Source organism: Streptomonospora alba (genome assembly GCF_000826685.1).
GTDB classification, from domain to species: domain Bacteria; phylum Actinomycetota; class Actinomycetes; order Streptosporangiales; family Streptosporangiaceae; genus Streptomonospora; species Streptomonospora alba.
This window is the reverse complement of sequence record NZ_JROO01000028.1, coordinates 1-56,629: the sequence shown is the minus strand read 5'-3', so window position 1 is coordinate 56,629 and position 56,629 is coordinate 1. Positions and strand designations below refer to the sequence as shown.

Below are 56,629 nucleotides of genomic sequence, written 5' to 3'. Positions count from 1 at the left end.
CGGCTGGGAGGTCGCGGCTTCGTCGCCGCGCGCCCTCGGGGGTCGGCGCCACCGCGGCGGGCTGCCAGCCGGGTCTTCGCACCAAGGTTAGCGCGGTTCGGGACGCTCCCCGGACGCCGCGGCGGCGCCCCCGGCCGGTGCGGCCTGCGGCCGGGGGTGGGATCAGGCGGACGCCGCCCTACCTCTTGCGGTCTCTCCGGATTTCCCCGGGACGGGGGATGGCTCCGGACCTGCCCTCGGCGGGTTCGTCGGCGGGGGCGCCTTGGGAATCGCGGGCGCCGGCCGCGCGGCGGAACTCGATGGCGGCGCGTTCGTGCTCCTCGGCGGCGAGGCGGCGCTGGCGGACGGGTTCGGGTTCGAGCTCGGCCTCCTCCGGGACCGGGCGGTGGATCTCGGCGTCGCGCTCCAGGGCGGGGCGCCCGGTCGCCTCTTCGTCGAGCAGTCGGCGGGTCTCGCGGTCGACGTCGGTGGTGATGGGCGTGGTCTCGTGGCGCTCGCCCTCGATGGCGAGGGCCGTCTCGTGGTCGATGTCGGTCTCCATGGCACCGCGGTCGGTGGTCTCCTCGACGACGGTCTGCGGTGCGAACGCGCCGCGCTGCCGCCAGGGGAAGCGGCGGCGCTGGGGGTCGGCCAGGCCGGCGCGGAAGTAGGTACGCGGTTGGTCGGTCAACTGCACCAGGCGCCAGGTCGCAAACACCGCGGTCGCCAGGACCAGGATTCCGATGGTCCAAATCCACATGGGCATCGCGGACTCCTCGGGGTCGTCCGTGTGGCTCGCTTAGGGGCCTACTAACCGAATACGCCGCCGGGAAAAGGTTCCGTTGCGCCCGGTTCACCGCGGCGATGGGAGAATGGGGTCGGAGGGCCTCCCCGTATTCGCCCCTTCCCTTCCCTGAGCCGCGCCGGCACTGCGCCGAGCCGGCCCCCGCCACCGCTGCCCCGCCGGTGCGCCCTGCGCGCGCCATCCCCCGAATCCGTGGAGATCCACCGAAGATGACCGTGTTCGACGCCGCCCGCCGCACCCCTCGGATCGCGATCGCCGCCGCTGCGGCGGCCGCCCTGCTGGCGGGAGCCGCGGCCTGCGCCCAGGGCGCGCCCGAGCCCGCGCCGAGCAGCTCCGCCCCGGTTCTCGGGGTGGACAACGACCGCGTCCAGTTGATGGAGGGCGCCTCGGCCTCGGTCGCCGCCGAGGGCGCAGACGAGCCCGTCGAACTGGAGCTGACCGGCTACGAGGACGGGACGGAGCCGACCGTGGTGATCACGGCCCTGCCCCCGGACGGTCCGCCCTCCGAGTACACGCTCAGCCTGGGCGATCATCTTGAGGCCGGCGGGGCGTCCTGGCGGGTCTCCGAGATCGGGATCAGCGAGTCCCAGGCCCAGCCGGCGAGCGTGACGCTGATGCGCGACGAGGAATGACGCCCGGCGCCGGTGGCAACTACCCCACCAGCCGCAACCAAGTTACTGTGCGGTAGAACAGTGACCGAAACCACCTCGCACAGCTGGAGGCGCCATGCTCAACCTCGCCGCACTTCTCGAAGACGGCGCCCGGGCGGTCCCCGACCGCGACTGCCTGGTATTCGGTGACCTGCGGATCGATTACGCCACGGCGAACATGATCGCCAACCAGGTGGCCGAGCTGCTCACCGCGCGCGGCGTCAAGCGCGGTGACCGCGTCGCCCTTGCCAGTCCCAACACGCCCTACTTCCCGTTCGTCTACTTCGGCGCGCTCAAGGCCGGGGCCGTGGTGGTACCGCTCAACGTACTGCTGACCTCCCGCGAGATCGCGTTCCACCTGGAGGACTCGGGGGCCAAGGCGCTGTTCGCCTTCACCGGCACGCCCGACCTGCCGCTGGGCGAGCGGGCGTTCGCCGCCTTCAACGAGACCGACTCCTGCGAGACCTACATCGACCTGCCGGGCTCCCCCGGCGCCACGGAGTCCGAGATCGACGGCGCCGAGACCCTGTGGGCCGCGCTGGCCGGCACCACCGGAGCCTTCTCCACGGTCCAGACCGAGGCCGACGACACCGCCGTCCTCATCTACACCAGCGGCACCACCGGCTCTCCCAAGGGCGCCGAGCTGTCGCACATGAACCTGCTGTTCAACGCGGTGGCCTCGGATTCGCTGTTCGAGAGGGCCGACCGCGACGTCTACCTGACGGTGCTGCCGCTGTTCCACATCTTCGGCCAGACGACGATGCTGAACTGCGGCCTGTACCGGCACGCGACCCTGGTGCTGCAGGCCCGCTTCGACGCCGACGAGGCGCTGTCGCTGATGGAGAAGGAGCACGTGACCGTCTTCGCGGGGGTGCCCACCATGTACTGGGGCCTGCTGGGCGCCAAGGGCGACCACGACATGGCGGCCATCACCTCCAACCTGGGCACCGCGGTCTCGGGCGGCAGCGCACTGCCCGGCGAGGTGCAGCGCAACATGAAGGACCGCTTCGGGGTGGAGGTGCTGGAGGGCTACGGGCTCTCGGAGACCTCGCCGGTGGTCTCCTTCAACAATCCGAAGGTCAAGGCCAAGACGGGCTCGATCGGCCGACCCGTCTGGGGCGTCGAGATGAAGCTGGTCGACAGCGAGTTCAACGCCGTGGAGGGCGAGGGGCCCGGCGAGATCGCGGTGCGCGGCCACTGCGTGATGAAGGGGTATCACAACCGCCCCGACGCCAACGCGCAGGTGTTCAGCGACGGCTGGTTCCGCACCGGCGACATCGCGCGCCGCGACGAGGAGGGCTTCTACTTCATCGTCGACCGCTCCAAGGACATGATCATCCGGGGCGGCTACAACGTGTACCCGCGCGAGCTGGAGGAGGTGCTGATGACGCACCCCGAGGTCAGCCTGGCCGCGGTGGTGGGCGTCGAGCACGAGTCGCACGGCGAGGAGATCAAGGCGTACATCATCCGCGAGGAGGGCGCCTCGCTGACCCAGGAGCAGCTCCTGGAGTGGTGCAAGGAGCGGATGGCCGCCTACAAGTATCCCCGGCTGGTCGAGTTCCGCGACTCGCTGCCGATGACGGCGACCGGCAAGATCCTCAAGCGCGAACTGCGCTGAGGGGCGGTTTCGGCCCCGCACGACGACGTGGGCAGGTGCGTCGTGCGGGCGCCGCTCCCCCGTCGGCGGGGCCGGTCCGCCCCGGAAGCGGCGGCCTCCCGGCGGGGGTCACAGCGGCCGCCATTGGGCGCCGCAGACCACGCAGCGGAACTCGATCGGCTTGCCGCAGGACTTGCAGTGCGGCCCCGGGCTGTACTCGCCGAGGTGGTCGGCGTGGCGGTCGGCGAAGTAGCGCAGCTGCATGCAGGAGTTGCAGCGGATCTGCACGGTCGTGGGGCTTCTGGGCCACGGGGCCTCGGGTTCGATCGGGTGCTCGGTCGACTCGGCGTCCATATCGCCCCTTCGTGCGGCGCGTCCCGGCTGTCGTCAGCCGCCACCTTTGCGAACCCGGGGCGGGCGGTCAAGGCGCGGGCGCGCCGGTCGCGAGCCCCGCCCCGCGCCTGAAGCCGGCGGTTCCGGCCCGGCACGTCGCTCCGGTGGCGCTACGCGCCTCGCTGCGGTAGCCGGACGGCTGCGGCTCCGCTGCTCACTTGACCGCTCCCTGGGTGAGTCCGGCGACCAGCCCGCGCTGCACGAGCAGGAAGAACGCCATCACGGGCAGGGTGATGACCGTGGAGGCGGCCATGACCGAACTCCAGTCGGTGGTGTACTGGCCGAAGAACTGCCGCAGCCCCACGGCCACGGTGTACTTGTCGGACTGGTTCATGAAGGTCAGCGCCAGGATGAACTCGTTCCAGGCGGTGATGAAGGAGAAGACGCCGGTGGCCACCAGCCCGGGTGCCACCAGCGGAAACAGCACCGACCAGAACATCCGGCCCCACGAGCAGCCGTCGATGTAGGCGGCCTCCTCGACCTCGGCGGGCACGGCGGCGGCGAACCCGCGCAGCATCCACACCGCGAACGGCAGCGCCAGGGCGATGTAGACGGCTGCCAGGCCGAGCAGCGAGTTGAGCATCTGCAGGTCGCGCACCTGCAGGAACAACGGGATGACCAGGGCCTCCAGCGGCACCATCTGCACGGTCAGCACCAGCACGAGCACGGTGGTGCGCAGGCGGAACCGGAACCGGGCCACCGCGACCGCCGCCAGCAGGGCCAGCACGCTGCTGCCGACGACCGTCAGCCCGGCGACGGCCAGCGAGTTGCCCAGGTAGCGCAGGAACCCGGCCTCGGCCAGCACGAAGCGGAAGTTCTCCCAGGTCATCGAGGTGGGCAGCAGCGCGTCGGTGCCCGAGGACGGCCCCTCCGACAGCGCGCTGACGAGCATGAAGTAGGCGGGGAACAGCGTGAAGGCCAGTACTCCCGCCACCGCCAGGGCGCGCAGCGCCGGGCGCGCCAGGCGGCGCGCGGCGGGTCCGCGGCGGCCGCGGGCGCTCACCGCAGCTCCTCGTCGCGGAAGATGGTGCGCAGGTAGCCGACCGTGATCGCCAGCAGCATCAGCGTGAGCAGCACGGCGATGGCCGATCCCAGGCCGTAGGACTGGTTGGCGAAGGAGCGCACGTAGGACCACACGCCGAGGTTGAGCACGTCGCGGTTGCCGCCCGACCCGCCGGGCATCAGGTAGACCTGCGCGAACACCTTGAAGTCCCAGATGGTGGAGAGGATGGTGACCACGGCGAAGACCGGGCGGATGGTGGGGACCGTGACGTTGCGGAACCGCTGCCAGGCGCCGGCGCCGTCCAGCAGCGCCGCCTCGTGCAGCTCGCGCGGGATGGTCAGCAGTCCGGCGAGAACGGTCACCGCCACGAACGGGAACCCGTGGTGGATGACGTTGAGCGCGGCGACGGCGTAGAACGTCACCCGTTCGGCGAACCAGTTGTACCCCTCGGGTCCCACGATGCCGACGGCCTGCAGCAGCCGCCGTACCGGCCCGTCGTCGACGTCGAAGATCCAGATCCACACGTAGGTGCCCGAGACCGCGGGCATGGCCCAGGCGATCAGGACGCAGCCGAGCACCGCGGTGCGGGCGATCCTGCTGAGGGTGTTGAGCAGCAGCGCGACAAGGGTGCCGAAGACCACCGTGCCGACCACGGCGACCAGGGCGAACACCGCGGTGTTGGGCAGCGCGACGGTCCACAGGTAGCGGTCGGTGAGCAGGCGGGCGTAGTTGTCCAGCCCGATGTAGTCGCTGCGTCCCGATACGACGTTGTCGAGGCCGTAGTCCTGCACCGACAGCCACACCACGCGCCCCAGCGGCAACAGCAGCAGGACCGCGATGACCGCCAGGGCGGGGGCGAGCAGCGTCCAGGGCAGCCAGCGCCGCCGGGTGCGGGCGCTCAGCCGGGGGCGGCGGGGACCGCTGCGCCCGGCCGCGGCCGGCGCGCCGCTCCTCCTCGGCCCCGGTGCGCGCACCGGGGCTCCGGGCACGCCGGCCTGCCGGGTGGTGAGGGGGTCGGCCACGGGTTCAGGAGCCTTCGTTGAGGATGCCTTCGACCTCCTCGGCGGCGCGCGCGGTGGCCTCCCCCACCGTCGCCTCCTCGTTGAGGATGTCCTGCAGCATGGCCTCCAGCACCATGTCGCCCTGCACCTTGCCGAAGTTCTCGGTGGCGGGCAGGCCGCGCCCGGCCTCGCTCATCTGCTCGGCGAAGGGCCGCACGAGCGGGTCGTCGGAGGCGGTGTAGGGCTCCAGTTGCTTCCGCTTGCCGGGGAAGTAGGTGGTGGCCTCGGACCAGCGGCGGGCGTTGTCGTCGTTGGTCACCGTCTCGACGTAGGACCAGGCCAGATCGGGGTCCTCGGCGGCGTTGAAGACGGACAGGTGCGAGCCGCCGAGGAAGGACGGGCTGTAGCCGCCGTCGGGGCCGGGGATCGGGAAGGCGCCGATGTCGCCCTCCAGGTCGGGGTTGGCCTCCAGTATGGCGGCGGGCGTCCAGCTGCCGCCGATCATCATGGCGACGTCGCCGGAGATGAAGTTGTCCTGGAGGTCGGTCTCCTTCCAGGTTCCGGCACCCGTGCTGGAGACGCCGTCCTCCAGGGCGAGGCCGGTGTAGAAGGAGAGACCTTCGCGCGCCTGGGCGGAGTCCAGCCCTGAGCTCCACCGCCCGTCGGAGGAGGAGGCGATATCGGCGCCGTTGCCCCAGACGAAGGGCAGCGCCTGGTAGACGGCGTCGCCCGGCACGGGGAAGGCGGTCATGCCGTCGCGCTCCTCGGAGACGGTGATGGCCGTCTCGCGCAGTTCCTCCCAGGTGGTGGGCTCCTCCAGGCCGAGATCCTCGAAGACGTCGGTGCGGTAGATGACGGCGCGCACACCGGCGTACCAGGGCACGCCGTAGAGGCCGCCGTCGAACGTGCCGGCCTCGGTCAGGCCGGGCACGTAGGCGTCGGTCGAGCCGACGTGGTCGGAGAGGTCCGCCAGCGCGCCCGCACCGGCGAACTCCGTGGTCCAGGTGGTGCCGACCTCGGCGACGTCGGGCATGGTGTTGCCGGCGATGGCGGTGGTGAACTTGTCGTGGGCGTCGGCCCAGGGCACGAACTCCACGTCGACCTCGGCGCCGGTCTGTTCGCGGAACCGCTCGCCGATGTCGTCGAAGTAGGCGGTGGCGTCGGGGTGGGTGCCTTCCATGATCCAGACGTCGAGGGTCTGGCCTTCGCCGTCGCCGCCTCCCCCGCCGCACGCGGCGGCGAGGAGGGCCAGGGCGGCGGCCGCCGCGGCGGCTCGCGGTCGTCGGGCGCAGGTGCGTGCCATCGGAGATCTCCCGTCCACTCGCGATCCCCCCGGGTGGTAAGAAACTTACGCAAAATAACGGCCGGTGTGAAGTAATCGACAACCAGCGGCCCCGGCAACGCTTGAGCACCGTCTTCGCACCTGCGCGACCGGACGACAACGGTACCGCCTTATACGGTCACGGTGTGTACCCGTTTCCCGTGTCAGGCGAGCCCGCCGCCCGCGCGGCGGCTCGCCGGTGCCGTCAGAACTCGCAGGGCATCGACTTGATCCCGTTGACGAAGTTCGAGGCCAGCCGCTTGGGCGGGGCCGCGGCGCGGATCGTGGGCACACTCCGGTGCAGCTCGCGGAGCATCACCGTGACCTCGCGCCGGGCCAGGTGGGCGCCCAGGCAGAAGTGCGGGCCGGGGCCGCCGAAGCCCAGGTGCGGGTTGGGTTTGCGGGTGATGTCGAAGGTGTCGGGGTCCTCGAAGACCGCGGAGTCGCGGTTGGCCGAAGCGTAGTAGAGCAGCGTCTTGTCGCCTTCGCGGAAGGTGTGCCCGTTCATCTCGTGGTCGCGGGTGAGGGTCCGCCGCATCCACACCACCGGCGAGGCGTGGCGGACGATCTCCTCGACGGCGCCGGGGGCGTGGGTCTCGAAGTCCGACCAGAGCAGTTCGCGCTGCTTCGGGTTCTCGGTGAGCAGGCGCAGGCCGTGGCTGATGGCGTTGCGCGTGGTCTCGTTGCCGGCCACGGCCAGCAGGATGAAGAACGAGCCCAGTTCCTGGTCGGTCAGCGACTCGCCGTCGACGTTGGCGTTGACCAGCGCGGAGGTCAGGTCGGAGGTGGGTTCGGCGCGCCGCTGCGCGGCAAGCTCAGCCAGCAGGCGCGACAGGTTCTCCCCCGCCTCCAGCAGCCGCGTCATCGCGGTTTCGGCGTCGTCGCCGAGGTATTCCGGGTCGTTGCCCGCCAGCACGACGTTGGAGTTCTCCAGCACCTCCCGGTGCCGTTCCTCGGGGATGCCCATCATCTCGCAGATGACCACCAGCGGCAGGCGTGCGGCGACGCGGGAGACGAAGTCGCAGGGTCCGGTCTCGCGGAGGTCGTCGGCGATGCGCGCGGCGTGGCGCTCCACGTCCTCCTGCAGGCGGGTGAGCATGCGCGGGGTGAAACCGCGCGAGACGACGCGCCGCAGGCGGGCGTGGCGCGGGTCGTCGAGGTTGATCAGCGAGCCGAAGTACTCGGCGAAGTCCGGGGGCATGTCCGGGATCGAGATGGCGCTGGGCTGGGAGGCGAAGACGCCCGGTTCGCGGCTGGCCTCGGCGACGTCGGCGTGGGTGACCAGCGCGTAGTAGCCGGGGCCGGGCGGCAGCGGGCCCATGTCCGGTTCGGCGAAGAACTGCGGCGGATGGGCCCGCAGCCGGGCGAAGGCGGCGTGGCGCTCCTCCAGCGGCTGCTTCCAGAACTCGTTGTCCGACAGGTCGATGTCGGAGATGTCGGGCAGTGCGCCGGCAGTGGGGGGCGACTGGGCCATGGAGGGAGCACTCCTTGCGGATATACCGGAAACGTCACCCACACTGTTTACACACAAGCACTTCGTGTCAAGCGGCCTGCGGACCCCCTGAAAACGGTCGAGCCCCCGCCGGAACCGGCGGAGGCTCGTGGGGGGTCTGGCGGTTAGAAGTCTTTGATACCGGCGAGGAAGGCCTGCCACTCCTGCGCGGGGAACACGAGGTGGCCGTGCTCGCGGTGCCGGGTGTCGCGCACGAGGGTCTGGACGCCCTCGGCAACCTCGACGCAGTTGTCAGCTCCGCCACTGCTGTAGCTGCTCTTGTGCCATTTTCGGGTGCCACTCATTTGAACTCCTCCTCGATCTTGCCGACCAACTCCCGGGAGGCCTCCGGGGGAAGCGCTATCCCTCGAATCTCCGCAAAGACCGACATGTAATCTTCGAAGGCTTCCTGGTCATCCGACGCGTTCCCATACCGGCGCGACTCCGTATAGACAACGGGCCCCCGCCCCGGGACGGTGAAGACGTGGAACGCGCCGTCTGTCCCCGGATGCACGGTCGAGGCCATGGGTACTACTTGTAGGGACAAGCGTGACGAGCGGGACACTTTAGCCAAGTGTTCCAACTGCGCTCGCATGATGTCATATCCGCCTGTCGGGCGGCGAAGGACATGCTCTTCCACCACTACTCGCACCATCGGGCCGTCCGGATCTTCGAGGATCGCCTGCCGATCCGACCTTGCGGCTACGCGCTCGTCAACCTCCGATCGGGTCAATTCGGGGTGCCCTTGCTGAGTGATGGCGCGGGCATAGCCCGGTGTCTGAATCAGTCCGGGGACACTTAGCGGCTGATAGACCCTGATCTCGGATGCCTCGCGCTCGATCGAGACCACGTCAAGGAACCAAGCAGCGAACCCCCTGCTCTCATCGTCGAGCTCGTTCCACCGTTTCACCAAGTCCCCACCGGCGGTAAGAACGCCATCGATCCTGCGAACCTGATCCGCGCTTGTACCTTTTGCGCCAGTCTCAATCGAGCTGAGCTGCGACTGGGATATGCGGGCCGCTCGGGCGAGCTGAGTCTGTGTCATACCTGCGACATCGCGCCACTTTCGCACCGCCTGCCCGAAGGACCGAAAGGCGGGGTTCTTGGGTTTCACCATGAATTCAGTTTCTACCGCCAACCGACCGCCGGCAACCGCTTCCTATAAAATGATTTCGCTCTTCAGCGATATTCATGGACGAGCGGTATACGCGGGGTCATGCTGTTGGCCATAGAAAGACCCCCGCGACGCAGCAACGTCCGGGGGCGTGGTCCCCAGCTACCAAGGAGCTGAGAACGATGTCGATCCTACTGGGATTGATGGCCCCGATCGCCCTGCTCGCCCGGCTCGCGCGACCGGCGCGCGGGCTGCACGCGGCACCGCGCCGGATCGCCGAAACCTACGCGGACTCCCACCTGCCCCTACGTCGAACCGGGGCCGCCGCGACGGTCGGCGGTCTCGACTCCGGCACGCTCCGGCTCGGACCGGCACGGAGGGCGGCGGCATGATCCTCGCCCGGTTCAGCTCCGTCGGCGCCAAGACGTCGATCAGTCTCTACGACGCGCTCGCCGTCGAGCGCGACCCCGGCGGCGACTGCCGCGAGGAGTTCACCGTGCGGCGCCTCCACGCCCGCTCGGGCGACTCGGGGCGACCGCCCGGATTCGCGGCCGACTACACGACGGTCCGCGCATGGCTGGTCCTGGAAGGCGTTCCCGAAAAGTGGGCCGACCGCGCGTTGCGAAGCCTTCGCTCCGGCCACCTTCCCTTCGAGGAGGAATGGTGATCCCTCCGCTTCCCTCGCACGGGGTTCCGCCGCGGCGGCGTCCGGACCGGGTCCGCCCCTATGCTCGACGGCTCCTGCCCGCTGCTGCCGCCCCGGAGCTGCCCGAAACCGCCGAATCCGCGCCCGGCGCCCCGTGCCGCCGACCTTGCCCCTGGTGTGCGGCTCGGCGCCGGACGTGACGGCGGCAACGGGACAGGGCGGCAGGCGCGCGGACCGGACCTACTCCTCGCCGCCCGTGGCGATGCGCAGGGTCGAGATCAGCTCGGCGGGCTTGTAGACGGCCTGGCCGATGGCCGCCGCGAAGGCGGCGAGCATGTGCAGATAGACGGTGGGGTCGCCGTTGGTGAAGCGCTCCGCCGCCTCTTCCTCGCCCACCGAGTGGGCCTCCCACGCGGTGATCACCGCGAACTCCACCTCGGGGGCGAGCATGTCGGCGACGGTGGAGGCGACGGCCTCGCGCGAGTCGGCCGGTTTCCAGACCACCCCGGTCTCCTGGACCCGCCGGGAGAGAAAGGAGCCGAAGACCTTGAGCTCGGAGATGGCGGTGTCGGTGCTGTCGCCGATTTCGGCCACGGTGCGGTCGAGCAGGTCGCGGTCCTTGCGGACATAGGCGTCGACCAGCGTGATGGCGAGCTGCTTGGTGCGGTCCGTGTCGTCTGTGCCAGGCATACCCCCATGATGCCCCCAGCGGCGCAGTCGATGGGCCCTCGCCCGCCCCCGCGCGCCGCCGGGGGCGGGCGCACGCACGCCCCGGCCGTGCACGCCCTGCGTGTGCACGGCCGGAGTGCTCCAGGTCAGTCGAAACGCGGCCGAAGCGGCATGTGCGAGTCGGTGCCGTCGAGCTTGACGCCGAGGATCTGGTGGAGCTGGACGACGTCGCGCTCGAAGCCGAGGATGCAGCCGTTCATGTACAGCCGCCACACCCGGGCCGTGCCCTCGCCGACCTCGCGCACCGCCGCGTCCCAGTTGCGGTCCAGGTTGGCGGCCCAGTGCCGCAGCGTCAGCGCGTAGTGCTCGCGCAGGTTCTCCTGGTGGCGGATCTCGAAGCCGGCGTCGTTCATCCGCATCTGGATCTCGCCCGGCCCCTCCAGCTCGCCGTCGGGGAAGACGTAGCGGTTGATGACGCCGCCGGGCTTCATCGCCGGCAGGTCGTTGCGCGGGCGGGTGATGCAGTGGTTGAGCAGCCGACCGCCCGGCTTGAGCTTGGAGTAGAGCCCGCCGAAGTAGTCGGGCAGGTTCTTCTTGCCGATGTGCTCGGTCAGGCCGATGGAGCTGATCCGGTCGTAGATGCCGTCGGGCACGTCCCGGTAGTCCATGTGGCGGACCTCGGCCAGGTCGGACAGCCCCTCCTGGGCGATGCGCTTGCTCGCCCACTCGGCCTGCTCCTTGGACAGGGTCACGCCCAGCCCCTTGACGCCGTACTCGCGGGCCGCGTGCATCACCATGCCGCCCCAGCCGCAGCCGACGTCGAGCAGCCGCATGCCCTCCTCCAGGCCGAGCTTGCGGGCCACCAGGTCGTGCTTGTCGTGCTGGGCCTGCTCCAGCGAGTTCTCCTCGCTGCCGAACACGGCGCAGGTGTAGGTCATCGACGGCCCCAGCACCAGCTCGTAGAAGGCGTTGGAGACGTCGTAGTGGTGGTGGATCACCTCGGCGTCGCGCCCCTTGGCGTGCCGGGCGCCCAGCCACGACAGCCTGCTGCGGCGCATCTCCTGCGGCGGTGGCGCCACGCGGTTGGCGAACTTCACCCAGCCGATGCCGCGGGCGATGCGCGCCATCTCCGCCGGGGACATCCGCATCCCGTCGCTGAAGGCGAGGCCGGCCATCCGGCTCAGAGCGGTGTACATGTCGCCCTCGACGTCGAGATGGCCGGACACGTACGCGCGCGTCAGCCCCATCGCGCCGGGCGACTGGGCCAGGTAGTTTAACGCCACCGGGGTGCGCACGACGAGCGTCGTGTCGCTGCCGGGGTCGCCGGCCGTGCTGCCGTCGTAGGCGCGGAAGCGAACAGGTGCGTCCTTGCCGACGACGCGTTCGAAGATCTCCGCTAGCCGCATTCTTCTTCCCTTCTCACCCGCGCCCGCCCACACCGCGCGGTGGGCCGGCGCCTCACTTGTTGTCCACGCACTTGGCGTAGAGGTCCAGGAGCCGCTCGTCGGGGTCGTATGCGTGCTTGAGCCTTCGGTAGCCCTCGCCGTTGTACAACCGCCAGAACTCGTCCTCGGAGTAGAACGCGTCCGAGTACAGCGACTTGTGTCCGCCCAGCCGCGAGACCTCCTCCTCGACCGCCCGGTTGTGATGGGCGCGCCGCTGCCCGGGTCGCATGGGGACCATTCCCCAGAACCCGAAGTTGACATAGAGCCGCTCCCGCTCCAGCGGGTACAGCGGCCACACGTGCGCGCGCCCGGCGGCCGGCGCCGCGGTCCCGCGCAGGCGCAGGGGGCACATCCAGATCGGCGACATGCCGATCTCGGAGTGGAAGAAGTCGAGGAACTCCGCGCCGCGCTCGACGCCGACCTCGACGTCCTGGATCACCGGCTCCTGCTGGGGGCGGCCGCGGTAGTGGTTGAGCAGCCGGCTGAAGTCGGTGCGCCGGTCGAGGGCCACGAGCTTGCGGTAGACGTCGGAGCGCTTCAGCTGCCGCGGCCAGAGCCTGCGCACCGCCGGTTTGCCCAGCCCGAAGGCGCCCGAGCACCAGAACCAGTCGGTGTCCCAGCGCCACAGGTAGTCGTGGACGGTGAGGTAGTCGCCCGGGCCGGGGCCCGCGTAGCGGGGAATGGAGCGGTAGTAGATGTCGGTGCCGGTGTAGTCGCTGGTCCAGGGCGCCTTGTCGACGAAGGAGGCCAGGGTGAGGTACAGCTCGCCGGGCCCGAAGGCCACACCGTCGACGAAGTCGACCCGCTCGCCCTTGTGCTCGGCGTCGGCGCAGATCCGCTCGAAGGCCTCCATCGCCTCCTTGCCGCTGGTGAAGGGCAGGTGGCGCAGGTGCACGTAGGGCTTGACCGGCTCCAGCTCGATGCGCAGCCGCAGGCTGTAGCCCAGGGTGCCGTAGGAGTTGGGGAAGCCGTAGAACAGCTCGCTGTGCTCGTTGTCGGGGCGCGCCGTGACGACGTCGCCGGACCCGGTGAGGATCTCGATCTCCTCCACCGACTCGTGCGGCAGGCCGTTGCGGAACGAGGAGGACTCGATACCCAGACCGGTGACCGCGCCGCCGAGGGTGATGGTGCGCAGCTGCGGCACCACCAGCGGCATCAGGCCGTGCGGCAGGGTCGCCGCCACCAAGTCCTCGTAGGTGGTCATGCCGCCGACCTCGGCCACCCGCTCGACGGGGTCGACCGCCAGCACCCGGTTGAACGCCGACACGTCCAGTCGGGGCGCGTCGGAGGAGTCGCGGAACCGGAACAGGTTGGAGGTGGGCTTGGCCAGCCGGACCGGGGCGTCGGAAGGCAGTTGCGCGTAGTCGCGCCGAAGGCGTTGCACGGCCTCGACGTGATCGGCGAAGTCCTGCTGCGATGACTGACGAATCGCTCTCACCCGCTTCTCAACCCGCTCGGCGCGCCGCCGCGCCGCTGCCCTCGTGCCGTGCTGCCGACCATGCGGCAGACCGTGGAACAGACTATTCCCCTTTTACCGGCCGGTAGTGACAATAGGCGTGTGACCAGTACAACCCGGTGGACCAGGCCCCGGTCGGCGCGTTGCTGCAGCCCCCCGGCGCGGCCGGACCCGGCCCCGGTGCTCTACAACGTGCTTCCCCGCATCCACCGCGCCGATACCTCGCCCGCGCGAAGCGGCCGGACCCGGCCGCACACGGAGGCTCGGCGTACCGGCCGCGCGGGTTCCCTGCCCGCGGATGCGCTCGGCGGGGCGTAGGATCGGCCAACGTGCGCATCGCCTTCATCGACTCCGGGATCGGGATGCTCTCGACCGCGGCCGCCGTACGCGCGGCGCGGCCCGACGCCGATCTTGTGCTCTCCATGGATCCCGACCACATGCCCTGGGGCGTGCACGCCCCGGAGGCCATCGTGGGCCGGGTGCTGGCCGGCGCCAGGGCGGCGCTGGACGCCTCCGGAACCGCGGAGGACCCCGCCGCCGCGCCCGACGCGATCGTGGTGCCGTGCAACACGGCCTCGGTGCACGGCCTGACGTCGCTGCGCGCCGCGTTCGAGCCGCGGATCCCGGTCGTGGGCACCGTGCCCCCGATCAAACCCGCCGTCGGACGCGGAGGGCCGGTCGCGGTGTGGTCGACGGTGGCGACCTCCCGCAGCCGCTACCAGCAAAGCCTCATCGAGGAGTTCGGCCAGGGCGTCGAGGTGGTGCCGGTTCCGTGTCCGGGCCTGGCCGAGGCCGTCGAGTCGGCCGACCCCGGCGCCGTCGACGCGGCGATCGCCCATGCGACCGAGCGCACCCCTCCCGAGACCTCCGCGGTGGTACTGGGCTGCACCCACTACGACCTGATCGAGGAACCGATATCGGAGGCGCTGGAGGGCCGCGCCGAACTGTTCACCGCGGCCGGCGCGGTCGCCGCCCAGACGCTGCGCCGCCTCGGCGTCCCACCGGCCCCCTCCCTTCCACTGACCGGCACCGTCACGGTCCTGGCCAGCGGACGGCCCGCCATGCTGCCGGAGGCGGCACTGGCGTATGCGCCCGGGCAGGCGCTGACCCGCGTGCCCCAGCCCTGATCGGCGGCCACCGCCTCCCGCCTCGCGGGCACCAGGATGATCGCCGCCGGCGCAGGTGCGGACGGCTCCTGAGCGGGCGCGCTCAGCCGACCGGGGCGCTCGCGGGGGAGGCCGCCGGGTCGGGGGCGCCGCCCGAGGGCTGGGGCGCCGAGCCCAGCGCAGCGCCGGTGAGGTGGCGGACCAAGGCGCGCAGACCCGCGGTGTCCTTGTCCGCCAGCAGCGTCTCCAGCAGCGACAGCGCGGCCTTCTGGTCGCCGGGGGCCGAGTGCACGCGCGGCCAGTGCAGTTCGGCCGCCGCGTCGGTGAGCCCCAGGGTGCGTCCGACCTGGCCCAGCGCGTTGAGCAGCGCCGGGTCGCCGGGGTTCTCCTGAAGCGCCGCCAGCACCAGGTCGGCCTGGTGCTCGGGGTCGACCTCCTCCGGCGACTGCCCGCGCAGCAGCGGCAGCACCTCCGATGCGGCCACGGGGAGTTCCCGGGGGCCGCGGCGGGCGGCCTCGGTGTGGATCTCGTCGAGGTCAGCGGCCTCGTCGGCGGCGCGGCGCACCCGCTTCACGGCGCGCTCGCTGCGCCGCAGCGCGGAGTCGGCGGTCCAGCGCGCCCCGCGGGCCACCGCCAGCCGGGCGGCCACCAGGCCCACCCGCAGGCACAGCCGGTCGGAGCCGACCCGCTCGAAGTAGCGCGACCACGCCGTCAGCGCCGTGCCCAGCCGCCAGTCGTTGTCCAGCCCGCCCGCGGCGACCAGGTGCTCGGCCGCCTCGGCCCACGCCGGTCGCAGGCGCGGGTGGGCGTCGGCCTCGCGCTGCTCAGGCAGTGCCGCGCGGGCCTCCTGCGGCGCGCACCGGCCGGAGCGGGCCAGCCAGGCCAGCAGGCGGGCGCGTTCCATGTCCAGCCGGCGGCGCGCCGCCGCGCGGGGCGCGCCGCCGGGCCAGGCGGCGGCCATCCCGGCCTCCACCCGGTCCAGCGCCGACAGCGCCTCGTCGTAGCGGTCGAGGTGGCGCAGCGCACGTACGTAACCGAAGGCGTAGTCCAGGCTGACGCCGGAGCCTCCCGTGCGGGCCGCGGCGGCGCGGGCGTCGAGCTCGCGGACGGCCTCGTCGGGGCGCTCGTCGTCGATGAGCATGTCGGCCTGGGCGAGTACCAGCGCCTCCCAGGCGGGCTCGCCGGGACGGGTGTGGCCGAGGCTCTCGGCCACCAGCGTGGCGCGGTCGACCACGTGGCCGGGGCCGTCGATGTTGGCGTAGCAGGCCAGCACGGGTTCGGCGGAGCAGGCGGCCGGGGTGCAGCCGGCCGCTGAGCCGTCCGCGCCGCCCACATGGGAGGCGCGCAGGCGTGTCAGCGCCGCGGGCAGCGCGGCCTGCCCTTCGGCGCGGTCCCCGACCCGCGCGGCCAGCGGCCAGTGCCCCACCAGCGGCGCGGCCCAGCTCGGTGCGGACTCGCCGCGTGCCGCCCGTTCGGCCGCCGGCTGGGCCTCGGCCGCCGCGTCGGCCTGCCCCTCGGCGGCCATCTGCGCGAGTCGCACCAGGCTCTCGGCCAGTTCGGCCTGCCCGTCGGCCCGCAGCTCCCGTGCGGTCTCGCCCAGCCATCTCCACAGCGCCATGGGTGCAGACTCCCTCTGATCTCCTCCGTGCCGGTCCGGGACCCTCGCGGCGCTCGCGGCCGCGTCGGCGCCACACCGGGTGCGACCGAACGTAGCAGCGCGATCACCGCGAGGTGAGGGAAACGCCTGAATCCGATCAGGGCAACGGCGGATAGACTCGTCGCAGGGCCGGGGGGCGACGTGCACGACAGCCGCGACAACGCGGCGGCAGGGACGGGAGCGCAGACGGCATATGGGATGGCGAGACCGGTTCGGGCTCCGCAAGGCGAAAGACCGGTTCGGGCTCCGCAAGGCGAGGAAGCGAAGCCAGGCCCGGTTCGACCGTGCGGCCGAGGATTCCGACCTCCGAGCTCTGATGGATTTCCACAACAGCAAGGTGGGCGTGGAGTTCTTCGTCGAACCGGAGACCTTCGCCACCGGCACCACGGCGGTGGCCGTGGCGAGCGACGGCGAGTGGATCCGCCGCCGCGTCGGCTCGCCCGAGGTCATCCACCGGGTCGCGCGCAACCTGGCGGCCCCCGTCCACGATGTTCACGTGGTCGGCTACCCCCAGCGCATGCGCGACTGGACCGAGCGCAACAAGCGCGGCCTCTCCATGGACGATTGACCCCCTGCCCGGGATTCCCGCGGCCTCGCGGCCGCAGGCGCGGCGCGCCCCGCGGCGCCCGCCGCCTCGCCGACCGGTGCCCCACCGCCAAGGGCGGGGTCCCGGCCTCCGCAGGCGTTTCGGCTCGCCGCCCGGCGGGCGGCGAGCCACTACTCTCGCTTCTCGCGATGCCCGGCCGGCTATCGCGGACGGGCATCGCCCCGGTGCGGAGTGAAGACGCGATCCGCACCCGGCCCGATGAGCCGGACCACCCCGGCAACCGCAGTCGGCATGCTCAGCAGCAGGAAGGCGACCCGCGCCCATGACGGCCCCGGACGACCCATCTGGCAAGAACGGCATGCCCTCGTGGCTGCCGCGGGCGCTGATGCTGATCGCCTGGACGGTGATCGCCTTCGCGGTCGCGGGATGGCTGTTCCTGCAGCTGCGGGACCTGCTGGTGCTGCTGCTGGTATCGCTGTTCCTGGCTCTGGCGCTGGAGCCGGCGGTCAACTGGCTGCACAGCCACCGCTGGCCGCGAGGGCCCGCCACCGGCGCGGTGATGCTGGGTGTCGTCACGCTGGTCGCCGCGTTCTTCTCGGTCCTGGGCTCGATGCTCATCGGCCAGGTGCTGGAGTTCATCGACCAGGTCCCCGCAATGAGCCGCGGGCTGCTGAACTGGGTCAACGTAACGTTCAACACCAGCTTCTCGCCCAACACGCTGCTCAGCGAGATCACCGACGCCACCGGGCTCGCCGACCAGTACGCCTCCAGCCTCGCCGAGAACGCCTGGGGCGCCGGAACGACGGTGCTGTCGCTGCTGTTCAGCGGTCTGACGATCGCACTGTTCACCTTCTACCTGACCGCCGACGGCCCCCGGTTCCGCCGCACGATCTGTTCGGTGCTGCCGCCGCGCACCCAGAGCGAGGTGCTGCGCGCCTGGGAGATCGCCATCAGCAAGACGGGCGGCTACATCTACTCCCGCGCGCTGCTTGCGCTGATCGCGACGATCGCCCACTACCTGGCACTGGTCGTTCTGGACGTCCATTACGCCTTCGCGCTGGCGCTGTGGGTGGGCGTCCTCTCCCAGTTCATCCCGACCGTGGGCACCTACATCGGCGGCGCCGTCCCGGTGCTTGTCGCGTTGATGCAGGGCGCCTGGCCGGCGCTGTGGATACTCGCCTTCGTCGTGGTCTACCAGCAGTTCGAGAACTATCTGCTGCAGCCCCGCATCACCGCCCGGACGCTGGACATGCACCCCGCGGTGGCCTTCGGCGCGGTGCTCGCCGGGGCCGCGATCCTGGGCGTTCCCGGCGCGCTGCTTGCGCTGCCGGCCGGTGCCAGTCTGCAGGCGTTCCTCAGCATCTACATCCGCCGCTACCGGGTGGCCGAGCATCCGCTGCTGGGGCCGGGCGCGCCGGTCGGCGACGTCGGGGACGTCGGCGAGGAGGGCGTCCCGCCTGCGGTCCCCGCCGACGAGCCCGGCGGGGACGCCGGCGGGGACCGCACCGAGGGCGACGGCAGGGACGCGGGCCGGCAGGGCGGCTCCTGGGGCGACTGGACCGGATTCGGCGGGCTCGGGCGGCTGCTCGCGCGGCTGCGGGCCGCGGGCGGCGCCCCGCTCACGCGCCGCGGCGGCAGCAGCGGGGATCAGGACCCCGCGCCACGCTGACGCACCGATTCCTCGCCTTCCGGACGCCCGCAGGAGCACGGGTTTCGGGCCGTTGACGACCGCGGATCGCAGGAGCTCCTTGGGCGGCCGGGTTCCCTAATCAGGGTCTGCCGTCGCATACTCGCCCTGGGAGGGGGACTGAAGGATGAAGCAGGAACTCACCGCCTTGTGCTGTGAATGCGGTACGAGCCGGATGGTCAGCGCCTATCGGGCGATCGGCGAGGCGCAGTCGGCCTACGGGCTCGCCCGGTGCGTCGTCTGGCGACTGTGCCGCGCCTGCGGACACCGCACCTACCACGCCTATCTGCGCGACGACGAGGATCGAGACGAGCTGGAGGACGCCCTCCAGCTCGACCAGGCGCTGGCTAGCGAGGCCCTGGACGAGGAAGTCGAGCAACTGCGGTTGTGCGGCGTCGACATCGGGCACGCGCCGGTGCCCGCCATCTGGGACGGCCAGCCGGTGGGCATGGTCACCCAGCGGCTGTCCGACCACTCCTACGCGATCGTGCTCGACCCCAGCAGCTCGGTCGTGGCGCGGCTCAAGCTGATCGACCTGATGTGGAACGAACTGGCGATCGGCGACAACGACGACCGGTGGTACATCCAGCCCGCCGACGACGACACCCCGGGCTACGCGGTCCGGCTGTTCGGCTACCGCCTGCGGCGCTGAGCCCCTCCCCCTTCAGCCCGCGGCGGGAGCCTCCGCGAGCCTGCGCAGCGCCGCACGCGCCACCTCCGGATCGGCGGTGCCCCAGTACGGCGGCAGCGAGGAGCGCAGGAAGCCGCTGTAGCGCGCCGTGGCCAGGCGCGGGTCGAGTACCGCCACCACACCGCGGTCCTGCGCCGTGCGCAGCAGCCGACCCGTGCCCTGGGCCAGCAGCAGAGCGGCGTGGGTGGCCGCCACCGCCATGAAGCCGTTGCCGCCCCGGGCCCCCACGGCTCGCTGGCGGGCCGAGGCCAGCGGGTCGTCGGGGCGCGGGAACGGCACCCGGTCCACGATGACCAGCTGCAGGGACCGGCCGGGGACGTCGACACCCTGCCACAGCGACAGTGTGCCGAACAGGCAGGAGGCCTCGTCGTCGGCGAACTCCTCGACGAGGCGGCCGGTGGAGTCCTCGCCCTGACACAGGATCGGCACGTCCACACGCTCGCGCAGCTCCTCGGCGGCCTGCGTGGCGGCGCGCATGGAGGAGAACAGGCCCAGCGCACGGCCGCCGGAGGCGTCGACCAGGCCCGCGATCTCGTCCAGATAGCGGGGATCGAGCCCGTCGCGCCCCGGCGGGGGCAGGTGCCGGGCGACATACAGGATGCCGCTGCGAGCGTGGTCGAAGGGCGAGCCGACGTCCAGTCCGCGCCAGCGGGGCTCGCCGGCGGCCCGGTTCGGGTCGTCGGCCTCGTCGGCTCCGTCCGCGGCTCCGTCGTCCGCTGCGCCGTCGGCGGCCGAGCCGTCGGCGCCGCCCTCGGCGGGGGCGGCGGCGTCGGGCGCCGGCGCCGCGTCAGTGGACTCGCGTCCCAGCCCCCACTGGGCGGCCAGCGGCGCGAAGGTTCCGCCCAGGGCCAGGGTGGCCGAGGTGAGCACCACCGTGGTGCGGTCGCCGAAGAGCTTCTCGCGCAGCAGCCCGCTCACGGCCAGCGGAGCCACCTGCAGGGTCGGGGACTGCTTGGGGCCCTTGGCCAGCCAGACGACGTCGGTGCGCTCGCGCAGCGGCGGTTCGAAGGACTCCAGGATGCGCACCGCCGTGTCGTGGACCTCCTCCAGCGCCGCCAGCGCCTGCTTGCGCTGGGTGGCGTAGTCGGGGTCCTGTTCGGTCGAGCCGGTGCGGACGGCGCTCAGGCAGGAGTGCGCGGCGTCGCGGACGGCGGCCACGGCCCCCGCCAGGGACTCGGGCAGGTGGTCGAGCCGGCCGGCGTCGGCCTCGCCGAACAGCAGCGCGAGGCCTTCGCCGGATTCGCTGAGCCGCTCGGTCAGGTCGGCCTCCAGCAACCGGGCGGCGCGCTTGGCGGCGGTGGCCACCGGCCGCTCCCCCAGCTCGCCGGTGGCCACCGAGGTGACGCGGTCGACGAGCTCGTGGGCTTCGTCGATCACCAGTACCCGGTGCTCAGGAAGCAGCTGGTAGCCCTGCATGGCCGAGATCGCCAGCATGGCGTGGTTGGTGACGACGACGTCGGCGCCGCCGGCGTCGGCCCGGGCCTGCTCGGAGAAGCACTCCTGGCCGAAGGGGCAGACCGCCGCGCCCACGCACTCGTTGGCCGAGACCGAGACCTGCCGCCAGGCGAGGTCGCTGACGCCGGGCGCAAGCTCGTCGCGGTCGCCGGTGACGGTCTCCTCGGCCCATTCGTGCAGCCGCTTGACCTGGCGGCCCACGGAGGACAGCTGCCGGGGGTCGAACAGCTCGGTCTCCTCGTCGGGATCGCCGGAACCGTTCAGACGATGCCGGCACAGGTAGTTGCGCCGGCCCTTGAGGATGGCGAAGGAGGGCTCGCGATGCAGCATCGGTGCCAGGGCGGCGGAAAGCCGCGGCAGGTCACGCTCGATCAACTGGCGCTGCAGAGCCAGGGTGGCCGTGGTGACCACGACCGTCGCGTCCTCGGCCATGGCGTGGCGCAGGGCCGGAACCAGGTAGGCGAGGGACTTGCCGGTACCGGTGCCCGCCTGCACGACGAGGTGCTCGCCGGTGTCGATGGCGGTGGAGACCGCCTCGGCCATGACGGCCTGGCCCTCGCGCCGGGTGCCGCCCACGGACTGCACCGCGGCCGCGAGGAGGGTTTCGACATCGGGAAGTTCAGCCACGCCTGCGACAGTACCGCCAGGCGGTGACGTGGCGGGCTGCTTCTCCACAGGCCCTGCCGCGGGCCGACGCGGTGCGGGTCAGGCGCGCTCGGCGGTGGCGGTGAGGTCGTCGTGCAGGAAGCAGAAGTGGCCCCGCACGTCGCGCGCGTCCTTGAGCGGTTCGTCGTAGGACCAGGCGACGTCCTCGATCTCGCGGTCCTGCAGCCGCAGCGTCCAGTAGGTCGCCCGGCCCTTGTAGGGGCACAGGGTGCGGGTCCGGCTGGGGACCAGCAGTTCGCGGCGCACGTCGTTGGGCGGCAGGTAGTAGCGGTTGGGCAATCCGGTCTCGGAGAGCAGTTCGGGCCTGGCCGAGCGCGCGATCAGGGTGTCGCCGTAGGAGATGCGCACGAGTACCGAGGCGGGCCGGGCGTCGACCCGGTGATAGGGATCGCGCAGGTGGCCGCGCACCGGCTCGTCCTCGTCGTACCACGCATCGGCCGCGTTCCAGTACATCGCCGAGTACCCGCTCAGCCACCCGGCCTCGCGCGCGGGGTCGGGATAGGACCACACGGCGTTCTCGGCCACCCGCTCTCCCACCCGCAGGTGCCGGTACGAGGCGTCGCCCTTGTAGGGGCAGTGGGTGGTGCGGTCGCTGGGTGTCAGCAGCTCACCCCTGATGTCCTCCGTGGGCACGTACAGCTGCGGCAGCAACGAGGTCTCGTGCAGCAGCATCCCGTTTCGGGAGTCGAGCACCGTCTCGCCGCCCAGCTCGGCGCGCACCCGCCGGGGAAAGGCGTGCATGAACAGCGAGTGGTGCGGCGACTCGATCCTGTAGTTCACCGCGGCGGACGCGTCGTGGGCGAACGGCCCTCCGCCCATGGTCAGCGACATCCCCGGCCTCCTTCCCCGTCGAAGTGGTGGGCTCAGCGGGTCATACCCGCCCGCTCCCCCACTACCCGCGGGACGGCCGCCCACCCACCCGCCTCCAGGCCGAGGTGCCTTCGATGCCGGGTGCGGCCCCGCGCACGAGGCCGCCGGGGCCCTGGGACCCGCTGTCCCGGCGGCAGTCGGCTAGCGGCGGTCGCGGGGGCCGCGGGCTCGAGAGCCGACGACGTCGTCGCCGTCGAAGCCGGATTTGCGGCCGCGGCCGAGGTAGATGGCGGTACCGCCGCCTCCCAGGGCGGCCAGGCCCGTCGCCACCAGGCCGATCAGCGCGCTGCCTGCCACCGGCAGTCTCCCGCCGGTCGGCTCGCCGCCCGGGTCGGCACCGCCGGGACCGACCGAGGGAGCGTGCTCGGGATCGGTCGGCGCTGCGACGGTGGGGCCGGATGCGGACTCCTGCTGCGTCGGCTCCGTGGCGGCGTCGCCACTCGGCGACGGGGTCGGATCCGTCGTGGCGGCGCCCTCCCGGTCGTCGGGCCGCGGCGTGGTTCCGGGGTCCTCTTCGCCGCTGGACCGAGTCGTGGGCCGGGTGTCCTCCGGCGCGTCGGCGGACTCGTTCAGCGGTCCCGGAGATTCGGGCGCCGCGAAGGTCGCGTCGGGTTCGGGGGAGGCGGTTTCGGTCTCGGGTTCCGGCGCCTGCGTGCCCGGCACACCGCCGGCGGGGATGTGAACCGCCGTGCCGGCGAACTCGACACCGTAGTCGAACTCGCTGACGGGCTTGCCCTCGGCGTCCACCCGGTCGACCTCGAAGCGCACGGACAGGAACGCCTCGGCGCGCTGGTCCCCGGAGGGCCCTCCGGAAGGCGGCTGCCCGCTCTTCTCGGGCTTGCTGACGTGCCGCTCGGCCTCGACGGCGACGGTGATCTTCCCGTCGCCGGAGTCGGCGGTGAAGGTGTCGGTGTAGTCGCCGTCGGAGACGTCGGCCGACCGGCCGAGGATCTCCAGGCCGCGGACGGTGATCTGGGCGCTGGGCCCCGATGCGGCGCTCCACCACGCGGTGGAGGCGGCGGAGTCGAGCACCAGCAGGGCGTCGCGGCCGAAAGCGTCGGTGACCGAGGTCGGCGTGGAAAGAGCGGAGTCGTCGATGCGGCAGTCGGGGGTGAACCGTATGCCGGTGACCCCCGCGGCGGCGGTGAGCCTGCCGCTGTCATAGACCACAGAGCTGTAGGCGTCCTCGGGTGCGGCGGGGAAGTGCCGGTCGCCTGCCACTTCGCCGGGGCCGTCGCGCCAGACGGCGCTGTCGTCGTGCTCGGCGCCGTCCTCGGTGCCGGTCTGGCCGATCGTGCCTCGGCTGCACCAGTCGACGAACGCGATGCGCGCGCTCGCCTCGGGGACGCCCTTCTCCCCGGAGGCCATCGGCGGCGCTGAGGCGGAAGGCGCGGCGGCTGCGGGGATCACACCCGAGAGCGCCAACGCCGCGGCGGCCGCCGCGGCACCTCCGGCGCTCAGGAGCCGACCCGCCTGCCTGCGGCGGGGAGTGGGGGAATTCGGGGTCACGGTCGTCCTCTGCTGATCAACGGCCGCGGGTGCCGGGGCGGTTCCGGGGGAGGCGCCGGACCGGTCTCGGGGCCGTACAAAGGTGCTCCTTAGAACTTACATTCCGCTCCCCGGTATCCCATAGTCGTTCCCGTCACGGATCGGCGGCCCTCCACCCGAAGGACCCGGCACGGACCGGGGAGCCGCTGTCGGATCCTCCTCGGACCGCACGTCGTGGCCGGGCGGCCCGCAGTGGATACGAACGAGCACGCCGCAGGGTTCCCTCCGGCCGATAGCGGCCACCGCCGCGCCGCCGCGGAAACGGGCTCCGCAAAGGCGCGTCCGGCCCGGGACCGCCGGCCCGGGCTCAGCCGGTCGCCGCCGCGAGGTCGGCCAGCAGCAGTGCCAGCCACGTCCAGCCGACGATGATGGTCAGCCGCTGAATGAGGCCTGTGTTCGGCCAATCGCCCTCCCACGCGCGGCCGAAGAGGCCGAACAGGACGAGCAGCGCCACCGCGGTCAGCCCCGAGTACGCCGACCAGAGCACGCCGTCGAGGGCGAACGCCGCGATGCCCGCGGCGGCCGGAAGCGAGAGGAAGACGACGGCGCCCGCCGCGTCGTGCACGCGGTGGCTCGGACTGAACGCGTCCGGGGTCCCTTCCGGCGCGCCCGGAGGGTAGCCCCGCATCGGATCCATGCGGAAGGCTCCCGAGGCCGTCAGCGCGAGGCCGAACACGGCGATCGCGGCAGCCAGGAGGGGGTGAGCGGTAGCACCGAGCACACCGGCGGCCGCTGCGGTGATCAGCAGCCCGCAGCAGAGGAAGTCGGCCGCCTGCAGCCATCCGCGCGGGCCCAGGGCCAGTGCGCTGACCGGGTGGCGCATGGGGCTGTAGCCCGGCCGGGTCCACCCGTCCACCAGGAATACGGCGACGAACAGCACCGCGGCTCCCGAACCCGCCCACAGCACGACCGCCATGGCGCAACGTTAGCAACGCTCCGGCCTGCCCCGGACGCCACCGCCGGGCCGGTGCTCCCGGCGCCCGTGCGGCCGCGGCCCTCGCAGCGGTCGGCACCGCCCCCGGGGGGCCGACCCGCCGTGCGTGTCACCACCGGCACGAACGACGAGAACCCCGCCCATCAGGACGGGGTTCTGCGGTTCGGTGGAGCTATGGGGATTCGAACCCCAGACCTCCTCCATGCCATGGAGGCGCGCTACCAGCTGCGCCATAGCCCCTTGCTTGCCTCCAGTCTACCGGATCTGGAGAGTGCCTCGGTCCGTCCGTCCCAGCGGGGACCGCGTCCCTGCGGCACCGCCGCTGCGATGGCCGCGACCGCCGTCCGCGACTGGGAGGGGGACGGACGGCGGCCGCGGTATCCGGGGTGGCCGAGGTCGCCCGCCGCGTCGGCGGCGGGCGGTGCGGGGCCGGTCAGGCCGTCGGTTCCAGGCGCCACTGCTGGCAGGCGTTGTCGAGCCAGGACCACTGGCGCACGTTCACCCCCGCCGCGGTACCGCAATCGCGCACGTCGAGGGCCTTGCCGCTGTTGGCGTTGGTCACGCTCATCCAGCCGCCGGAGTCTTGCACCGCCAACCGGAAGCGCTGGCAGGTGTTGTCCAGCCAGGGGGGCCGGACCATGGGGAACTCCTTCGCGGCCGAGTGGGGGATGTCCTGTCGACGCGGCGGGGAGGCGATTGTTGGCGTTAACACCACGCCGCGGCGATCCGCTGGGAATCGGATAAGGGGCGGTCGAGCGGGAGGCGGCGGCGCTGGACCGCGGGGCCGCCGCGGTTGCGTGACAGTGTGAGCGCTCACACAGCAAGGCGTCAAGAGGGTCCGACCCTCCGTGTCCGGAGGCCCGTGTCAGCGCTGGTAAGCCCCGGCCAGCGCGCCCAGCGCCCGCGAGCAGCCCGCGTCCACGGTGACCGCGGCGAGCGCATCGGCGCGGGTGGGTCCGCGGTTGACGATCACCACGGGTTTCCCCTGGTCGGCCGCGCGCTTGACGAAACGCCGACCCGACAGCACCGTCAAAGACGATCCAGCCACCAGCAGCGCCTCGGCGTCGTCGACGAGCCGGTAGCTCTCCAGCACCCGCTGCCGGGGCACGTTCTCGCCGAAGTAGACGATGTCGGGCTTGAGGATCCCGCCGCAGTCCGCGCAGTCGGCGACGGTGAAGCCGCGGGTGGAGGCCAGGACCGCATCGGCGTCGGGCGCGATCTCCACGTCGTCCACTCCCCCGGTGAATCCCGGGTTGAGTGCGGTGAGGCGCTCGGCCAAGCGGTCCCGCGAGATCACCGAGGCACACGAAAGGCAGGTCACCCGGTCGTAGCGGCCGTGCAGGTCGATGACGCTCCTGCTGCCGGCCATCCCGTGCAGAGTGTCGACGTTCTGGGTGATGACGCCGGAGACGACCCCGGCCTCCTCCAACCCGGCCAGCGCGCGGTGGCCGTCGTTGGGGCGCGTGCGGTGCACGTGGCGCCAGCCCACGTGGTTGCGCGCCCAGTAGTGGCGGCGGAAGGCCGCGTCGCCGACGAACTGCTGGTAGGTCATCGGTTTGCGGGGCGGCGAGTCCGGTCCCCGATAGTCCGGGATGCCCGAGTCCGTCGAGATTCCCGCCCCGGTCAGCACGGCGACCGGCCCCCGCCCCAGGGCCGCGCGCATCCGGGCGAGCGCGGACGTGAAGACGTCGGTGTCGAGCGTGTCGGTCACGTTTCGAGGGTATGCGCGCGGCCCGACCGGAGGCTCGGGAGCGTGGCTGAGGAGTCGGGCCGCGGTGGCGGGGACGGGCCCGCGCCGCGTGCCGGCGCGCGTCCTGCGGCCGGCTGCGGCCCCTCCTGCAGCACGCGCCTCGGAAACCGCGGTTCGTCGGGGAGAGCGTCCCGCGCAGCACCCTCGACACCGGCTTCGGCCCGCAGGAACACGGAGGTCACGCCCCTGAACTGCAGCCAGCGGCGCGGGCCCCGAAGTCGCGGCGGGTACCGCTTCCACGGGGCGGGAGCCCCTGTGTCGCTTCTCTCAGGCGGGGGACGAGAACGTACCGGGCAAGCGATCAGCGCGAGTACTACAGTGAGTTGGCCGCCTGTCGGACTTGTGTAGATCTGCACATTTTCACACGCGTGCGATGCAGCGCGGCGAGCGGTCGGCGACGGGATGGGGATTCGACGACCGCGTTCGGGGCGTACCGCCGACGGGGGAAGCGGATGACGATCGTGATGCATGGCAACGGCACCGTGAGCCACCAGGGGACGCGCCGCTTTTCCACAGACCGCCGCGCGGCACGTTTCGGGCCGCAGCGGACGCACACCCATCGGCCCGCGCGCGTACCAACCGCAGCGAGCCGCCACCTTCGTCTCGACCGCCCCGAAGCCCCGGAGACCCCGGGTACGCGCGCCGGCGCTCTCGCGCACGACTCCGGCTGAGCGGCCGCCCGCCTACCGGGCGCCCCGGCGCCCTCCTGCCCGGAATCCAGCACCACCAGCCCACCCGCCTGACCGGCAGCTTACGAGGTATGCCCATGACCGAAACCGCGCCCACCGCGGACGCCGAAGTGCCGCCGGACGGGGCGGCTCCGCAGGCGCGCCCCGGCCTGATGATCGCCGTGCTCGTCGTCTCGGCCTTCGTGATGATCCTCAACGAGACGATCCTGAGCGTAGCGCTGCGGGACCTTACCGTCGCGCTCGACGTCTCCACTACGACGGTGCAGTGGCTGACCAGCGGATTCCTGCTCACCATGGCCGTAGTCATCCCCACGACCGGATTCCTGCTCGAACGGTTCACTCCCCGCCAGGTCTTCCTGGCCTCGCTGAGCATGTTCACCCTGGGCACTCTGCTCAGCGCGATCGCCCCCGGGTTCGGGACGCTGCTGGTCGGACGCATCGTCCAAGCGTCCGGCACCGCCGTGATGGTGCCGCTGCTGATGACCTCGGTGATGCGGCTCGTGCCGCCCCGCCGCCGCGGCGCGACGATGGGCACGATCACCATCGTCATCGCCGTGGCCCCCGCGATCGGACCGACCATCGGCGGTGCGGTACTGGCCGGGCTGGGGTGGCGCTGGATGTTCCTGCTCGTGCTCCCGCTGGCGGTGGCCGCGCTGGTCATCGGTGCGGTCTGGCTGCGCCTGGACAGCCGCACCAGGTCGGTACCGCTGGACGTGCTCTCCGTGCTGCTGTCCGCGGTCGGCTTCGGCGGCCTGCTCTACGGCCTGGCCTCCATCGGCGAGTCCGGCGGCGGAGGGCATCCGGTGCCGCCCTGGCTGGCGGTCGCGGTCGGAGCCGCCGCACTGGCCGTCTTCGTCGCGCGCCAACTCCGGCTCCAGCGCGAGGATCGGGCGCTGCTGGACCTGCGCCCGTTCACCCACCGGACCTTCGTGGTCGCCCTGATCCTGGCCGCCCTGCTGTTCATGTGCCTGCTGGGCGTCGCGTCGATCCTGCTGCCGCTGTACCTGCAGACCGTCATGAACACCGGCACGTTCGTCAGCGGTCTGGCTGTACTGCCCGGAGGGCTGGTCCTGGGACTGCTCGGCCGTCCGGTCGGCGCGCTGTTCGACCGCTTCGGCGCCCGGCCCCTGGTGATCCCCGGTGCACTCGCCATGGCGGCGTCCCTGTGGCTGTTCACCGCGTTGGGGGCGGACTCGCCCCTGGCCGCGGTGATCGCCATCCACGTCGTGCTCATGACCGGGCTCGGGCTGATGATGACGCCGCTGATGACGGAGTCGCTGGGCTCGCTGCCCGACCACCTCTACTCCCACGGCAGCGCGATCCTGACCACGCTGCAGCAGGTCGCGGGCGCGTTCGGCACCGCGGTCTTCGTGACGGTCGCCGCGCTCGGCAGCGCGACCGCGGGCCCGCCCGACGCCGCCGGCCTGCGCACCGCTTTCATGGTCGCCGGGTGCATCGGCGTCCTGGCGGTGATCACGTCGCTGTTCGTCCGCCGCAAGGCCGCGGCGGACGACGCCGACCCGGGGACGCCGGCCGAGTCCGTCGCCGAGGGGGATGTCGATACACCGGCCGCACAGGCGCAGCCGGTGCAGGGTGAGCGCGCCTGACCGCGATCCGATCGGTGGAGCGGAGGCCGGCTCCGCTCCACCGCCCACGGCCCGGTACAACGACACGGGACCACCTGCTGGGCGGGGGTCCCGTGTCGCGTATCGGACACGGTCGTCGGCGCACCCGGTCCGCATCACCGTCGATGACGGCGTTGCGCGGTCTCCGGCCGGATCGGCCCCGGCGCATACGAAGCGAGGCCGCATCCGCCGGGCGGATGCGGCCTCGCTTGCGCGCGGTTCGCGTTATGACTGCTTCGGTGGAGCTATGGGGATTCGAACCCCAGACCTCCTCCATGCCATGGAGGCGCGCTACCAGCTGCGCCATAGCCCCGCGTCTCCACCTTTTATACCACCTGCGGAGGGCTGTTCGGTCCGCTGCGGGGAGGCTGCGCGAGGGTGGCCTCGGGCACCCCGGTCGCGTCGCCGAGCGCTATCCGATGCTGCGCGAACGCAACGTCCACGCGGTCGCCGACGAGCGCCCCGAGCACGGCACCGGCCACATCAGCGTTGATCTTGTACTTACGGTCATTGTGAGCGATCACATGTGACCGTAGGTACAAGATCAACGGGGGAAAGGCCAGTGATGCCAGATCGCCGCGGCCGACCGGGCGAGTCCGGCTGCCGGGGCCGCGGCATCAAGCGACCGGGCGCCTCACCGGGGCTCTTGGCCGCCGTACAGGCGGCCGTGGCATCCTTGTCGCGCTCTCGCGCGCCTGCGCGCCTGCGCGCCTGCGCGCCCGCGCGGCGCGCCTCCCCCGTCCCCTCTCCCGCCCCGGAGGATCCCCCCGATGCCCCCCGTGTCTCGGCACACTCGCGCCCTCGCCGTCCTGGCCGCCCTGGCGGCCGTGCTGGCGGTGGGGCTGCCCGCTTCCCCCGCCCTCGCCGACACCCGCCACAGCGGAGATCTGCACCTGACATCCGACCCCGACTGGATGAGCCGGCTTCCGGACGGCACCAGCCTGGCCGACCTGTCGGTCCCGGGCACGCACGACACAATGGCCTACGACGCCTCGCCCGTCTCGCAGACCCAGCAGAGCCCGCTGCATGAACAGCTCGACGCCGGTGTGCGGGCCCTGGACATCCGCACCCGCCACCACCGCGACGTGTTCCCGATCCACCACGGGTCCGAGTTCCTGAACGCGAACTTCACCGACGTCGTCGTGGCCGCCACCGACTTCCTGCGCGCGCATCCCGGCGAGACGGTGCTGATGCGGTTGAAGCAGGAGCACACCGCCGAGGAGAACACCCGCAGCTACGAGGAGACCCTGGACTGGTACATCGATGAGAACCCGGAGACCAGCGCCCGGCTCCGGCAGCACTTGTGGCGGCCGTCCGCCGGCGACGGGGCCATCCCGACTCTGGGCGAGGTGCGGGGCCGCATCGTCGTCCTCCAGGACTTCGGCTCCGGCGGCGCCTACGGTCCGCGCTGGAACGGCGCGCGGATGGACGTGCAGGACGACTACGACCTGCCGACGCTCTTCCACGTGCCCCAGAAGTGGGACGCCGCCCGCGCCCACTTCGAACGCGCCGACGCCGGCGACAGCGGCGTTCTCTACGTCAACCACCTCAGCGCCTCCGGCGGCGCGCTGCCCTCCTCGATCGCCTACGGCGCGCTCGGGGTCGAAGGCATGAACTCGCGGGCGCTCGACTATCTGGCCGCCGGGAACGTGCAACGGACCGGGGTCGTGATGGCCGACTTCCCCGGGCCCGACCTGGTGGAGACCGTCATCGCCCACAACTTCGACTGACAGGTTCGCGGGCGAAGGCGTCGGCGCAGCCCCGAGGGGCGCGCCGGCGCCCCCCGGAAGCGACCGAGAAGGCGGCCCCGCGAGCACCCGAACGCGCGAGCGGGATCACCCTGCGACCGTCTGCGGGCTCGGTGGGCGGCCGCGGAGGAAACGACGAAGGCGTGCCCTGCGGTCAGCAGGACACGCCTTCGATCAGGTGGAGCTATGGGGATTCGAACCCCAGACCTCCTCCATGCCATGGAGGCGCGCTACCAGCTGCGCCATAGCCCCTGGTCCGCCGCCCCGGTGTCCGCGGCGGCGGTACCGACTCTAACGGAATCCGGCGCCCTCGTCGAAACGGGAGGGCGCCGGGCTCAGCGGTCGTCGCTGAGTGTGCGCTTCTCCGGCAGGCTGGCGGCGTTGTGCTCCAGCAGCCGCCAGCCGCCGTTGCGCAGCGGACCCAGTAGGGACCAGGAGCAGTTGCCCAGCGGTCCCAGCACCTGGCGCCGGTCGGCAGGCAGGTCCAGCATGCGGTTGATTCCGGCGCGCAGGGCGGCGCCGTGGCCCACCGCCACCAGCAGCCCGTCCTCGGGCACCAGGGCCAGGGCACGCTCGACCGCGTCGCACACCCGCTCCCCCACGGCGTCGATGTCCTCGCCGCCGGGCGGCTCCAGGCGCGCGTTCTCCTCGGGCCATCCTTCGCGGATCTCCGCGGTGGTCAGCCCTTCCCACTGGCCGCCGAAGCGCTCACGCAGCCCCTTGTCCAGGGTGACCTCCAGGCCCGTCTCCTCGCCCAGGGTCTGGGCGGTCACGGCGGCCCGGCGCAGGTCCGAGGAGACGACGGCGTCGGGGCGCATCCGCGCCAGCAGGCCGGCCGCGCGCCGGGCCTGGGCCAGGCCCTGCTCGTTGAGGGGGATGTCGGTCTGGCCCTGGAACCGCTTCTCGGCGTTCCACGCGGTCTGGCCGTGGCGCCAGCAGACGACGCGTTTGGAGGCGGTCACGGGCGCCCTTTCGAACCGCTGGGACGGATGTGCGCACAGGCGCCGCTCGACGGAGTACTCACGCGGTCTCGGTTCCCTCGGCGCTTCCGTCGGTCTCCTCGCTCCCGCGATCGCGGCCGCGGGCGCCCTCGGGCAGCGTGATCCGGGGGCAGTCCTTCCACAGCCGTTCCAGGCCGTACTGCCCGCGTTCCTCCTCGTGCTGGATGTGCACGACGATCTCGGCGTAGTCCAGCAGCACCCAGCGACCGTCGCGCTCGCCCTCGCGCCGAACCGGCTTGACGCCGCCCCGGTCGCGCAGGCGGTCTTCGACCTCGTCCACGATGGAGCGCACCTGGCGGTCGTTGGGCGCCGAGCACAGCACGAAGGCGTCGGTGATCACCAGCTGATCGCTGACGTCGTAGGCGACGACCTCCTGCGCGAGCTTGTCGGCGGCCGCTTCAGCGGCGATGTTTACGAGCCCCACGGCCCGGTCGGTAGCGGACACGATGTAGCAGCTGCCTCCCTCAGGCGACTACCCCGCAGTCGGGTCGTCGAGGTAGAGCCCGGTCTTGTTGATGTAGCGGACGATGCCGTCGGGTACCAGGTACCAGATGGGATCGCCCTTGCGGACGCGCTCCCGGCACTCCGAGGAGGAGATCGCCAGTGCGGGGACCTCCACGAGGCTGACCTTCCCATCGGGCAGCCCGGGGTCGGTGAGCCGGTGTCCGGGGCGGTTACAGCCTACGAAATGCGCGAGTTCGAAGAGTTCGTCGACGTTCTGCCAGCTCAGGATAGCGCCCAGCGCATCGGCGCCGGTGATGAAGAACTGCTCCACCTCGGCGCCGTAGATCTGGCGCATCTCGCGCAGTGTGTCGATCGTATAGGTGGGGCCGTCGCGGTCGATCTCCATCCGGCTCACGCTGAACTGGGGGTTCTCGGCGGTGGCGATGACGGTCATCAGGTACCGGTCCTCGGCCGAGGTCACCTGGGTGAGGTCCTTCTGGTACGGCCGCCCCGCGGGCACGAAGACCACCTCGTCGAGGTGGAACAGGTGGGCGACCTCACTGGCCGCCACGAGGTGCCCGTGGTGGATGGGATCGAAGGTACCGCCCATGATCCCCACACGGCGCGGGTTCCTGCGTCGCTGCTCTGCGCTGGAGAGGCCCCCCGCCGGCTCGTTGCGCACGTACGGCTCCGTTTCCTGCGTGTCGCCCGACCACCGTCAAACCGGAGCTTCACGGCGCCGGATTCCCATTTTCATCCGGTCTATCCCGAGATTAACCGACCGGCACCGGCCTCCCCGGAACCACTGCCCCGGAGCCGCCGAAAATCGCGTCATATCTCGATCCGCGGAATCGTGGCATCGCGCACCCGCGAGGCATAGCATGCCGACATGGCCACCAACGCTCCAGACCGCGCACGCGTACGACTCGAAAACATAAGCTCCCGAGCATACGAGCACCCGGCCGATCGCGGCGCGCTGGTCGCGCTGCGGTCCCTGCGGGGCTTCGACGAGGTCTTCAAGCGCCTGTCCGGGCTGTTCAACGAACGCGCCCTGCGCCTGATGTTCCTCTCCAGCGCCGTCCGGGTGAACGAACAGCAGTTCCCCGAGGTGCACAACTACGTCCGCGACGCCGCCTACATCCTCGACCTCGACGACGTCCCCGAGCTCTACATCCAGATGAACCCCCGACCCAACGCCATGGCCATCGGCAGCAGCAAGCCGTTCATGGTCATGACCACCGGGCTGTTCGACCTGCTCGACCCCGAAGAGCAGCGGTTCGTCGTCGGCCACGAGGTCGGCCACATCCTCTCCGGCCACGCCGTCTACCGCACCATGCTGCTCGCGCTGATACGGCTGGCCGCCCGCGTCGCGTGGATCCCCCTGGGCTACATCGGCATCCGCGCGATCGTCACCGCATTGGAGGAGTGGTACCGCAAGTCCGAGCTGTCGTGCGACCGCGCCGGCCTTCTGGCGGCGCAGGACCCCGACGCGGCCAAGCGCGCGCTGATGAAGCTGGCGGGCGGCTCGCGGCTGGCCGAGATGAACCCCGACTCCTTCATGGAGCAGGCCCGCGACTACGAGAGCGGCGGCGACGCCCGCGACAGCCTGATCAAGCTGCTCAGCCTCATGGGCCAGACCCACCCGTTCGCGGTGATCCGCATGGCCGAGCTCAGCCGGTGGATCGACGACGGTTCCTACCAGCGCATCCTCGACGGCGACTACCCGCGCCGCGACACCGACCGGGACGCCTCGGTGGGCGCCGAGGCGCGCAACGCCGCCGACTCCTACCGCCAGGCGTGGGAGCGTTCGGAGGACCCGCTGATGGGCACGCTGCGCGACGTCGCCGGCAGCGCGGCCAACACCGGCGGACGCATCTTCGACTCCGTCGCCGAACGCTGGAAGGGCGCCGGTCGGCGCGACAACGACAACAACAACGGGGGGTCGGCCTCCTAGGTCGGCCCCGACCGGGCCGGCGCTGCGGAGGTCGTGCGACCACCGCAGGGCGTGGGCGTGCAACGACGGTGGCTGCACGGTCGATCGGCGGGTGTCAGGGCTTCCGGGCGACTCCGCCGGTCATGAACCGGGCAGCCACCGACGTGCTGTCGCGTACGACGCCCTCGGGCCTCCACAGCGGCAGCGGCACGAGCCCTGGCGGCAGCAGGTCCAGGCCCTCGAAGAACTCCTCCAGCTCCGCGGAGGTGCGCACCCGCCCGGTGCCCAGCTGGCTGAGCAGCACCCGCTCCAGCTCGGCGCTCTCGGGAGCGTCGCCCAGCCGGGTGAAGTTGGTTATGAAGAAGTAGGAGCCGGGTGCCACGGCGTCGGCCAGCGCGGTCACGATCCCCTTGGGGTCCTCCTCGTCGAGCAGGTGGTGGAGGATGCCGCAGAGCATCACGCAGACCGGCCGGTCGAAGTCGATCAATGCGCGGACACCGGGGTGGGCCAGTATCTCGGCGGGCTCGCGGACGTCGCCGGTGACCACCGCAGTGTCGGGGTCCCCGCCCAGGATCGCCTCGCCGTGCGCGGACACGAGCGGGTCGATGTCGACGTAGACGACCTTGGCTCCCGGGTTCGCCTCCTTGGCGACCTCGTGGGTGTTGCGCGCGGTCGGCAGTCCCGAGCCCAGGTCCAGGAACTGGTCCACGCCCCGCCGCCCGTCGCCCTCGGCGGCGGCGCTTCGTGTCGCGGAACCTTCCTCCGCCGCCAGGTGGCGCACGACCCGGTGCAGCATCTCCCGGTTGTACAAGGCGATCTGCTTGAGCTCGGGCATGACCTCCAGGCTGGCGTGAGCCACCTGCCGATCGGCCTCGTAGTTGTCCTTTCCGTCCAGCATCACGTCGTAGACGCGCGCGGCCGTGGGCACTCCGGAGTCGAACCCGCCGGAGCCGTCGGCGCTGTACGGAGATCTGTCGTCGGGCATCGGGGGGGCTCCTTGACCGTCGGATCGCCGTGTACACGGGCATCCTAGCGGCCGGCAGAGCCTCGCTCGCAGCCCGGCGGCCCCGGCCTGCGCGCCGCAGGCGGGGGCGCCGGGCCGCGCGGGCCTCAGCGCACGTGGCCCTCGCCGGTGACCACGTACTTGGTCGAGGTCATCTCGGGCAGGCCCATCGGACCGCGGGCGTGCAGCTTCTGGGTGGAGATGCCGATCTCGGCGCCGAAGCCGAACTCGCCGCCGTCGGTGAAGCGGGTCGAGGCGTTGACCATCACCGCGGCCGCGTCGACCAGCGACACGAACCGGCGAGCCGCCGACTGCGAGTCGGTGACGATGGCCTCGGTGTGCTTGGTGGAGTAGCGGCGGATGTGGGCGACGGCGTCGTCCAGGGACTCGACCACCTTCACCGCCAGGTCGGCCGAGAGGTACTCGGCCGCCCAGTCGGACTCGGCCGCCGGCACCACCGCGTCGTCGTAGCCGCGCACCCGGTCGTCGCCGTGCACGGTCACACCCAGGTCGCGCAGTGCGGCGAGCACCCGGGGCAGGAACCGGTCGGCGGCGGCGGTGTGCACCAGCAGCGTCTCGGCGGTGTTGCAGGTCGAGTAGCGCTGGGTCTTGGCGTTGACCGCGATCGCCAGCGCCATCTCGGTTTCGGCGGACTCGTCGACGTAGACGTGGCAGTTGCCCTCGCCGGTCTCGATCACCGGCACGGTGGACTCGCTGACGACCGCCTGGATCAGCGAGCCGCCGCCGCGCGGGATGAGGACGTCCACCAGCCCGCGGGCGCGCATCAGCGCCTGGGCGGAGTCGCGCCCGCTGCCCGGCACCAGCTGGACGGCGTCGGCGGGCAGCCCGGCCTTCTGCAGCGCGCCGCGCAGCACCTCGACGATGCGCGCGTTGGAGGAGTAGGCCGAGGAGGAACCGCGCAGCAGGGCCGCGTTGCCGCTCTTCAGGCACAGGGCGGCGGCGTCGGCGGTGACGTTGGGGCGGCCCTCGTAGATGATCCCGATGACGCCCAGCGGTACCCGCACCTGGCGCAGCTCCAGCCCGTTGGGCAGGCTCGATCCGCGCACGACCTCACCCACCGGGTCGGGCAGGTCGGCGATGTCGCGGACGGCCTCGGCGATGGCCCCTACGCGCTCCTCGGTCAGCGCAAGCCTGTCGATCATGGCCTCGGCCTCACCTGCGGCACGGGCGCGCTCGACGTCCTCGCGGTTGGCGGACACGACGGACTCGGCCTCGGCGATCAGGGCGTCGGCCATCGCCAGCAGCGCGTCGTCCTTGGCGGCCCGGCTCAGCGGCGCGAGGCCGGCTGCGGCGTCTTGGGCGCGCTCCGCGCAGGCGCGGACCTCGCGCTCGGTATCGCTCATGGTGCTGATCGCTTCCAGGTAGTCGGGGGGCGGGACGTGCACTTTCAGCATATCGGGCCGGTCCCTCCGCGGCCTGTGGCGCGAGGCCGCGGGCGGTCCCCGGGGATCTCGGCTGTTTACCGGACAACGGCGCTGCGCGGCCGGTACCGTAACGGCGCCAGATCGCTCGGTCGAGAGCTTAGGTGGTGTCGATGTCGGCATGTCCCAACGGTGGAGAACACGACTGGGTCTTAGGAGGGGACCGGAAGTTCCACTGCTCCAAGTGCGGAGCCGAGAGCGCTCGCAGACTCTGATTCGCCGGTCGACGGCATGACCTGCCCGGCCACGCCCTCGGGCCGCGGCCGCGAGCGCCGGTGCACTCCGTTCAGCACGCCGGACCCGGCCCTCCCTCGGCGGTGCGCGCGGCGGGGTGCACCGTCTGCTCCTCCACCACCTCGCCCTCGGCGCTTGCCCGCCACGTCACCGGCCCGTCCAGCTGGTCGGCGACGTACTGCGCCCACCGCCGCAGCGGAGCGAACCGGTCGGGCCCCGGCTGCAGCACCGTGCGGCCCCGGTAGGTCACCGCGCCGAGCGTGACGACGCGGCCGTTGTGGAGCAGCTCGGTGTCGAACTCGTGGGTGGAGGACCTCATGGCGTTTCACTTTACTGTCGGACCGGCCCGGACCCCCGGAGACGCGCGGAGCCCGAGCCGCTGGACGGCCCCGCCGAAACCCCTGCGGCACGGGCCCGCGGAGGGGCCTCCACCGGCCGGAGGACCGGTCGGCTAAGCGCCGCCGCGCCGCGCGCGTTCGCGCGCCGCACCCAGCAGCACGAGGTCGTCGCGGTGCACGATCTCGCGCTCGTATCCGGGGCCCAGCTCGCGCGCGAGCCAGCGGGTGGAGCGTCCCATCAGATCGGGGATCTCGCTCGCGTCGTAGTTGACCAGCCCGCGGGCTATCGCGGTGCCCTCCTCGTCGTGCAGGTCCACCGGATCGCCTGCCGAGAAGTCGCCTTCGACCTTGACCACGCCCGCCGGGAGGAGCGAGGCACGCCCTTCCGCGACCGCGCGCACCGCTCCGGGGTCCAGCACCACGCTGCCGCGCGCCTCGGTGGCGTGCGCCAGCCACAGCTGGCGGGTGGAGGGCCGGCGCCGCGCGTGGGCGGTGAAAAGCGTTCCCACGCTCTCGCCCGCCAGCACGGCGCGCGCGTTGGCCGCCGAGGTGAGCACGGTGGGCACCCCCGCTTCGGTGGCGATGCGCGCCGAGGACACCTTGGTGACCATGCCGCCCGTGCCGACACCGCGCCGTCCCGCGCTGCCGATGTCGAGGCCGTCCAGGTCGGCCGGGTCGCTGATGCGGGGAATGCGGCGGGTACCGGGCCGGGCCGGGTTGCCGTCGTAGAGCGCGTCGACGTCGGAGAGCAGCACCAGCGCGTCGGCGCGCACCAGATGGGCGGCGAGCGCGGCGAGCCTGTCGTTGTCGCCGAAGCGGATCTCGTGCGTGGCCACCGTGTCGTTCTCGTTGACGATGGGCACGGCGCCGAAGTCCAGCAGGCGGCGCAGCGTCCGCTGAGCGTTGCGGTGCTGGACGCGGCGCATCATGTCCTCGACGGTCAGCAGCACCTGCGCGGCCGTGAGCCCGTGCCGGGCGAAGGCGGCGGTGTAGTGGGCGATCAGCAGCCCTTGGCCGACGCTGGCCGCGGCCTGCTGGGTGGCCAGGTCGCGGGGGCGGGCGGTCAGCGCCATCGGAGCGATCCCCGCGGCCACGGCCCCCGAGGAAACCAGCACCACCTCGGTACCGGCGGCACGGCGCTCGGCGAGCACGTCGGCCAGTTCGGTGATGCGGTCGGTGTCGATGGTCCCGTCGGGCGCGGTCAGCGACGAGGAGCCGACCTTGACGACGACCCGGCGGGCCCGGGTCACTTCGGTGCGCTCGCCGGACGCGTCGTTCCCTTCGGAAGGTCCCGCTTCTGACTGTGCGTTGCGCACGTCGCACTACTTTCCATGGGTATCGGTCGTATCGGCGGCCGGGCCACCCATACCCCGCGCGACACGGGCGGACGGGCGCACCGGCGCCCGCGCGCCCTCAACCCAGCCGGGAGTCGGTGCCGCGCGGGCCGATCGGTGTCTCGCCCGCCTGGATCGACGGGTCCCAGTCGAAGACCACGGAGTCCTCCTCGTCGCCGATGTAGACCTCGGCGCCCTCGGTCGCGCCCGCCGCGGCGAGGGCGTCCTCGATGCCGAGCCGGTTCAGCCGGTCGGAGAGGTAGCCGACGGCCTCCTCGTTGGCGAAGTCGGTCTGGCGCACCCACCGTGTGGGCTTGGTGCCGCGCACACGGAACGTGTTGTCGCCCAGCGGCACGATCTCGAAGGGGGTCTCGCCCTTCTGGCGGGGGCGCAGCACGATGCGGCTCGGCTCCGGCTCGGGCCGGGCGGCTCGGGCCGCCTCGACCTGCTCGGCCATGGCGAACGACAGCTCGCGCAGGCCCTCGTGGGCGGCGGCGGAGACCTCGATGACCCGAAGGCCGCGCTCGCGCAGCATCGGGGCGACCATGTCGGCCAGTTCGCGCCCGTCGGGCACGTCGACCTTGTTCAGCACCGCGATGCGCGGGCGGTCGGACAAGTCGACGCCCGTGGCCTCGCCGTAGGCCGAGAGTTCGCCTTCGAGCGCGTCGAGGTCGCTGACCGGGTCGCGGCCGGGCTCCGGCGTCGCGCAGTCGAGTACGTGCACCAGCATGGAGCAGCGCTCGACGTGGCGGAGGAACGCCAGTCCCAGGCCCTTGCCCTCGCTCGCCCCCGGGATCAGGCCGGGGACGTCGGCCACCACGAACTGGGTGGTTCCGGCCTCGACCACGCCGAGATTGGGGACGAGGGTGGTGAAGGGGTAGTCGGCGATCTTGGGACGCGCGGCCGACAGCGCCGCGATCAGTGACGACTTGCCTGCGCTGGGAAAACCGACCAGACCCACGTCGGCGATGGTCTTGATCTCCAGGCGGAGATCCAGCGCCTCGCCGGCCTCGCCCTTGAGCGCGAACCCGGGAGCCTTGCGGTTGGGCGAGGCCAGGGCCGCGTTTCCGAGTCCGCCGTTGCCGCCCCGGGCGATGACCATCCGGGTGCCGTGCCCCACCAGGTCGGCGATCACCTCACCGGCGGCGTCGAGCACCACGGTGCCCTCGGGCACCGGCAGCACGATGTCGTCGCCGTCGCCGCCCGAGCGGTTCGCGCCCCGTCCGGCGGTGCCGTTGTGCGCACGGCGGTGCGGCCGTCGCCGGTATTCCAGCAGTGTCGCGGTGTTGCGGTCGACCTGCAGCACGACGTCGCCGCCCTTGCCGCCGTTGCCGCCGTCGGGCCCGCCCAGCGGCTTGAACTTCTCTCGGTGCACGGAGGCGCAGCCGTGCCCGCCGTCACCGGCCTTGATGTGCAAGACCGCTTCGTCGACGAAGTCAGGCATGTGGTCCTCCCGTGCTGTTTACTGCCCTGCCCAGCCTATGCGCCGCGGGGACGCGCCGACCGGAGCCTGCACATGCGAAAGGCGGGCCAGATGGCCTGGCCCGCCTCACGCATGGTGTTACCGCGCCGCCGGACCTACTCCGCGGGGACCGGGGCGGGGACGATGTTCACGGCCTTGCGGCCGCGCCGGTTGCCGAACTCGACCTGGCCCGCGACGAGCGCGAACAGGGTGTCGTCGCCGCCGATGCCGACGTTGTCGCCCGGGTGGAAGCGGGTGCCGCGCTGGCGGACGAGGATCTCGCCGGCCCGGACGGCCTGGCCGCCGAAGCGCTTGACACCCAGCCGCTTCGCATTGGAATCGCGGCCGTTCTTGCTGTTCGATGCGCCCTTCTTCTGAGACACCTCGCGCCCCTCCCTACTTGTTCGTGTTCGACGCGATACCGGTGACGCGCACCTGGGTGTACTTCTGCCGGTGGCCCATGCGCTTCTTGTAGCCGGTCTTGTTCTTGTACTTCACGATGTTGATCTTGGGGCCCTTGGTCTCGCCGAGGACCTCGGCGGTGACGGAATAGCCGCCCAGCTCCGAGGAGTCGCTGATGACCTTGCCGTCGTCGACGACAAGCAGCGGCTCCCATGTCAGAGTGGCGCCGGTCTCGTCGGAGACCCTGTCGATGTTCAAGACGTCGTCGACAGACACCTTCTCCTGTCGGCCGCCCGCTCGCACGATCGCGTACACCGGGGAACTCTCTTCCTGCTCGTGTGGACCGGACCCCCGCCGAAGCGGAGGCGGAATGCGCTCAAAATCGACCTTCGACCCGCGCGCTCGCTCACGGCGGCGCAAGGTCGAGAAGTAGGTCTCGGGCGCGCGAACGATTGGGGCGCGCCGACGCACCGGTTTCTAGGTTACCACCGGTGCGAGAGGGCGAGGCACGCCCGCAGGCTCGCGCGGGGGATGCCCAGGCCGACCCGGAACGCGGGCCGGCCTGGGACGGCGGCCCTGATGCCGCCCACTCCCTCAGGTGGCCTCGGCCACCGCCGAGTCGGCGGCGGCCGTGGTCTTGGTCCGCCGGGTGCGGCGCCTGCGCGGGCGCTGCTCGGCGGAGTCCTCGTCGGCCGAATCGGCGCTCCCGGCCGCGGAGTCGTCCTCGGCGGAACCGGCATCGGCCGGTTCGGCGCCGGACTCGGCGTCCTGGCCGCGGGTGCGCTTACGCCGTCCGGCCTTCTGCCCCTTGGCGGGCCGCTCGGCTTCGTCGGCCGCCGGTGCCTGCGCGTCCTCGGCGGAGGCGGCGTCGGCGGCGGCGTCCTCCGCCGCTGCGGGGGACTCGGCTGCGTCCTCGGCCGAAGCCGCGGCGTCGGCCTTCTTCCGCGTGGTCTTGCGGCCCGCGGCCTTGGTGGCGGACTTCGAAGCCGACGCGGACTTGGCGGTGCTCTTGCCGCCGGCACGCTTGCCCTTCGCGGGCACCGGCTCCTCGACGGCCTCCTCGGCCTCGGCGGCCGCCGCCGCTCCTGCGGCGGGCTCCAGGTCGACGGGGTCGGACCCGGCGTCCGGAGCGGGCTCGGCGGGTTCGGCCGCCTGCTGCTCGGCCTTGTCCTTGTCCTTGCCCTTCTTCTTGCGGCCGCCGCCGTTGCCGTTGCCGCCGCTGCCGCCGGACTTGGTGGCGGCGGACTCGGCGTCCACCACCACACCCCGCCCGGCGCAGTGCTCGCAGCTGTGCGAGAACGCCTCGATCAGGCCCTGGCCGACCCGCTTGCGGGTCATCTGCACCAGGCCCAGCGAGGTGACCTCGGCCACCTGGTGCTTGGTGCGATCGCGCGAGAGGCACTCCAGCAGCCGGCGCAACACCAGGTCGCGGTTGCTTTCCAGCACCATGTCGATGAAGTCGATCACGATGATGCCGCCGATGTCGCGCAGCCGCAGCTGGCGGACGATCTCCTCGGCGGCCTCCAGGTTGTTCTTGGTGACCGTCTCCTCGAGGTTGCCGCCCTGCCCGGTGAACTTGCCGGTGTTGACGTCGACGACGGTCATGGCCTCGGTCCTGTCGACGATCAGCGAACCGCCGCTGGGCAGCCAGACCTTGCGCTCCAGCGCCTTGGAGATCTGCTCGTCGATGCGGTAGGCCGCGAACACGTCGCGATCCTCGGTCCAGTGCCCGAGCCTTTCGGCCAGGTGCGGCGCGACGTAGTCGACGTAGTCCTTCACCGTGTCCCAGGCCTCGTCACCGGCGACCACCAGGCTGGAGAAGTCCTCGTTGAAGACGTCGCGAACCACGCGCACGGTCAGGTCGGGCTCGCTGTTGAGCAGCGAGGGCGAGCTGGCCGAGCGGGACTTGCGCTTGATGGAGTCCCACTGCTTGGCCAGCCGGTTGATGTCGCGCTCCAGCTCCTCCTCGCTGGCCCCCTCCGCGGCGGTGCGCACGATCACGCCGGCGTTCTCCGGCATGACCTTCTTGAGGATCTGCTTGAGGCGCGCGCGCTCCTTGTCGGGCAGCTTGCGGCTGATGCCGGTCATCGAGCCGTCGGGCACGTAGACCAGGTACCGGCCGGGCAGGCTGATCTGGCTGGTCAGCCGCGCGCCCTTGTGGCCCATGGGGTCCTTTGTGACCTGCACGAGCACCGACTGGCCGGATTTGAGCACCGACTCGATGCGCTTGGGCTGGCCCTCCATGCCCGAGGCGTCCCAGTTGACCTCGCCGGCGTAGAGCACGGCGTTGCGGCCCTTGCCGATGTCGACGAACGCGGCCTCCATCGACGGCAGCACGTTCTGCACCCGGCCCAGGTAGACGTTGCCGACGTAGGACTTGTGCGCGGCGCGGTCGACGTAGTGCTCGACGAGGACGTCGTCCTCCAGGACCGCGATCTGGGTGCGCTCGCCGCTGCGGCGGATGACCAGGTCGCGCTGGACCGACTCGCGGCGGGCCAGGAACTCCGACTCGGTGATGACGGGTGCGCGCCGCCGGCCCTGCTCGCGGCCTTCGCGGCGGCGCTGCTTCTTGGCCTCCAGACGCGTGGAGCCCTTGACCGCCTGGACCTCGTCGCGGGCCTCCTTGCCGGTGCGCGGCTCGCGGACCCGCACGACGGTGTTGGGCGGGTCGTCCTCGCTCTGGTTCTGGTTCTGGCTCTGGCCCTGGTTTCGGCTTCGGCTCCGGCCCTCGGACTCCTCGCCCTCGCCGCCGGAGCGGCGCCGACGGCGCCTGCGGCGGCGTGTGCCGGAGGTCTGCTCCTCGTCCTCGTCGGGCTCGTCGCCGGCGGCGGACGACGGGGCGCTCTCCTCGGTGCTCGCCGCGGCGGCGGGCTGGGAGGCGTTCTCCTCCTCGGCGTCGGAGTCGGACTCGGCCTCGTCCTCGCCGGAGCGGGTGCGGCCACGCCCGCGTCCGCCGCGACGCCGACGACGGCGCGAGGAGCGCTCCTCCTCGGTCTCGGTGTCCTCGGCCTCGCTCAGCTCAGCCGATTCGCCGCGGTCCTCCTCGGTGTCCTCGGCTTCCCGGGCCTCGGGGGCCGAGCCGTTGCTCTCTGCGCGCGACGCCGCCTTGGCCGGGGCGATCGGCGGCTGGAACAGCACCATCGGCGACTGGACGGCGCCGTCGCCGGTGGCCTCCGGCGCGACACCGGAGTCGGCCGCGGAGGAGGAGGCGGCGGGCTCGGGCTCGGGCTGGGCGGGCGGGTCGGACTCGGCGTCCGAGCCCGCTGCGGCCCGGGAGCCCCCGCCGCCGGAGGAGGTCCCGCGAGTACGCGTGCGCCGCTTGGGCGCGGGCTTCTCGGCCGCGGGCTCCTCGTCCGCCGGGGTCTCGGTCGCCGCCGCGTCGCCGTCGGACGGGCCGGCCCCCGAGCCGGAGGACGTGTCCTCACCGGCCAGCGACGGCTGGCCGGCCACGGTGGTCAGCGGTCCCTCGGACGGCGCCACCGGTTCGGGCTCAGGCGGCGGTCCGGCCGAGCGCAGCACTCCGCTGCGCCGCGCGGGGCCGCTCACCTTCACCTCGCCCTCCTGCGGCGGCGCGAACGTCGTCGCCTGGGGTTCAGGTGTGTGTGTCGTTTCAGTTGTGCCCTCGGTGCCCTCGGCACCGGTGTCGGGCTCGTTGTCGAGCATCCGGGCGGTCTCCCGTCAAGTCCCCGGGCGCGGCGTCGGTGCAAGGCCTCGGCCGCTGCGCGCGCGGACTGTGTCGTCGCTATGTCGTCGCCGGCAGCCGTTCGGGGGCTGGCCGGGGAAAGTCGTTTCGGGTCGCCCGCGTCCCCAATGGAGCTCACGCATCGGGCGCGCTCCGCGCGGGCGGATTCGGCCGCGGTGTGTCCACCGCACGTCCCGCCGGATCGGCCTGGGCATCCGCGGCGAGCGGATCGGCGATCGCGTCGGACGCATCACTGAGCGGTCCCTGCGCCAGCCGGGTCATCACAGGTGATGACAGGCGCGCGAGGTCGGCCACTCGGCGAAGGCCGTTCACCACGTCGTCCGGTCGTACGGCAGGTGTCGTGTGCCGGACGACCATCCGAAGTATGGCATATGTCTCATCTCGGTCCCTCGTGGCGCGCCCGTCCACCTCCAGGTGGAGGACCGCCGCTCGGGCGTCGAAGGTGCGGCGGCCCTTCTTCGTGGACCGCTCCACTTCGACGGTATCGGCCGCTGTGAACGCGGCCACCGCCTCCGCGGCGTCGTCGGGGCCGACGCCGGGCAGTTCCACCCGCCACTCCGATACCTCAAGACGGTCGGCCAGTGCGCCTGGCGCCGCCTTCACCACCTCGGCGACGTCGAGCCCGTCGGGCATGGCGTCGTCGAGCCGGACGCGGACCTCGTCGGGCGCAACGGGTTCGGCCAGCGTGATCTCGAAGTACTCCGCCTCACTGGCCACCCCGGTAGGGGCGGCGTTGACGTAGGAGAGCTTCGGGTGCGGCGTGAACCCCGCTGAGAACGCGACGGGGACCTCGGCACGGCGCAGCGCCCGCTCCAAGACACGGGCGATGTCGCGATGGCTCGCGAACCGCATCCTGCCGCGCTTGGTGTAGCGGACTCGCAGCTTCGGTCCGAGGTGTCCGGTGGAGGACGGGGTAGTGCCCTCGGTTGCGGGGGGCAGCTCAGCTCCTTTCCTCGATAACTCGCCGGCGGGCGGGTCGATTCCTCCCTGACTCACCCGCCTGGGAGATTCACGTCTTACTTCAGCGTACGGTGCGCTCCAAGGAGGACGCGCCACCGGAACGGGGTGCAGCGCCGCCGCCCGCCCGCACCGGGCCGGTGGGCGGATGACCCGATGATGCAGTGCTCCGTGCTGGATCACCCACGTATGTGCTGTTCCCGCCCGCTGACCGGTTGAAAAGCGTTCGCCGGGCTTCTCTAGCGAGGCGGCCGCACGGCCGCATCGACCCGTGGTCCCCGGTGACCTGCGAAGAGTCCGGGAGCAGAAATTTCTTCGAGGAAAATCCCGCTCCGATGCAAACCGCAGCCGCCACCCGTCCGTCTTACATGACGTATGGCCCGGCGCGAGCGGGGCGCCGGGCCATACCTCACTCCCCCGGCGCGGGGGAAGCGGGCGGCTCCGGCGCCCTCCTCGCGCCCCGGCGGCCTCAGACCACCGTCAGCGGCAGCGACCTTCCCGGGGCGCTCGGCCCGATCTGGATCTCGGTGCCCATCGTGGGGCAGACCCCGCAGTCGTAGCAGGGGTTCCACCGGCAGTCGTCGACCTCGACCGACTCCTCCCCGTGCAGCGCGTCCTGCCAGTCCTGCCACAGCCAGCCGCGGTCGAGCCCCGCGTCCAGGTGGTCCCACGGCAGCACCTCGTCCTCGGCGCGCTCACGCACGGTGAACCAGTCCATGTCCACCGTCTCGTCCGCCAGCGCCTTCGCGGCGCCCTCGGCCCAGCGCTCGTAGGAGAAGTGCTCGCTCCAGCCGTCGAACCGGCCGCCGGCGCGCCAGACCTCCTCGATGACGCGGCCGACACGGCGGTCGCCGCGCGAGAGCAGCCCTTCGATGATGGAAGGCTGGCCTTCGTGGTAGCGCAACCCGATGGCCTTGCCGTAGCGGCGGTCGGAGCGCAGCTCGGCCTTGAGCTTGTGCAGCCGGGCGTCGACCAGCTCGTAGGGGGTCTGGCCCGCCCACTGGAACGGGGTCTGCGGCTTGGGCACGAACCCGCCGATGGACACCGTGCAGCGGATGTCGGAGCGGCCGCTGACCTCGCGGCCGGCGCGGATGACCTCCTTGGCGAGGTCGGCGATGGCCAGCACGTCCTCGTCGCCCTCGGTGGGCAGTCCGCACATGAAGTACAGCTTCACCTGCCGCCACCCGGCGGCGTAGGCCGCGGTGACGGTGCGGATCAGGTCCTGCTCGGTGACCATCTTGTTGATCACCCGGCGCATCCGCTCGCTGCCGCCCTCGGGAGCGAAGGTCAGCCCGGAGCGCCGGCCGTTGCGGGTCAGCTCGTTGGCGAGGTCGATGTTGAAGGCGTCCACCCGCGTCGAAGGCAGGGACAGACCGGTGTTGGTGCCCTCGTAGCGGTCGGCCAGCCCCTTGGCGATGTCGCCGATCTCGGTGTGGTCGGCGCTGGAGAGCGAGAGCAGCCCGACCTCCTCGAACCCCGAGGAGCGCACGCCCTTGTCGACCATCTCGGTGATGGTCTCCTTGCTGCGCTCGCGCACCGGTCGGGTGATCATGCCGGCCTGGCAGAAGCGGCAGCCGCGGGTGCAACCGCGGAAGATCTCCACGCTGTAGCGCTCGTGGACCGACTCCGCCAGCGGCACGATGGGGTTCTTGGGGTAGGGCCATTTGTCGAGGTCCATGACCGTGTGCTTCTGCACGGTCCACGGCACGCCCTCGCGGTTGGGCGTGTACGCCTCGATGCGCCCGTCGGGGTGGTAGGTGACGTCGTAGAAGCGCGGGACGTACACGCCGCCGCCCTCGGCCAGCCGCAGCAGCAGGCCGTCGCGCCCGCCGGGGCGGCCCTCGCGCTTCCACTCGCGCACCACTTCGGTGACGGCCAGCGTGATCTCCTCGCCGTCGCCCAGGACGACCGCGTCGAGGAAGTCGGCGACGGGCTCGGGGTTGAACGCCGAGTGCCCGCCCGCCAGGACGACCGGGTGGTCGTCGGTGCGCTCGGCCGAGTGGAGCGGAATCCCCGCCAGGTCCAGTGCGGTGAGCATGTTGGTATAGCCCATCTCACTGGCGAAGCTGAGCCCGAGTACGTCGAAGGCCCCCACGGGCCGGTGCGCGTCCACCGTGAACTGCGGCACGCCGTGCTCGCGCATCAGCGCCTCCAGGTCCGAGCCGACGGCGTAGGTGCGCTCGGCGAGCACGCCCTCGCGCTCGTTGAGGACCTCGTAGAGGATCTGCACGCCCTGGTTGGGGGCGCCCACCTCGTAGGCGTCGGGGTACATCAGCGCCCAGCGGACCTCGGCGTCGTCCCAGTCGCGCACAACGGAGTTGAGCTCGCCCCCGACGTACTGGACCGGTTTCTGCACACTCGGAAGCAGCGCTTCCAGCTGCGAAAACACGCTTTCGATGGGCATCGTGGTTCCCCTGCGTCGGCTGTCGCGGAATCCTTAGGAATCCCCCAGCTTAGCCACACGCCGGGCGCGCACCTTCCATGCGGACGGATCCGTCCGCGCGCGGCCGGGAACGTGGCCCTGCGGTCAGTGGACGCCGTGCTCGCGGGCGTGCACGTTGAGGACCAGCCCAAGCACCGCGAGATTGGCCACGGCCGCCGTGCCGCCGTAGGACACGAACGGCAGCGGGATGCCGGTGATCGGTGCGACTCCCAGCGTCATACCGATGTTGATCAGGCTCTGGAAGCTCAGCCACGCTGCTGCGCCGACGCAGACCAAGCGGGCGTACGGCCCCTCGCTGCGGCCCGCCGTGCGCAGGATCCGCCACAGCACGAACGCGAGCAGCCCGATGATGACGGCCCCGCCGACGAATCCCAGCTCCTCGCCGGCCACGGTGAAGATGAAGTCGGTGTGCTGCTCGGGCACGAACCGGCCGCGGGTGTGCTCGCCCTCCAGCAGCCCGGTGCCGTTGAGCCCGCCCGAACCCACCGCGATCATCGACTGGTTGGCGTTGTAGCCGGCGCCGCGCGGGTCCGCGCCGGGGTTGACGAAGGTGGTGAAGCGCTGCAGCTGATACTCCTCGAGCAGGCCGAACCACCACACGCTGAAGGCGGCCAGCACGCCGCAGCCGATGAGCCCGGCGACCCACCGCACGGGTGCGCCCGACAGCGCGAGCATGCCCAGGTAGGTCGCGGTGAGCACCATGGCGGTCCCCAGGTCGGGCTGGGCGAGGATCAGGCCCAGCGGTACCGCCAGGACCGCCAGGCTGAAGAGCACGTCGCGGGTGGTGGGGGCGAACTCGCCGTCGCGCGGCTCGCCCAGCAGCATCGCCACCGCCAGCACCAGGCCGAGCTTGGCGACTTCGCCGGGCTGCATCTGCAGTCCGGCCACCACCAGCCAGGAACGCGAACCGTTGATGGTCTCGCCCAGCGGCGTCAGCACCAGGGCCAGGCCCAGCACCGCGGCGAGATAGACGACGGGCGCATAGGCGCGGGAGACGCGGAAGTCCACCGCGGCCACCACCAGCAGCACCACCGCGCCCACGGCCAGGTGGAGCGCCTGGCGCCGGACGAAGCCCAGGGCGCCGTCGGGGTCGGCGGGGTCGTAGGTGGCCGACCACACCAGCAGGCAGCCGATCGCCGATAGCGCCGCGACGGCGACCAGCATCGGCCAGTCCAGCCGGCGCGGGGCCGAGGAGGCGATCATCCGCCCTGCCCGGTCGGCCAGGCCCGGCGGTTCTGTGTGCGGCGTGGGAACGGTGGTCATCGTCTACCGCCAGCGGTCATCGTCAGTGGTCGTCGGGCGGGGCGATGGAGCCGTCCTCGCGGACGCTCGGCAGCGCCGTGGGCGGTGCGCCCGAGGAAAGCGCGGGTTCACCGCCGTCGGAGAAGCCGTAGATGCCCTCGTAGATCTCGCGCACCAGCGGCGCCGCGGTGCTGCCTCCGGTTCCCGCCTGGGGGACCATCGCCACGACCGCGAACTGCGGGTCGTCGGCGGGGGCGTAGGAGGCGAACCAGGACGAGTCCGCACGGCCCTGCGTGGTGGCGGTTCCGGTTTTCCCGGCCACGGAGACCTTGCCCTGCGGGAAGTCTCCGAATGCGCCGGAGGCGGTGCCCTCCTTGGGCACCTGGGTCAGCGCCCGCTGGATGTACTTCAACGTGCGGTCCTCAACGGGCAACTCGCCGGCCTTGACCGGTTCGATCTCCTCGACACGCTCGCCGTCGGCCGAGAGGAGCGCCCTGCCCACCCGGGGCTCGTACACGGTTCCACCGTTGGCGATGGCGGCGTAGGCGCGGGCCAACTGGAGCGGTGTGACCTGCACGTCCCCCTGGCCGATCGCGCGGTTGATCGCGTCGCCGGCCGTCCACCGGTCGCCGCTGCGGCACTGCTCGCGGGCCAGGCGCTTCAGGTAGGCGGCGTGGCCCGGGTCCTCCTTCGCCACCTCGGGGTAGCCCTTCTCCGCCATCTTGCAGCTGTGCTCACGGGTGTCCAGCCAGTACTGGCGCTTCCACTGGCGGTCGGGAATGCGCCCGCTGGACTCGTGCGGAAGGTCGACCCCGGTGGGGGCGCCGTAGCCGAAGCTGTGCGCCATCGCCGAGACCGGGTCCCGGCCCTTCTCCCCGCGGCTGTCGCGCCACATGTCGTAGCCGAGCTGGTAGTAGACGGTGTTGCAAGAGACCACGATGGATTTGCGCAGGTCGATGGTGCCGTACCCGCCTCCCGCGAAGTTCTGCCAGGACCGGCCCGCCAGCCCGATGGAGCCCGGGCAGCTGTAGGACCCGTCGAGCGACGCTCCGTTCTTCACCGCGGCGGCCAGGGTGGTGGGCTTGAACGTCGATCCCGGGGGGAACTGCCCCTGCAGCGCCCGGGAGATCAGCGGTTCGCCGGCGTCCTCGCTGAGCAGCTTGTCGTAGGTGCCGGCGTCGATGCCGCCGTTCCACACCTCGGGGTCGTAGTCGGGCAGGCTGGCCATGGCCACGACGCGGCCCGTCCGCACGTCCAGCACCACGGCGGCGCCGGAGTCCACGGGCTTGCCCTGGCTGCGCGCCTTGTCCACGGCGCCGCGCAGCGCGTCCTCGGTGACCTTCTGGACCTCGGTGTCGATGCTGGTGACCAGGTGCATGCCCGGCTCCGACGGTGTGCGGGAAAGGGTGCCGCGAACGTCGCCCTGGCTGGAGACCGACAGGATGCGCTCGCCGGAGTCGCCGCGCAGGCGGTCGTCGTAGACGGCCTCGACACCGTCCCGGCCGACCCTGTCGACGCCGCTGAACTCGGCGCGCAGCTCCTCGCGGGCTTCGAACTCCTCCTGGGTGATGGGCTGGAGGTAGCCCAGCACCTGCGCGGCGAGCTCGTCGTTGGGATACTCGCGCACGGCCATCTGCTGGGCCGAGATGCCGGGGAACTCGTTCTGGCGCTCCATGATCTGCAGCGCGACCTTGGGGGCGACGTTCTCGGCCAGCGGGATGGGCTGGTAGGGCGATCCCTGCCAGCAGGGCTGCCCGGTCTCCGGCCCGCACAGCCGCACCCGATCGCGCAGTTTCGCAAAGGGTCTGTCGATCAGCTCGGCGACCTTGCGCAGCACGGCGGTACCGTCGTCGTCCCGTTCGAGCAGGGCGTGGTAGTCGGCGGTGACGGTCAGCTCGGTGCGGTTGGTCACCAGCGGGCGGCCCTGGGCGTCGACGATGCGGCCGCGCAGTGCGGGCTGGATGAGCTTCTGGGTGTGGCTGGCGAGCGCGAGCTCCTGGTAATGCTCGGCCATGGGCACCTGCATGTACCACATGCGCGCGGTGAGAGAGGCGAGCAGAACCAGCACCAGGAGCTGCACAGCGAGCATGACGCCCCGCCGCGAGGTGCGCGGCGGGGAAGGCGCGGCGGGCGCGTCGGGTCTCCGGTGGCGCCGGCCGCTCAGCAGCCTGCGCCTGCGGAGTGGTCTCATCTCCATCCCCTCCCGCTGGTCACGGGTACAGGCAGGTCGGAGTAGGCATCGCCGGTGATCCGGCGCATCAGCGCGCCCGTGGGCACCAGCACGGCGGGGCTGACCACCAGGGTCATGGCGGTGCCCCCGAGCAGCGTCCACACCGCATCGGGCAGCTGGGCGCGGGGATCTCCCAGGACCAGGCCGAGCAGCACGAAGCCCGCGGTCACGCCCAGTGCGGTGCCCGCGGCGGCCACGTAGGGCCCTGGCCCCGAGCGAACGCCGGAGTCGCGGACGGAGGCGATCGCATAGCCGGCCAGGCACAGCAGCAGAGCTGTGCGGCCGATCTCGTGGTCGGCGGGCGGCAGCACGTCCACCGCCAGCCCGGCGGCGAATCCGGTGACCGCGCCGGCCACCGGGGAGGACCACAGCGCGATTCCCACGACCACGAGCAGCACCAGATCGGGGGCCAGGCCCCACGGCAGCGGCAGCCGGTTGACCACCGCCGTCTGGACGAGTACCGCGGCGAGCACGAGCAGCGCCGGCACCGTCGCCTTCATCGTCCGCCCTCCCCGTCTGCATCGGATCCGCCCGCGGCCTGCGGGGGGTCGGGCAGGAGGGAGTCGCGGGGGTCATCCTCGGGTCCGGCCACGATGACCCCCACGACGTCCAGAGAGCCGAAGTCGACCGCGGGCTCGGCCTTGCCCGTGCGGGACAGTCGGCCCGGCGTGTCCTCGACTCGGGAGATGGTTCCGATGGGCACCCCCGGAACGAAGGGGGCGTCCTCGTGCGAGCCGAGGGTGACGACGCGCTGCCCCTCCTTCATCCGTGCGTCGGCGCTCATCAACTCGAAACGCAGCGGCGTGCCGTCGCCGGTCTCCTCGGAGGCGCCCTCGGCCACGCCCACCTCCTGGGAGTCCTCCAGGCGCGCGCCGACCGCCGAGGCGTGGTCGGTGATCAGCATGACGGTGGCGGTGGAGGGCCCGGCCTGCACGACGCGCCCCACCAGGCCGTCGCCGTCGACGACGGTCATGTCCGCGCGCACGCCGTCGTCGCGCCCGGCGTCGAGGGTGACGGTGTCGGAGAACCCGCGTGCGGTCACCCGCGTGACCGCTTGGGCGGGAACGATCTCGTAGCCGCCCCTCCCCGCCAGTTGCAGCAGCTCGTCCAACCGCTCGGCCCGGTCCTCGTCGTAGTCGCGCGATTGCAGCCGCGACTGCAGCCGCTGGTTGCGCCGCTCCAGCTCGTCGATGCGCTCACGGGAGCCCTGGGCCGCGGACAGGGTCTCGTAGGCGCCGGCGAAGGGCGCGCCGGCGAACGTCACCCCTGCCGAGACCGGGCGGAAGACCGCGTCGCCGACCGTGCGTGCGGCGCCGGTGACGGGGTCGGTGCCCGCACGGGAGTCCAGCACCACGAGCACGAGCGAGACGGCGGCGAGCACTCCCACGACCAGCCGCGCCCGGGAACCGTCGCGGCGCATGTCAACGCCGCCGCTCTGGGACGAGGACCTGGCTGAGCCGATCGTAGTTCTCCACGCAGGTGCCCGAGCCCACGGCCACGGAGTCCAGGGCGTTCTCGGCCACGTGGATGGGCATGCCGGTCTCGTGGCGCAGCCGCCCGTCGAGCCCTGCCAGCAGCGCGCCGCCGCCGGTGACGGCGATGCCGCGGTCCATGACGTCGCCCGACAGCTCCGGCGGGCACTTGTCCAGCGTCGTGCGTACCGCGTCGACGATCGCGGTGACCGGCTCCTCGATGGCCTGGCGTACGTCGGCCGCCGACATCACGACGGTCTTGGGCAGTCCGCTGACCAGGTCGCGTCCGCGTACCTCGGCGTGCAGCTCCTCGCCGCCGGTGGGAAACGCCGATCCGATGGCGACCTTGATCTCCTCGGCGGTGCGCTCCCCGATCATCAGGGAGTACTCCTTTTTGACGAAGGCCATGGTCGCCTGGTCGAGTTCGTCGCCGCCCACGCGGATGGACTGGGAGGTCACGATGCCGCCCATGGAGATGACCGCGACCTCGGTGGTGCCGCCCCCGATGTCGACGACCATGTTGCCGGTGGGCTCGTGCACCGGCAGCCCCGCGCCGATGGCCGCGGCCATGGGCTCCTCGATGATGTAGACGCGCCTCGCGCCTGCCTGGTATCCGGCCTCCTTGACCGCCCGGTGCTCCACCGACGTGATGCCGCTGGGCACGGCGACGATGATGCGGGGCTTGGCGAAGTGGCGCCGGCGGTGGATCTTCTGGATGAAGTAGCGCAGCATGCGCTCGGTGATCTCGAAGTCGGCGATCACGCCGTCCTTCAGGGGCCGCACCGCGGTGATGTTGCTGGGTGTGCGGCCGATCATCTGCTTGGCCTCGATACCCACCGCGACGATCTTGCCCGTGGAGGAGTTCATCGCGACGACGGAGGGCTCGTTGAGCACGATCCCGCGGCCGCGGACGTAGACGAGTGTGTTGGCTGTCCCGAGGTCGACCGCCATATCGCGGCCCAAGAAGGCGAGGTTATTGGTCATGAAGCGTCCTCAGCGGCACCAAACGGGTGTGGCCCCCACGGGGCGGTCAATACGGACTCGTTCCAGTACGGATATGGATCTACCCGTATCGTAACCGTGTGCAGTCATCCGACTACACAAACACTCCGAACGGATCAGGTGCTCGGAACACCAAAAAAGCGCCGGGCACAGGCCCGGCGCTACTGAAGAGACGTGGTCGGATCAGCCCAGATCGGGGAAGAACAGCTTGATCTCGCGCTCGGCGGAGTAGGTGGAGTCCGAACCGTGCACGATGTTCTGCTGGACCTCCAGGGCGAAGTCGCCGCGGATGGTGCCCGGGCCCGCCGAGATGGGGTCGGTGGCGCCGGCCAGCGCGCGGAAGGCCTCGACGGCACGCTCGCCCTCGACGACCATGGCCACCAGCGGGCCGCCGGTGATGAACTCCACCAGCGAGTCGAAGAACGGACGCTCGCGGTGCTCCTCGTAGTGGGTCTTGGCGGTGTCGGTGTCCAGCGTGCGCAGGTCCATCGCGACGATCCGCAGGCCGCGGCGCTCGATCCGGGAGATGATCTCGCCGGTGATGCTGCGCTGCACGCCGTCGGGCTTGATCAGAACAAGGGTCCGCTCCACGGTGGATCACTCCTCGGCAGTCGGTGCTAGAGAAAGGCTGAAGGGGGACGGGGTCGACACCGGGCTGCGCCCGACGCGCGGCGAATGCGGCCGCCCCTGGCCGTCGTCACCTTATCGCGTCCACCGCTGCGTCATGGCCGCTATGCGAGCCCCGACCAGCACCGACCGGCCGGATGCGGCCGCGGTCGGCTCGCGGTCGCGCTTCGCGGCACGACCCGGCGCTATTCCGGCTGCCCGGGTTGCGGGTCCCGGGTCTCCGCGCGGGCCGCATCCTGGGCGTCGGTGCGCTGGCCCAGCAGCACCGCGGCCACCCACAGCGCGAGGAAGACGACGCCCAGAAGCGCCAGCCCCGGCACGACGAACCCGCTGATCAAAAACGCCGCCTGCAGCGCCCAACCCGCGTAGTAGGCGGGGCGGAAGCGCTGCAGAGCCGACAGCAGCAGCGCGAGCCCCGCCAGGCCGCCCCAGACGCTCCCGGCCACCGCGGGATCGATTCCGGCGACCTGGATCGCCACCGGCACGGCCAGCCCGATGACCATGCACTCCAGGAGCAGCACCACCGCGCACATCCTGCGCATGGTCACTCCCCCTTGATCAGCAGGCGGGCGTCGCCGGCGGTGACGACCGACCCGGTGATGAGCACGCCGGCGCCGCTGGGCTCGCCGTCGGACTCGGCCAGCCCCACTGCGGCGTCGATGGCGTCGTCGAGGCGCTCCGCCACGTGCACGCGGTCGGAGCCGAAGATCGGCTCGGCGATGTCGTAGAGCTGCTGGGCCGTGAGGCTGCGCTCCGAGGAGTTGCGTGTGACCACGATCTCGGTGACCAGAGGCTCCAGCGGTTCGAGGATTCCCTCGACGTCCTTGTCGCCCATGATCGCCAGGAGCCCGATGAGCCGGGCGAAGCTGAACTCCTCCTGGACGGCCTCGACCACCGCGGACATCCCGGCCGGGTTGTGCCCGGCGTCGATCAGCACGGTGGGCGTGGTACGCACGATCTCCATGCGCCCCGGAGCCTCGACTCCGGCCAGCGCCTCGGAGACCAGTTCGGGGTCGAGCCGCTCGTCGCCTTCGCCCGGCCCGGCGAAAGCCTCGACCGCGGCCACGGCCACGGCGGCGTTGCCGGCCTGGTGGGGACCGAACATCGGCAGGAAGAGGCCCTCGTAGCCGCCCCGCAGGCCCTTGAGCGAGAACTGCTGGCCGCCCACGGCGACGGCGCGCTGGGCCACGCCGAACTCCAGACCCTCGCGGGCCACCCGCGCGCCGGTCTCGGAGACGTGGCGCATCAGCACCTCGGCGGCCTCCAGCGGCTGCTGGGCGAGTACCGCGACGGAGTCGGGCTTGATGATGCCGGCCTTCTCCTCCGCGATGCCCTCGACGGTGTCGGGCAGGAAGTCGGCGTGGTCGAGGGCGATGGGGGTCACCACGGCGACGTCGGCGTCGACCACGTTGGTGGCGTCCCAGGTGCCGCCCATGCCCACCTCGACCACCGCGACGTCGACAGGGGTGTCGGCGAAGAGGGCGTAGGCCAGGCCGGTAAGCACCTCGAAGAAGGACATCGGGATCTCGTGGGAGGCGTCGACCATCTCCACGTAGGGCCGGATGTCCTCGTAGGCCTCGACGAAGCGCTCCTGGGAGATCGCTTCGCCGTCGAGGACCACACGCTCGCGCATGGTCTGCAGGTGGGGGCTGGTGTAGCGCCCCACGCGCAGATGGCGTTCGCGCAGCAGCGCATCGATGATCCGGGCGGTGGAGGTCTTGCCGTTGGTCCCCGTGATGTGGATGACCCGGTAATTGCGCTGGGGATCACCCAGCAGGTCCATCAGGGCGCTGATCCGCTCGGTGGAGGGATCGATGTCGGTCTCGACCCGTCGGGCGGTGATCTCGGCGACGGCCCGGGTGTACTTCTCGGAGATTCCGGCCTCACTCACGGCGCCGCCTGCTGTTCGACTGGGGTGCACACACGATCCACCCTACTCACGCAGCGGTGTGCCGATGCCCGGGGCGCGGCGGCCCGCCGCCCCGTGGGACGGCGGGCCGTCGTACTGCGCTACCGCGGCCTTAGCGGCCGGGGCGGTAGCGCGGCTGGCTCTGCGGGTTGAACTCGTCGTAGGTGACCTTCTCGGCTCTGTTGAGCCTCCGGTCGTCGAGCTTGAGCACGTCCAGTCCGCGCACGATGTCGGAGGAGTAGACGTAGCCGTTGTAATAGTAGGTGGACCAGGTGTCGTTGCCGGTCACCCCGGCCTCTTCGTCGGGTGCCACGTCGAAGTAGCCGATCTCGCGGGGGTTCTCGGGGTCGTTGAAGTCGATGACCGAGATCCCGCCCTGGTACCAGGACTGCACGAAGTAGTCTTTGCCCGGCACCGGGATCAGCGAGCCGTTGTGCGCGACGCAGACCTGCTCGCCCTGGTGGCGGTCGATCTTGAAGTAGCTGGCGAACTCCAGCCGCGGGTTCTTCTTGCCGCCCTTGAGGGAGTAGATCGCGTCGGCGCCGCGCTTGGGGCCGATCTCCTCGGTGCAGGTGGGCGCACCGCCACCGCCGAGTTCGTCGGTGAAGAGCACGGACTTGGCGTCGTTGGTGAAGGTGGCCGAGTGCCAGAACGCGAAGTTCTCGTCGCGGACGGTCTCGGTGACGACCGGCTCCACCGGGTCGCTGATGTCCATCATCACGCCGTCACCCATGCACGCGGCGGCGGCTATGTCGCGGTGCGGGTAGACCGTGATGTCGTGGCATCCCTGTGTGGGAAGCAGCAGGCCGTCCTGGTCCTCGTTCCCGCCCTCGGGGAAGACCACGGGTTCGTTGACCACCGAGGCCGAGGCCGGGTCGTCGGTAGGCACCTCGATCACCGAGATCTT

General features: G+C 71.8%; 51 protein-coding genes and 3 tRNA genes. 11 read left to right on the top strand and 43 right to left on the bottom strand.

The annotated features are described in order from the left end of the window. Positions 1–178 precede the first annotated feature (178 nt). Positions 179–745 carry a hypothetical protein gene (locus LP52_RS14705; protein ID WP_040274157.1) on the bottom strand — a complete coding sequence of 189 codons (567 nt, stop codon included), beginning with the start codon at positions 743–745 and terminating at the stop codon, positions 179–181. A gap of 248 nt (positions 746–993) precedes the next feature. Between LP52_RS14705 and LP52_RS14700 the strand changes: the two genes are divergently transcribed. Both LP52_RS14700 and LP52_RS14695 read left to right on the top strand, forming a co-directional pair. Further along, positions 994–1,416 (top strand): DUF6406 domain-containing protein, encoded by a 423-nt coding sequence (locus LP52_RS14700; RefSeq protein WP_040274155.1) that lies wholly within the window; start codon positions 994–996, stop codon positions 1,414–1,416. Positions 1,417–1,510: 94 nt separating this feature from the next. Next, the gene (locus LP52_RS14695; RefSeq protein ID WP_040274154.1) at positions 1,511–3,052 is read left to right on the top strand and encodes a long-chain-fatty-acid--CoA ligase; all 1,542 of its coding nucleotides are present in this window, start codon (positions 1,511–1,513) and stop codon (positions 3,050–3,052) included. Between the two features lie 108 nt (positions 3,053–3,160). Here the strand turns inward: LP52_RS14695 and LP52_RS14690 are convergent, their stop codons facing one another. From LP52_RS14690 to LP52_RS14660, 7 genes are all read right to left on the bottom strand, one after another. Beyond that, on the bottom strand, positions 3,161–3,385 hold the full coding sequence (locus LP52_RS14690) for a hypothetical protein (protein ID WP_040274153.1): 225 nt from the start codon (positions 3,383–3,385) through the stop codon (positions 3,161–3,163). Between the two features lie 193 nt (positions 3,386–3,578). Further along, positions 3,579–4,427 carry a carbohydrate ABC transporter permease gene (locus LP52_RS14685; protein WP_052809856.1) on the bottom strand — a complete coding sequence of 283 codons (849 nt, stop codon included), beginning with the start codon at positions 4,425–4,427 and terminating at the stop codon, positions 3,579–3,581. After that, the gene (locus LP52_RS14680; protein ID WP_040274243.1) at positions 4,424–5,401 is read right to left on the bottom strand and encodes a carbohydrate ABC transporter permease; all 978 of its coding nucleotides are present in this window, start codon (positions 5,399–5,401) and stop codon (positions 4,424–4,426) included. The genes LP52_RS14685 and LP52_RS14680 overlap by 4 nt, the downstream gene beginning before the upstream one ends. A 52-nt stretch (positions 5,402–5,453) precedes the next feature. Continuing rightward, positions 5,454–6,731 carry a sugar ABC transporter substrate-binding protein gene (locus tag LP52_RS14675; protein WP_040274151.1) on the bottom strand — a complete coding sequence of 426 codons (1,278 nt, stop codon included), beginning with the start codon at positions 6,729–6,731 and terminating at the stop codon, positions 5,454–5,456. Positions 6,732–6,954: 223 nt separating this feature from the next. After that, positions 6,955–8,223 (bottom strand): cytochrome P450, encoded by a 1,269-nt coding sequence (locus tag LP52_RS14670; RefSeq protein ID WP_040274150.1) that lies wholly within the window; start codon positions 8,221–8,223, stop codon positions 6,955–6,957. 143 nt (positions 8,224–8,366) lie between these two features. Then, entirely contained in the window at positions 8,367–8,546 is a 180-nt protein-coding gene (locus tag LP52_RS14665) for a DUF397 domain-containing protein (protein ID WP_040274149.1), read from the bottom strand. Further along, the gene (locus LP52_RS14660) at positions 8,543–9,358 is read right to left on the bottom strand and encodes a helix-turn-helix domain-containing protein (protein ID WP_040274242.1); all 816 of its coding nucleotides are present in this window, start codon (positions 9,356–9,358) and stop codon (positions 8,543–8,545) included. Before LP52_RS14660 ends, LP52_RS14665 begins: the two co-directional genes overlap by 4 nt. 179 nt (positions 9,359–9,537) lie before the next feature. Between LP52_RS14660 and LP52_RS14655 the strand changes: the two genes are divergently transcribed. Together LP52_RS14655 and LP52_RS14650 are read left to right on the top strand one after the other, a co-directional pair. Then, a complete protein-coding gene (locus LP52_RS14655) occupies positions 9,538–9,747 on the top strand; it encodes a hypothetical protein (RefSeq protein ID WP_040274148.1) in 210 nt (69 codons plus the stop codon). Beyond that, positions 9,744–10,022, top strand: a complete 279-nt coding sequence (locus LP52_RS14650; RefSeq protein ID WP_040274147.1) for a hypothetical protein — start codon at positions 9,744–9,746, stop codon at positions 10,020–10,022. Before LP52_RS14655 ends, LP52_RS14650 begins: the two co-directional genes overlap by 4 nt. A gap of 219 nt (positions 10,023–10,241) precedes the next feature. Here LP52_RS14650 and LP52_RS14645 read toward each other — a convergent pair whose 3' ends face one another. The 3 genes from LP52_RS14645 to LP52_RS14635 form a co-directional block, all read right to left on the bottom strand. Continuing rightward, the gene (locus LP52_RS14645) at positions 10,242–10,691 is read right to left on the bottom strand and encodes a hypothetical protein (protein WP_040274146.1); all 450 of its coding nucleotides are present in this window, start codon (positions 10,689–10,691) and stop codon (positions 10,242–10,244) included. A 125-nt stretch (positions 10,692–10,816) separates the two neighbouring features. Then, entirely contained in the window at positions 10,817–12,076 is a 1,260-nt protein-coding gene (locus tag LP52_RS14640) for an SAM-dependent methyltransferase (protein WP_040274145.1), read from the bottom strand. A 52-nt stretch (positions 12,077–12,128) separates the two neighbouring features. Next, positions 12,129–13,553 (bottom strand): FAD-binding oxidoreductase, encoded by a 1,425-nt coding sequence (locus tag LP52_RS14635; protein WP_052809854.1) that lies wholly within the window; start codon positions 13,551–13,553, stop codon positions 12,129–12,131. 380 nt (positions 13,554–13,933) lie between these two features. Here LP52_RS14635 and LP52_RS14630 point away from each other — a divergent pair, with 380 nt between their 5' ends. Continuing rightward, positions 13,934–14,698, top strand: a complete 765-nt coding sequence (locus LP52_RS14630; protein WP_193789994.1) for a glutamate racemase — start codon at positions 13,934–13,936, stop codon at positions 14,696–14,698. A gap of 82 nt (positions 14,699–14,780) precedes the next feature. On the opposite strand, the gene LP52_RS14625 is transcribed toward LP52_RS14630, so the two are convergent. Then, entirely contained in the window at positions 14,781–16,295 is a 1,515-nt protein-coding gene (locus LP52_RS14625) for a hypothetical protein (protein ID WP_040274141.1), read from the bottom strand. 232 nt (positions 16,296–16,527) lie between these two features. Between LP52_RS14625 and LP52_RS14620 the strand changes: the two genes are divergently transcribed. From LP52_RS14620 to LP52_RS14610, 3 genes are all read left to right on the top strand, one after another. Beyond that, complete coding sequence (locus tag LP52_RS14620; protein ID WP_040274140.1) at positions 16,528–16,902, top strand: hypothetical protein; 375 nt, start codon at positions 16,528–16,530, stop codon at positions 16,900–16,902. 301 nt (positions 16,903–17,203) lie between these two features. After that, positions 17,204–18,550 (top strand): AI-2E family transporter, encoded by a 1,347-nt coding sequence (locus LP52_RS14615; RefSeq protein ID WP_084723201.1) that lies wholly within the window; start codon positions 17,204–17,206, stop codon positions 18,548–18,550. A 145-nt stretch (positions 18,551–18,695) separates the two neighbouring features. Continuing rightward, on the top strand, positions 18,696–19,220 hold the full coding sequence (locus LP52_RS14610) for a DUF6315 family protein (RefSeq protein ID WP_040274138.1): 525 nt from the start codon (positions 18,696–18,698) through the stop codon (positions 19,218–19,220). A gap of 12 nt (positions 19,221–19,232) precedes the next feature. Here the strand turns inward: LP52_RS14610 and LP52_RS14605 are convergent, their stop codons facing one another. The 7 genes from LP52_RS14605 to LP52_RS14575 form a co-directional block, all read right to left on the bottom strand. Further along, the gene (locus LP52_RS14605) at positions 19,233–21,341 is read right to left on the bottom strand and encodes an ATP-dependent DNA helicase (RefSeq protein ID WP_040274136.1); all 2,109 of its coding nucleotides are present in this window, start codon (positions 21,339–21,341) and stop codon (positions 19,233–19,235) included. Between the two features lie 78 nt (positions 21,342–21,419). Continuing rightward, positions 21,420–22,211 (bottom strand): DUF427 domain-containing protein, encoded by a 792-nt coding sequence (locus tag LP52_RS14600; protein ID WP_040274135.1) that lies wholly within the window; start codon positions 22,209–22,211, stop codon positions 21,420–21,422. Positions 22,212–22,391: 180 nt separating this feature from the next. Beyond that, a complete protein-coding gene (locus tag LP52_RS14595; RefSeq protein ID WP_157036335.1) occupies positions 22,392–23,759 on the bottom strand; it encodes a hypothetical protein in 1,368 nt (455 codons plus the stop codon). 346 nt (positions 23,760–24,105) lie between these two features. After that, the gene (locus tag LP52_RS14590) at positions 24,106–24,714 is read right to left on the bottom strand and encodes a DUF998 domain-containing protein (RefSeq protein ID WP_040274131.1); all 609 of its coding nucleotides are present in this window, start codon (positions 24,712–24,714) and stop codon (positions 24,106–24,108) included. Between the two features lie 185 nt (positions 24,715–24,899). Further along, positions 24,900–24,972, bottom strand: a tRNA-Ala gene (locus tag LP52_RS14585). A gap of 193 nt (positions 24,973–25,165) precedes the next feature. After that, a complete protein-coding gene (locus LP52_RS14580; RefSeq protein ID WP_040274130.1) occupies positions 25,166–25,372 on the bottom strand; it encodes an RICIN domain-containing protein in 207 nt (68 codons plus the stop codon). 225 nt (positions 25,373–25,597) lie between these two features. Continuing rightward, positions 25,598–26,443, bottom strand: a complete 846-nt coding sequence (locus LP52_RS14575; protein ID WP_040274128.1) for an NAD-dependent protein deacetylase — start codon at positions 26,441–26,443, stop codon at positions 25,598–25,600. An 805-nt stretch (positions 26,444–27,248) separates the two neighbouring features. Between LP52_RS14575 and LP52_RS14570 the strand changes: the two genes are divergently transcribed. Next, a complete protein-coding gene (locus tag LP52_RS14570; RefSeq protein ID WP_084723200.1) occupies positions 27,249–28,778 on the top strand; it encodes an MDR family MFS transporter in 1,530 nt (509 codons plus the stop codon). Between the two features lie 258 nt (positions 28,779–29,036). On the opposite strand, the gene LP52_RS14565 is transcribed toward LP52_RS14570, so the two are convergent. Continuing rightward, positions 29,037–29,109 (bottom strand) — tRNA-Ala (locus tag LP52_RS14565). 457 nt (positions 29,110–29,566) lie between these two features. On the opposite strand from LP52_RS14565, the gene LP52_RS14550 reads away from it, so the two are divergent. Continuing rightward, a complete protein-coding gene (locus LP52_RS14550) occupies positions 29,567–30,526 on the top strand; it encodes a phosphatidylinositol-specific phospholipase C (RefSeq protein ID WP_052809853.1) in 960 nt (319 codons plus the stop codon). A gap of 197 nt (positions 30,527–30,723) precedes the next feature. On the opposite strand, the gene LP52_RS14545 is transcribed toward LP52_RS14550, so the two are convergent. From LP52_RS14545 to nadD, 4 genes are all read right to left on the bottom strand, one after another. Further along, positions 30,724–30,796, bottom strand: a tRNA-Ala gene (locus tag LP52_RS14545). 83 nt (positions 30,797–30,879) lie between these two features. Then, entirely contained in the window at positions 30,880–31,506 is a 627-nt protein-coding gene (locus LP52_RS14540) for a histidine phosphatase family protein (protein WP_040274122.1), read from the bottom strand. Positions 31,507–31,564: 58 nt separating this feature from the next. Next, on the bottom strand, positions 31,565–31,990 hold the full coding sequence (gene rsfS, locus LP52_RS14535; protein WP_040274120.1) for a ribosome silencing factor: 426 nt from the start codon (positions 31,988–31,990) through the stop codon (positions 31,565–31,567). A 27-nt stretch (positions 31,991–32,017) separates the two neighbouring features. Next, positions 32,018–32,599 carry a nicotinate-nucleotide adenylyltransferase gene (gene nadD / locus LP52_RS14530; RefSeq protein WP_040274233.1) on the bottom strand — a complete coding sequence of 194 codons (582 nt, stop codon included), beginning with the start codon at positions 32,597–32,599 and terminating at the stop codon, positions 32,018–32,020. 279 nt (positions 32,600–32,878) lie between these two features. Here nadD and LP52_RS14525 point away from each other — a divergent pair, with 279 nt between their 5' ends. Continuing rightward, the gene (locus LP52_RS14525) at positions 32,879–33,943 is read left to right on the top strand and encodes a M48 family metallopeptidase (RefSeq protein WP_040274118.1); all 1,065 of its coding nucleotides are present in this window, start codon (positions 32,879–32,881) and stop codon (positions 33,941–33,943) included. Between the two features lie 94 nt (positions 33,944–34,037). On the opposite strand, the gene LP52_RS14520 is transcribed toward LP52_RS14525, so the two are convergent. The 19 genes from LP52_RS14520 to LP52_RS14430 all read right to left on the bottom strand — a co-directional run. Then, positions 34,038–34,907: an SAM-dependent methyltransferase gene (locus LP52_RS14520; RefSeq protein ID WP_040274116.1), complete on the bottom strand. Its 870-nt coding sequence runs from the start codon at positions 34,905–34,907 to the stop codon at positions 34,038–34,040. A gap of 125 nt (positions 34,908–35,032) precedes the next feature. After that, entirely contained in the window at positions 35,033–36,289 is a 1,257-nt protein-coding gene (locus LP52_RS14515) for a glutamate-5-semialdehyde dehydrogenase (protein ID WP_040274231.1), read from the bottom strand. A 364-nt stretch (positions 36,290–36,653) separates the two neighbouring features. Further along, on the bottom strand, positions 36,654–36,920 hold the full coding sequence (locus LP52_RS14510; protein ID WP_052809852.1) for a hypothetical protein: 267 nt from the start codon (positions 36,918–36,920) through the stop codon (positions 36,654–36,656). A gap of 132 nt (positions 36,921–37,052) precedes the next feature. Continuing rightward, entirely contained in the window at positions 37,053–38,189 is a 1,137-nt protein-coding gene (gene proB, locus LP52_RS14505) for a glutamate 5-kinase (RefSeq protein WP_193789992.1), read from the bottom strand. A 163-nt stretch (positions 38,190–38,352) separates the two neighbouring features. Beyond that, positions 38,353–39,717 (bottom strand): GTPase ObgE, encoded by a 1,365-nt coding sequence (gene obgE, locus LP52_RS14500; protein ID WP_040274115.1) that lies wholly within the window; start codon positions 39,715–39,717, stop codon positions 38,353–38,355. A gap of 134 nt (positions 39,718–39,851) precedes the next feature. After that, positions 39,852–40,118: a 50S ribosomal protein L27 gene (gene rpmA, locus LP52_RS14495; protein WP_040274114.1), complete on the bottom strand. Its 267-nt coding sequence runs from the start codon at positions 40,116–40,118 to the stop codon at positions 39,852–39,854. A 13-nt stretch (positions 40,119–40,131) separates the two neighbouring features. Continuing rightward, positions 40,132–40,452 carry a 50S ribosomal protein L21 gene (rplU, locus tag LP52_RS14490; RefSeq protein ID WP_040274113.1) on the bottom strand — a complete coding sequence of 107 codons (321 nt, stop codon included), beginning with the start codon at positions 40,450–40,452 and terminating at the stop codon, positions 40,132–40,134. 279 nt (positions 40,453–40,731) lie between these two features. Beyond that, entirely contained in the window at positions 40,732–43,800 is a 3,069-nt protein-coding gene (locus tag LP52_RS14485; protein WP_040274112.1) for an Rne/Rng family ribonuclease, read from the bottom strand. 154 nt (positions 43,801–43,954) lie between these two features. Further along, a complete protein-coding gene (locus LP52_RS14480) occupies positions 43,955–44,692 on the bottom strand; it encodes a TIGR03936 family radical SAM-associated protein (RefSeq protein WP_040274111.1) in 738 nt (245 codons plus the stop codon). Between the two features lie 574 nt (positions 44,693–45,266). Continuing rightward, positions 45,267–47,201 carry a TIGR03960 family B12-binding radical SAM protein gene (locus LP52_RS14475; protein WP_040274110.1) on the bottom strand — a complete coding sequence of 645 codons (1,935 nt, stop codon included), beginning with the start codon at positions 47,199–47,201 and terminating at the stop codon, positions 45,267–45,269. Between the two features lie 123 nt (positions 47,202–47,324). Then, positions 47,325–48,503, bottom strand: a complete 1,179-nt coding sequence (rodA, locus tag LP52_RS14470) for a rod shape-determining protein RodA (protein ID WP_052809850.1) — start codon at positions 48,501–48,503, stop codon at positions 47,325–47,327. A gap of 22 nt (positions 48,504–48,525) precedes the next feature. Next, complete coding sequence (gene mrdA, locus LP52_RS14465; RefSeq protein ID WP_040274222.1) at positions 48,526–50,673, bottom strand: penicillin-binding protein 2; 2,148 nt, start codon at positions 50,671–50,673, stop codon at positions 48,526–48,528. Beyond that, positions 50,670–51,212 (bottom strand): rod shape-determining protein MreD, encoded by a 543-nt coding sequence (gene mreD / locus LP52_RS14460; protein ID WP_040274108.1) that lies wholly within the window; start codon positions 51,210–51,212, stop codon positions 50,670–50,672. The genes mrdA and mreD overlap by 4 nt, the downstream gene beginning before the upstream one ends. Beyond that, complete coding sequence (gene mreC, locus LP52_RS14455; RefSeq protein ID WP_052809849.1) at positions 51,209–52,132, bottom strand: rod shape-determining protein MreC; 924 nt, start codon at positions 52,130–52,132, stop codon at positions 51,209–51,211. The genes mreD and mreC overlap by 4 nt, the downstream gene beginning before the upstream one ends. Position 52,133: 1 nt before the next feature. Next, positions 52,134–53,168: a rod shape-determining protein gene (locus tag LP52_RS14450; RefSeq protein ID WP_040274107.1), complete on the bottom strand. Its 1,035-nt coding sequence runs from the start codon at positions 53,166–53,168 to the stop codon at positions 52,134–52,136. Positions 53,169–53,369: 201 nt separating this feature from the next. Then, a complete protein-coding gene (gene ndk / locus LP52_RS14445; protein WP_040274105.1) occupies positions 53,370–53,777 on the bottom strand; it encodes a nucleoside-diphosphate kinase in 408 nt (135 codons plus the stop codon). 221 nt (positions 53,778–53,998) lie between these two features. Then, positions 53,999–54,355: a DUF4233 domain-containing protein gene (locus tag LP52_RS14440; RefSeq protein WP_040274104.1), complete on the bottom strand. Its 357-nt coding sequence runs from the start codon at positions 54,353–54,355 to the stop codon at positions 53,999–54,001. 2 nt (positions 54,356–54,357) lie between these two features. Then, the gene (locus LP52_RS14435) at positions 54,358–55,704 is read right to left on the bottom strand and encodes a bifunctional folylpolyglutamate synthase/dihydrofolate synthase (RefSeq protein WP_040274102.1); all 1,347 of its coding nucleotides are present in this window, start codon (positions 55,702–55,704) and stop codon (positions 54,358–54,360) included. Positions 55,705–55,834: 130 nt separating this feature from the next. Next, positions 55,835–56,629 (bottom strand): LVIVD repeat-containing protein (locus LP52_RS14430; protein ID WP_040274100.1); only part of this gene is annotated, 795 nt, incomplete at its 5' end.

What these genes read in the sequence shown, in the direction of transcription:
- LP52_RS14705 (WP_040274157.1), bottom strand. Translation starts at nt 745, where the DNA reads ATGCCCATGTGGATTTGGACCATCGGAATCCTGGTCCTGGCGACCGCG.
- LP52_RS14700 (WP_040274155.1), top strand. Translation starts at nt 994, where the DNA reads ATGACCGTGTTCGACGCCGCCCGCCGCACCCCTCGGATCGCGATCGCC.
- LP52_RS14695 (WP_040274154.1), top strand. Translation starts at nt 1,511, where the DNA reads ATGCTCAACCTCGCCGCACTTCTCGAAGACGGCGCCCGGGCGGTCCCC.
- LP52_RS14690 (WP_040274153.1), bottom strand. Translation starts at nt 3,385, where the DNA reads ATGGACGCCGAGTCGACCGAGCACCCGATCGAACCCGAGGCCCCGTGG.
- LP52_RS14675 (WP_040274151.1), bottom strand. Translation starts at nt 6,731, where the DNA reads ATGGCACGCACCTGCGCCCGACGACCGCGAGCCGCCGCGGCGGCCGCC.
- LP52_RS14670 (WP_040274150.1), bottom strand. Translation starts at nt 8,223, where the DNA reads ATGGCCCAGTCGCCCCCCACTGCCGGCGCACTGCCCGACATCTCCGAC.
- LP52_RS14665 (WP_040274149.1), bottom strand. Translation starts at nt 8,546, where the DNA reads ATGAGTGGCACCCGAAAATGGCACAAGAGCAGCTACAGCAGTGGCGGA.
- LP52_RS14660 (WP_040274242.1), bottom strand. Translation starts at nt 9,358, where the DNA reads ATGGTGAAACCCAAGAACCCCGCCTTTCGGTCCTTCGGGCAGGCGGTG.
- LP52_RS14655 (WP_040274148.1), top strand. Translation starts at nt 9,538, where the DNA reads ATGTCGATCCTACTGGGATTGATGGCCCCGATCGCCCTGCTCGCCCGG.
- LP52_RS14650 (WP_040274147.1), top strand. Translation starts at nt 9,744, where the DNA reads ATGATCCTCGCCCGGTTCAGCTCCGTCGGCGCCAAGACGTCGATCAGT.
- LP52_RS14645 (WP_040274146.1), bottom strand. Translation starts at nt 10,691, where the DNA reads ATGCCTGGCACAGACGACACGGACCGCACCAAGCAGCTCGCCATCACG.
- LP52_RS14640 (WP_040274145.1), bottom strand. Translation starts at nt 12,076, where the DNA reads ATGCGGCTAGCGGAGATCTTCGAACGCGTCGTCGGCAAGGACGCACCT.
- LP52_RS14630 (WP_193789994.1), top strand. Translation starts at nt 13,934, where the DNA reads ATGCTCTCGACCGCGGCCGCCGTACGCGCGGCGCGGCCCGACGCCGAT.
- LP52_RS14625 (WP_040274141.1), bottom strand. Translation starts at nt 16,295, where the DNA reads ATGGCGCTGTGGAGATGGCTGGGCGAGACCGCACGGGAGCTGCGGGCC.
- LP52_RS14620 (WP_040274140.1), top strand. Translation starts at nt 16,528, where the DNA reads ATGGGATGGCGAGACCGGTTCGGGCTCCGCAAGGCGAAAGACCGGTTC.
- LP52_RS14615 (WP_084723201.1), top strand. Translation starts at nt 17,204, where the DNA reads ATGACGGCCCCGGACGACCCATCTGGCAAGAACGGCATGCCCTCGTGG.
- LP52_RS14610 (WP_040274138.1), top strand. Translation starts at nt 18,696, where the DNA reads ATGAAGCAGGAACTCACCGCCTTGTGCTGTGAATGCGGTACGAGCCGG.
- LP52_RS14600 (WP_040274135.1), bottom strand. Translation starts at nt 22,211, where the DNA reads ATGTCGCTGACCATGGGCGGAGGGCCGTTCGCCCACGACGCGTCCGCC.
- LP52_RS14590 (WP_040274131.1), bottom strand. Translation starts at nt 24,714, where the DNA reads ATGGCGGTCGTGCTGTGGGCGGGTTCGGGAGCCGCGGTGCTGTTCGTC.
- LP52_RS14580 (WP_040274130.1), bottom strand. Translation starts at nt 25,372, where the DNA reads ATGGTCCGGCCCCCCTGGCTGGACAACACCTGCCAGCGCTTCCGGTTG.
- LP52_RS14570 (WP_084723200.1), top strand. Translation starts at nt 27,249, where the DNA reads ATGACCGAAACCGCGCCCACCGCGGACGCCGAAGTGCCGCCGGACGGG.
- LP52_RS14550 (WP_052809853.1), top strand. Translation starts at nt 29,567, where the DNA reads ATGCCCCCCGTGTCTCGGCACACTCGCGCCCTCGCCGTCCTGGCCGCC.
- nadD (WP_040274233.1), bottom strand. Translation starts at nt 32,599, where the DNA reads ATGGGCGGTACCTTCGATCCCATCCACCACGGGCACCTCGTGGCGGCC.
- LP52_RS14525 (WP_040274118.1), top strand. Translation starts at nt 32,879, where the DNA reads ATGGCCACCAACGCTCCAGACCGCGCACGCGTACGACTCGAAAACATA.
- LP52_RS14520 (WP_040274116.1), bottom strand. Translation starts at nt 34,907, where the DNA reads ATGCCCGACGACAGATCTCCGTACAGCGCCGACGGCTCCGGCGGGTTC.
- LP52_RS14515 (WP_040274231.1), bottom strand. Translation starts at nt 36,289, where the DNA reads ATGAGCGATACCGAGCGCGAGGTCCGCGCCTGCGCGGAGCGCGCCCAA.
- LP52_RS14510 (WP_052809852.1), bottom strand. Translation starts at nt 36,920, where the DNA reads ATGAGGTCCTCCACCCACGAGTTCGACACCGAGCTGCTCCACAACGGC.
- obgE (WP_040274115.1), bottom strand. Translation starts at nt 39,717, where the DNA reads ATGCCTGACTTCGTCGACGAAGCGGTCTTGCACATCAAGGCCGGTGAC.
- LP52_RS14485 (WP_040274112.1), bottom strand. Translation starts at nt 43,800, where the DNA reads ATGCTCGACAACGAGCCCGACACCGGTGCCGAGGGCACCGAGGGCACA.
- LP52_RS14480 (WP_040274111.1), bottom strand. Translation starts at nt 44,692, where the DNA reads ATGCGGTTCGCGAGCCATCGCGACATCGCCCGTGTCTTGGAGCGGGCG.
- LP52_RS14475 (WP_040274110.1), bottom strand. Translation starts at nt 47,201, where the DNA reads ATGCCCATCGAAAGCGTGTTTTCGCAGCTGGAAGCGCTGCTTCCGAGT.
- rodA (WP_052809850.1), bottom strand. Translation starts at nt 48,503, where the DNA reads ATGACCACCGTTCCCACGCCGCACACAGAACCGCCGGGCCTGGCCGAC.
- mrdA (WP_040274222.1), bottom strand. Translation starts at nt 50,673, where the DNA reads ATGAGACCACTCCGCAGGCGCAGGCTGCTGAGCGGCCGGCGCCACCGG.
- mreD (WP_040274108.1), bottom strand. Translation starts at nt 51,212, where the DNA reads ATGAAGGCGACGGTGCCGGCGCTGCTCGTGCTCGCCGCGGTACTCGTC.
- mreC (WP_052809849.1), bottom strand. Translation starts at nt 52,132, where the DNA reads ATGCGCCGCGACGGTTCCCGGGCGCGGCTGGTCGTGGGAGTGCTCGCC.
- LP52_RS14450 (WP_040274107.1), bottom strand. Translation starts at nt 53,168, where the DNA reads ATGACCAATAACCTCGCCTTCTTGGGCCGCGATATGGCGGTCGACCTC.
- LP52_RS14440 (WP_040274104.1), bottom strand. Translation starts at nt 54,355, where the DNA reads ATGCGCAGGATGTGCGCGGTGGTGCTGCTCCTGGAGTGCATGGTCATC.